This is a genomic window from Pseudomonas sp. PDM26 (assembly GCF_019219185.1).
Classification (GTDB): Bacteria; Pseudomonadota; Gammaproteobacteria; order Pseudomonadales; family Pseudomonadaceae; genus Aquipseudomonas.
This window is the reverse complement of sequence record NZ_JAHUWC010000001.1, coordinates 56,469-112,260: the sequence shown is the minus strand read 5'-3', so window position 1 is coordinate 112,260 and position 55,792 is coordinate 56,469. Positions and strand designations below refer to the sequence as shown.

General features: G+C 59.4%; 56 protein-coding genes, 1 pseudogene and 1 riboswitch (2 of these 58 only partly in view). Of the genes and pseudogenes, 21 read left to right on the top strand and 36 right to left on the bottom strand.

Annotation, left to right across the window (positions count from 1 at the left end; genetic code table 11):
* The 7 genes from KW849_RS00565 to rplM all read right to left on the bottom strand — a co-directional run.
* Window positions 1–93, bottom strand: the beginning of a protein-coding gene (locus KW849_RS00565; protein WP_085715923.1) for a ClpXP protease specificity-enhancing factor. It extends 321 nt beyond the left edge of the window; the window shows 93 of its 414 coding nt (coding positions 1–93); the start codon lies at window positions 91–93; its stop codon lies beyond the left edge, outside the window.
* A gap of 16 nt (window positions 94–109) precedes the next feature.
* Entirely contained in the window at window positions 110–727 is a 618-nt protein-coding gene (locus tag KW849_RS00560; protein ID WP_007972581.1) for a glutathione S-transferase N-terminal domain-containing protein, read from the bottom strand.
* Window positions 728–877: 150 nt separating this feature from the next.
* Window positions 878–1,660 (bottom strand): cytochrome c1, encoded by a 783-nt coding sequence (locus KW849_RS00555; protein ID WP_218426745.1) that lies wholly within the window; start codon window positions 1,658–1,660, stop codon window positions 878–880.
* Window positions 1,660–2,871, bottom strand: a complete 1,212-nt coding sequence (locus KW849_RS00550) for a cytochrome bc complex cytochrome b subunit (RefSeq protein WP_108214907.1) — start codon at window positions 2,869–2,871, stop codon at window positions 1,660–1,662. Before KW849_RS00550 ends, KW849_RS00555 begins: the two co-directional genes overlap by 1 nt.
* Window positions 2,871–3,464 carry a ubiquinol-cytochrome c reductase iron-sulfur subunit gene (gene petA / locus KW849_RS00545; protein ID WP_108214906.1) on the bottom strand — a complete coding sequence of 198 codons (594 nt, stop codon included), beginning with the start codon at window positions 3,462–3,464 and terminating at the stop codon, window positions 2,871–2,873. Before petA ends, KW849_RS00550 begins: the two co-directional genes overlap by 1 nt.
* Window positions 3,465–3,733: 269 nt before the next feature.
* Window positions 3,734–4,126, bottom strand: a complete 393-nt coding sequence (gene rpsI / locus KW849_RS00540) for a 30S ribosomal protein S9 (RefSeq protein WP_003205364.1) — start codon at window positions 4,124–4,126, stop codon at window positions 3,734–3,736.
* Between the two features lie 14 nt (window positions 4,127–4,140).
* Window positions 4,141–4,569 carry a 50S ribosomal protein L13 gene (gene rplM / locus KW849_RS00535; protein WP_007917032.1) on the bottom strand — a complete coding sequence of 143 codons (429 nt, stop codon included), beginning with the start codon at window positions 4,567–4,569 and terminating at the stop codon, window positions 4,141–4,143.
* Window positions 4,570–4,814: 245 nt separating this feature from the next.
* On the opposite strand from rplM, the gene KW849_RS00530 reads away from it, so the two are divergent.
* Window positions 4,815–5,855: an NADP(H)-dependent aldo-keto reductase gene (locus KW849_RS00530; RefSeq protein WP_218426743.1), complete on the top strand. Its 1,041-nt coding sequence runs from the start codon at window positions 4,815–4,817 to the stop codon at window positions 5,853–5,855.
* 59 nt (window positions 5,856–5,914) lie between these two features.
* On the opposite strand, the gene KW849_RS00525 is transcribed toward KW849_RS00530, so the two are convergent.
* Window positions 5,915–7,051 (bottom strand): acyl-CoA dehydrogenase family protein, encoded by a 1,137-nt coding sequence (locus tag KW849_RS00525; protein WP_218426742.1) that lies wholly within the window; start codon window positions 7,049–7,051, stop codon window positions 5,915–5,917.
* A gap of 221 nt (window positions 7,052–7,272) precedes the next feature.
* Here KW849_RS00525 and KW849_RS00520 point away from each other — a divergent pair, with 221 nt between their 5' ends.
* The 5 genes from KW849_RS00520 to KW849_RS00500 all read left to right on the top strand — a co-directional run bounded on the left by KW849_RS00520 (window position 7,273) and on the right by KW849_RS00500 (window position 13,704).
* Window positions 7,273–8,193, top strand: a complete 921-nt coding sequence (locus KW849_RS00520) for a GlxA family transcriptional regulator (RefSeq protein WP_177413320.1) — start codon at window positions 7,273–7,275, stop codon at window positions 8,191–8,193.
* A 198-nt stretch (window positions 8,194–8,391) separates the two neighbouring features.
* Entirely contained in the window at window positions 8,392–10,338 is a 1,947-nt protein-coding gene (locus KW849_RS00515; protein WP_218426740.1) for an FAD-dependent oxidoreductase, read from the top strand.
* Between the two features lie 207 nt (window positions 10,339–10,545).
* Window positions 10,546–11,433: a nitrilase family protein gene (locus KW849_RS00510; protein ID WP_218426738.1), complete on the top strand. Its 888-nt coding sequence runs from the start codon at window positions 10,546–10,548 to the stop codon at window positions 11,431–11,433.
* Between the two features lie 16 nt (window positions 11,434–11,449).
* Window positions 11,450–12,643: a hypothetical protein gene (locus tag KW849_RS00505; protein WP_218426736.1), complete on the top strand. Its 1,194-nt coding sequence runs from the start codon at window positions 11,450–11,452 to the stop codon at window positions 12,641–12,643.
* Between the two features lie 77 nt (window positions 12,644–12,720).
* Window positions 12,721–13,704, top strand: a complete 984-nt coding sequence (locus tag KW849_RS00500) for an asparaginase (RefSeq protein WP_218427853.1) — start codon at window positions 12,721–12,723, stop codon at window positions 13,702–13,704.
* A gap of 90 nt (window positions 13,705–13,794) precedes the next feature.
* Here KW849_RS00500 and zapE read toward each other — a convergent pair whose 3' ends face one another.
* The 3 genes from zapE to KW849_RS00485 all read right to left on the bottom strand — a co-directional run bounded on the left by zapE (window position 13,795) and on the right by KW849_RS00485 (window position 16,989).
* Window positions 13,795–14,889, bottom strand: coding sequence for a cell division protein ZapE (gene zapE, locus KW849_RS00495; RefSeq protein ID WP_218426735.1), 1,095 nt, complete (start codon window positions 14,887–14,889; stop codon window positions 13,795–13,797).
* Window positions 14,890–14,979: 90 nt separating this feature from the next.
* The gene (locus KW849_RS00490; RefSeq protein ID WP_218426733.1) at window positions 14,980–16,335 is read right to left on the bottom strand and encodes a tryptophan--tRNA ligase; all 1,356 of its coding nucleotides are present in this window, start codon (window positions 16,333–16,335) and stop codon (window positions 14,980–14,982) included.
* 24 nt (window positions 16,336–16,359) lie between these two features.
* Window positions 16,360–16,989: an alpha/beta hydrolase gene (locus tag KW849_RS00485; protein ID WP_218427850.1), complete on the bottom strand. Its 630-nt coding sequence runs from the start codon at window positions 16,987–16,989 to the stop codon at window positions 16,360–16,362.
* Window positions 16,990–17,133: 144 nt separating this feature from the next.
* Between KW849_RS00485 and KW849_RS00480 the strand changes: the two genes are divergently transcribed.
* Window positions 17,134–17,568, top strand: coding sequence for a ZapG family protein (locus KW849_RS00480; protein ID WP_218426731.1), 435 nt, complete (start codon window positions 17,134–17,136; stop codon window positions 17,566–17,568).
* A 179-nt stretch (window positions 17,569–17,747) separates the two neighbouring features.
* Here KW849_RS00480 and KW849_RS00475 read toward each other — a convergent pair whose 3' ends face one another.
* The 8 genes from KW849_RS00475 to KW849_RS00440 form a co-directional block, all read right to left on the bottom strand.
* Entirely contained in the window at window positions 17,748–19,133 is a 1,386-nt protein-coding gene (locus KW849_RS00475; protein WP_218426729.1) for an aspartate aminotransferase family protein, read from the bottom strand.
* Between the two features lie 11 nt (window positions 19,134–19,144).
* Window positions 19,145–20,617, bottom strand: a complete 1,473-nt coding sequence (locus KW849_RS00470; protein WP_218426727.1) for an NAD-dependent succinate-semialdehyde dehydrogenase — start codon at window positions 20,615–20,617, stop codon at window positions 19,145–19,147.
* Window positions 20,618–20,868: 251 nt separating this feature from the next.
* Entirely contained in the window at window positions 20,869–21,348 is a 480-nt protein-coding gene (locus tag KW849_RS00465; protein ID WP_218426724.1) for an Lrp/AsnC family transcriptional regulator, read from the bottom strand.
* 45 nt (window positions 21,349–21,393) lie between these two features.
* Entirely contained in the window at window positions 21,394–22,395 is a 1,002-nt protein-coding gene (gene doeB, locus KW849_RS00460) for a N(2)-acetyl-L-2,4-diaminobutanoate deacetylase DoeB (RefSeq protein WP_218426723.1), read from the bottom strand.
* Between the two features lie 3 nt (window positions 22,396–22,398).
* Window positions 22,399–23,589: an ectoine hydrolase DoeA gene (doeA, locus tag KW849_RS00455; protein ID WP_218426721.1), complete on the bottom strand. Its 1,191-nt coding sequence runs from the start codon at window positions 23,587–23,589 to the stop codon at window positions 22,399–22,401.
* A gap of 42 nt (window positions 23,590–23,631) precedes the next feature.
* A complete protein-coding gene (gene eutC, locus KW849_RS00450) occupies window positions 23,632–24,624 on the bottom strand; it encodes an ectoine utilization protein EutC (RefSeq protein WP_218426719.1) in 993 nt (330 codons plus the stop codon).
* Window positions 24,625–24,658: 34 nt separating this feature from the next.
* Window positions 24,659–25,630: a hydroxyectoine utilization dehydratase EutB gene (eutB, locus tag KW849_RS00445; protein WP_218426717.1), complete on the bottom strand. Its 972-nt coding sequence runs from the start codon at window positions 25,628–25,630 to the stop codon at window positions 24,659–24,661.
* A 106-nt stretch (window positions 25,631–25,736) separates the two neighbouring features.
* A complete protein-coding gene (locus KW849_RS00440; protein ID WP_218427848.1) occupies window positions 25,737–27,131 on the bottom strand; it encodes a PLP-dependent aminotransferase family protein in 1,395 nt (464 codons plus the stop codon).
* 292 nt (window positions 27,132–27,423) lie between these two features.
* Here KW849_RS00440 and ehuB point away from each other — a divergent pair, with 292 nt between their 5' ends.
* The 4 genes from ehuB (at window position 27,424) to ehuA (ending at window position 30,543) form a co-directional block, all read left to right on the top strand.
* On the top strand, window positions 27,424–28,278 hold the full coding sequence (gene ehuB / locus KW849_RS00435) for an ectoine/hydroxyectoine ABC transporter substrate-binding protein EhuB (protein ID WP_218426715.1): 855 nt from the start codon (window positions 27,424–27,426) through the stop codon (window positions 28,276–28,278).
* Between the two features lie 77 nt (window positions 28,279–28,355).
* On the top strand, window positions 28,356–29,015 hold the full coding sequence (gene ehuC, locus KW849_RS00430; RefSeq protein ID WP_218426713.1) for an ectoine/hydroxyectoine ABC transporter permease subunit EhuC: 660 nt from the start codon (window positions 28,356–28,358) through the stop codon (window positions 29,013–29,015).
* The gene (gene ehuD / locus KW849_RS00425; RefSeq protein ID WP_218426711.1) at window positions 29,012–29,668 is read left to right on the top strand and encodes an ectoine/hydroxyectoine ABC transporter permease subunit EhuD; all 657 of its coding nucleotides are present in this window, start codon (window positions 29,012–29,014) and stop codon (window positions 29,666–29,668) included. The genes ehuC and ehuD overlap by 4 nt, the downstream gene beginning before the upstream one ends.
* An 80-nt stretch (window positions 29,669–29,748) precedes the next feature.
* Window positions 29,749–30,543, top strand: coding sequence for an ectoine/hydroxyectoine ABC transporter ATP-binding protein EhuA (ehuA, locus tag KW849_RS00420; protein ID WP_256357033.1), 795 nt, complete (start codon window positions 29,749–29,751; stop codon window positions 30,541–30,543).
* A 126-nt stretch (window positions 30,544–30,669) separates the two neighbouring features.
* On the opposite strand, the gene KW849_RS00415 is transcribed toward ehuA, so the two are convergent.
* From KW849_RS00415 to KW849_RS00385, 7 genes are all read right to left on the bottom strand, one after another.
* The gene (locus tag KW849_RS00415) at window positions 30,670–31,386 is read right to left on the bottom strand and encodes an OmpA family protein (RefSeq protein WP_218426709.1); all 717 of its coding nucleotides are present in this window, start codon (window positions 31,384–31,386) and stop codon (window positions 30,670–30,672) included.
* A gap of 103 nt (window positions 31,387–31,489) precedes the next feature.
* Window positions 31,490–32,131, bottom strand: a complete 642-nt coding sequence (locus tag KW849_RS00410) for an MBL fold metallo-hydrolase (RefSeq protein ID WP_218426707.1) — start codon at window positions 32,129–32,131, stop codon at window positions 31,490–31,492.
* A gap of 86 nt (window positions 32,132–32,217) precedes the next feature.
* Entirely contained in the window at window positions 32,218–34,956 is a 2,739-nt protein-coding gene (locus KW849_RS00405; RefSeq protein WP_218426705.1) for a LuxR C-terminal-related transcriptional regulator, read from the bottom strand.
* Window positions 34,957–35,131: 175 nt separating this feature from the next.
* The gene (locus KW849_RS00400; RefSeq protein WP_218426703.1) at window positions 35,132–36,496 is read right to left on the bottom strand and encodes a DUF1329 domain-containing protein; all 1,365 of its coding nucleotides are present in this window, start codon (window positions 36,494–36,496) and stop codon (window positions 35,132–35,134) included.
* 28 nt (window positions 36,497–36,524) lie between these two features.
* A complete protein-coding gene (locus KW849_RS00395; RefSeq protein ID WP_218426700.1) occupies window positions 36,525–38,426 on the bottom strand; it encodes a DUF1302 domain-containing protein in 1,902 nt (633 codons plus the stop codon).
* 339 nt (window positions 38,427–38,765) lie between these two features.
* Window positions 38,766–40,448: a fatty acid--CoA ligase gene (locus KW849_RS00390; RefSeq protein WP_218426699.1), complete on the bottom strand. Its 1,683-nt coding sequence runs from the start codon at window positions 40,446–40,448 to the stop codon at window positions 38,766–38,768.
* Window positions 40,449–40,690: 242 nt separating this feature from the next.
* Window positions 40,691–41,320 carry a LysE family translocator gene (locus KW849_RS00385; protein WP_218426697.1) on the bottom strand — a complete coding sequence of 210 codons (630 nt, stop codon included), beginning with the start codon at window positions 41,318–41,320 and terminating at the stop codon, window positions 40,691–40,693.
* Window positions 41,321–41,412: 92 nt separating this feature from the next.
* Here KW849_RS00385 and KW849_RS00380 point away from each other — a divergent pair, with 92 nt between their 5' ends.
* From KW849_RS00380 to KW849_RS00370, 3 genes are all read left to right on the top strand, one after another.
* Entirely contained in the window at window positions 41,413–42,378 is a 966-nt protein-coding gene (locus tag KW849_RS00380) for a 2-hydroxyacid dehydrogenase (RefSeq protein WP_218426695.1), read from the top strand.
* A 33-nt stretch (window positions 42,379–42,411) separates the two neighbouring features.
* Window positions 42,412–43,410 (top strand): class I SAM-dependent methyltransferase, encoded by a 999-nt coding sequence (locus tag KW849_RS00375; protein WP_218426693.1) that lies wholly within the window; start codon window positions 42,412–42,414, stop codon window positions 43,408–43,410.
* Window positions 43,411–43,450: 40 nt separating this feature from the next.
* A riboswitch (yybP-ykoY riboswitch) is annotated at window positions 43,451–43,573 on the top strand.
* Between the two features lie 90 nt (window positions 43,574–43,663).
* Window positions 43,664–44,248, top strand: a complete 585-nt coding sequence (locus KW849_RS00370) for a TMEM165/GDT1 family protein (RefSeq protein ID WP_108214890.1) — start codon at window positions 43,664–43,666, stop codon at window positions 44,246–44,248.
* A 67-nt stretch (window positions 44,249–44,315) separates the two neighbouring features.
* Here the strand turns inward: KW849_RS00370 and KW849_RS00365 are convergent, their stop codons facing one another.
* Window positions 44,316–45,134 carry a M48 family metallopeptidase gene (locus KW849_RS00365; RefSeq protein ID WP_218426691.1) on the bottom strand — a complete coding sequence of 273 codons (819 nt, stop codon included), beginning with the start codon at window positions 45,132–45,134 and terminating at the stop codon, window positions 44,316–44,318.
* Between the two features lie 228 nt (window positions 45,135–45,362).
* Between KW849_RS00365 and KW849_RS31200 the strand changes: the two are divergent.
* Window positions 45,363–45,485, top strand: a pseudogene (locus tag KW849_RS31200) (hypothetical protein); the annotation flags it as partial.
* 8 nt (window positions 45,486–45,493) lie between these two features.
* Here KW849_RS31200 and KW849_RS00360 read toward each other — a convergent pair.
* The 3 genes from KW849_RS00360 to KW849_RS00350 are packed head-to-tail and all read right to left on the bottom strand — an operon-like array spanning window position 45,494 to window position 46,605.
* Complete coding sequence (locus KW849_RS00360) at window positions 45,494–46,117, bottom strand: SOS response-associated peptidase (protein ID WP_218426689.1); 624 nt, start codon at window positions 46,115–46,117, stop codon at window positions 45,494–45,496.
* Between the two features lie 35 nt (window positions 46,118–46,152).
* Entirely contained in the window at window positions 46,153–46,413 is a 261-nt protein-coding gene (locus KW849_RS00355) for a putative signal transducing protein (protein ID WP_108214887.1), read from the bottom strand.
* Window positions 46,414–46,422: 9 nt separating this feature from the next.
* On the bottom strand, window positions 46,423–46,605 hold the full coding sequence (locus KW849_RS00350; protein ID WP_218426687.1) for a CPXCG motif-containing cysteine-rich protein: 183 nt from the start codon (window positions 46,603–46,605) through the stop codon (window positions 46,423–46,425).
* A 140-nt stretch (window positions 46,606–46,745) separates the two neighbouring features.
* Here KW849_RS00350 and KW849_RS00345 point away from each other — a divergent pair, with 140 nt between their 5' ends.
* Window positions 46,746–47,912 (top strand): 1-acyl-sn-glycerol-3-phosphate acyltransferase, encoded by a 1,167-nt coding sequence (locus tag KW849_RS00345; protein ID WP_218426685.1) that lies wholly within the window; start codon window positions 46,746–46,748, stop codon window positions 47,910–47,912.
* A gap of 150 nt (window positions 47,913–48,062) precedes the next feature.
* On the opposite strand, the gene KW849_RS00340 is transcribed toward KW849_RS00345, so the two are convergent.
* Window positions 48,063–48,341, bottom strand: coding sequence for a hypothetical protein (locus KW849_RS00340; protein ID WP_108214884.1), 279 nt, complete (start codon window positions 48,339–48,341; stop codon window positions 48,063–48,065).
* A 190-nt stretch (window positions 48,342–48,531) separates the two neighbouring features.
* On the opposite strand from KW849_RS00340, the gene KW849_RS00335 reads away from it, so the two are divergent.
* Entirely contained in the window at window positions 48,532–48,738 is a 207-nt protein-coding gene (locus KW849_RS00335) for a hypothetical protein (RefSeq protein WP_218427844.1), read from the top strand.
* A 122-nt stretch (window positions 48,739–48,860) separates the two neighbouring features.
* Here KW849_RS00335 and KW849_RS00330 read toward each other — a convergent pair whose 3' ends face one another.
* Window positions 48,861–49,445 (bottom strand): YajG family lipoprotein, encoded by a 585-nt coding sequence (locus KW849_RS00330; protein WP_108214883.1) that lies wholly within the window; start codon window positions 49,443–49,445, stop codon window positions 48,861–48,863.
* 204 nt (window positions 49,446–49,649) lie between these two features.
* On the opposite strand from KW849_RS00330, the gene KW849_RS00325 reads away from it, so the two are divergent.
* Both KW849_RS00325 and mqo read left to right on the top strand, forming a co-directional pair.
* Window positions 49,650–49,889 (top strand): hypothetical protein, encoded by a 240-nt coding sequence (locus KW849_RS00325; RefSeq protein WP_108214882.1) that lies wholly within the window; start codon window positions 49,650–49,652, stop codon window positions 49,887–49,889.
* Between the two features lie 738 nt (window positions 49,890–50,627).
* The gene (gene mqo / locus KW849_RS00320; protein WP_218426683.1) at window positions 50,628–52,136 is read left to right on the top strand and encodes a malate dehydrogenase (quinone); all 1,509 of its coding nucleotides are present in this window, start codon (window positions 50,628–50,630) and stop codon (window positions 52,134–52,136) included.
* A gap of 67 nt (window positions 52,137–52,203) precedes the next feature.
* On the opposite strand, the gene KW849_RS00315 is transcribed toward mqo, so the two are convergent.
* From KW849_RS00315 to KW849_RS00300, 4 genes are all read right to left on the bottom strand, one after another.
* Entirely contained in the window at window positions 52,204–52,491 is a 288-nt protein-coding gene (locus tag KW849_RS00315) for a PA4642 family protein (RefSeq protein WP_218426680.1), read from the bottom strand.
* Window positions 52,492–52,554: 63 nt separating this feature from the next.
* Window positions 52,555–53,040, bottom strand: a complete 486-nt coding sequence (locus KW849_RS00310; RefSeq protein WP_108214879.1) for a hypothetical protein — start codon at window positions 53,038–53,040, stop codon at window positions 52,555–52,557.
* 167 nt (window positions 53,041–53,207) lie between these two features.
* Window positions 53,208–53,681, bottom strand: coding sequence for a WbuC family cupin fold metalloprotein (locus KW849_RS00305; protein ID WP_218426678.1), 474 nt, complete (start codon window positions 53,679–53,681; stop codon window positions 53,208–53,210).
* A 3-nt stretch (window positions 53,682–53,684) separates the two neighbouring features.
* Window positions 53,685–54,242, bottom strand: coding sequence for a hypoxanthine-guanine phosphoribosyltransferase (locus tag KW849_RS00300; protein WP_008045996.1), 558 nt, complete (start codon window positions 54,240–54,242; stop codon window positions 53,685–53,687).
* A 175-nt stretch (window positions 54,243–54,417) separates the two neighbouring features.
* On the opposite strand from KW849_RS00300, the gene upp reads away from it, so the two are divergent.
* Window positions 54,418–55,056, top strand: a complete 639-nt coding sequence (upp, locus tag KW849_RS00295; protein WP_108214877.1) for a uracil phosphoribosyltransferase — start codon at window positions 54,418–54,420, stop codon at window positions 55,054–55,056.
* 2 nt (window positions 55,057–55,058) lie between these two features.
* A protein-coding gene (locus KW849_RS00290; RefSeq protein WP_218426676.1) for a uracil-xanthine permease family protein crosses the window boundary here: on the top strand, window positions 55,059–55,792 show its 5' portion. Its footprint extends 541 nt past the window's final position; only the first 734 of its 1,275 coding nucleotides appear in the window; the start codon lies at window positions 55,059–55,061; its stop codon lies off the right edge, out of view.

Here is a 55,792-nt window from a genome sequence, read left to right as displayed (position 1 = left end):
ATACTCGGAATTGACCAGCATGTGCGGGGTGCAATCGTTGTCCACAATCCACTCATAGAGCGCGCGGACCAGATAAGGTCGACTGGAGTTCATAGCGGCTCCTTAAGCCTTAGCGCATATCGCGTTCGACACCAGACAGACTCGCCTGGAAAGCCTCACGCGCAAACTGGCGCTCCATATAATCAAGCAGCGGCTTGGCCGGCCGCGGCAGTTCTATACCCAGGATCGGCAATCGCCAGAGTATTGGTAGTAGGCAGCAGTCCACCAGACTTTGTTCCTCGCTGAGGAAAAACGGCTTGTCGGCGAACAGTGGCGACACACCCGTCAGGCTTTCGCGCAACTCTTTACGAGCCACGGCACGGGCCGCTTCCTTGGTCCGCGAATCCAGAATCAGGTCCACCAGACCACACCAATCTCGCTGAATACGGTGTATCAGCAGGCGACTGTTGGCACGCGCCACGGGATAAACCGGCAGTAGCGGCGGGTGCGGGTAACGCTCATCCAGATATTCCATCACCACAGTCGACTCCCACAACGCCAGGTCGCGATCGACCAGGGTGGGCAAGCTGCCGTAAGGGTTCACCTCAATCAGTTTAGGTGGCTGACGTCCAGCTTCCACGTAAATGATCTCGGCGCTGACACCCTTCTCTGCCAGTACGATGCGCACTCGGTGGGAATAGTGGTCGGCGGGGTCGGAGTAACAGGCCAACCGATTGGTCACGCCCATGGCGATCCTCCTCGCTTGTAGAAATTATCGAACGCGGAAAAACGAGCGCGCCCAGAGGGCGCCTCCCGTAACGACTGGATAACCAGGCTCGCTACATCTTCAGAGGCGCCCTTGGGCGCGCGCGATTAACAGCAATAGCTTGAAGCTTTATCAGTGCACGTCTTTCCAGTATTCGCGCTTGAGCAGGTAAGCGAAGACGAAGAAGAACGCCAGGTACAACAATACGTACGTACCGATGCGCTGATGTTGCAGCTTAACCGGGTTAGCCGAGTAAGCCAGGAAGGTTACCAGATTCTTGACCTTCTCATCGAACTGCTCTTCAGTCAGAGCACCGCTTTTCGGCACGATGGTCAGTTGATCGCACGCTTCATGAGTCAATGGCGTACCGGTCAGCGGATCAAATTGCTTTTTTCCGCCTTCGACGATCTGAACCTGTTTGCAACCAACCACCTGGCGACCTTGCAGGCCGGCCAGGACGTTTGGCATGCCCACGTTCGGGAAGACCTTGTTGTTCACACCCCATGGACGCGACGGATCTTCGTAGAACGACTTCAGGTAACCGTAGAGCCAATCGGTACCGCGAACACGGGCAACCAGGGTCAGGTCCGGCGGCGCGGCGCCAAACCAGGCCTTGGCGTCCGCCGGCTGCATGCCGATGCTCATGTGGTCGCCGATCTTGGCGCCAGTGAACATCAGCTTCTCCAGCATCAACTCATGGGGAATGCCCAGGTCGTCGGCAACTCGCTCATAGCGTTGGAACTTGGCACTGTGGCAACCCATGCAGTAGTTGGCGAACGTACGTGCGCCATCCTGCATGGCTGCTTTATCGGAAACGTCGATGTCGACTTTTTCGAGCTCCGGGCCACCGTGCTCAGCTGCGAAAGCGAACACTGGCAGCGCAGCAAGCATCAATACAGCAAATAGTTTTTTCATCAGCCAGTCACCCTTTCCGGAACCGGTTTGGTCTTCTCGAGCCGGGTGTAGAACGGCATCAGAATGAAGTAGGCGAAGTACAGGAAGGTACATACCTGCGACAGCAACGTACGCTCAGGGGTTGGAGCCAATACGCCCAGCACACCCAGGATCACGAACGCGATGCAGAACAACCAGAGCCAGATCTTGCTCAGCCAGCCTTTGTAGCGCATCGACTTGACCGGACTGCGGTCGAGCCATGGCAGGACGAACAGCACAGCAATGGCCGCGCCCATGGCGATCACACCAAGGAGCTTGTCCGGAATCGCGCGCAAGATGGCGTAGAACGGGGTGAAGTACCAGACCGGAGCGATGTGCTCTGGGGTCTTGAAGGCGTTCGCCACTTCAAAGTTCGGCTTTTCGAGGAAGTAACCGCCCATTTCCGGGAAGAAGAACACGATCGAGCAGAAGATGAACAGGAACACCACCACGCCGACGATATCTTTCACGGTGTAGTACGGGTGGAAGGCAATGCCGTCCAGCGGTATGCCGTTTTCGTCCTTGTGCTTCTTGATGTCCACGCCGTCCGGGTTGTTCGAGCCGACTTCGTGCAACGCCAGGATGTGCAGTACCACCAGACCCAGGATAACGATCGGCAGGGCAACCACGTGCAAGGCAAAGAAACGGTTCAGGGTAATACCGGAAATCAGGTAGTCACCACGAATCCACTGGGTCAGGTCGTTGCCGATGACCGGGATCGCACCGAACAGCGAGATGATTACCTGGGCACCCCAGTAGGACATCTGACCCCACGGCAGCAGGTACCCCATGAAGGCTTCGGCCATCAGCGCCAGGTAGATCAGCATGCCGAAGACCCACACCAGCTCACGCGGCTTCTGGTACGAACCGTAGAGCAGGCCACGGAACATGTGCAGATAGACCACGATAAAGAACGCCGACGCGCCGGTGGAGTGCAGCAGACGCAGGATCGAGCCGTACTCGACGTCGCGCATGATGTATTCGACGGAGGCAAACGCCTCTTCCGCCGACGGGTTATAGCTCATGGTCAGCCAGACGCCGGTAACGATCTGGTTGACCAGAACGAGCAGCGCCAGGGAGCCAAAGAAATAGAAGAAGTTGAAGTTCTTCGGAGCGTAATACTTGCTGAGATGGTCTTCCCACATCTTGGTGGCGGGAAAGCGTGCATCAACCCAATCCATGAATTTGCTCATCACGCCTTCTCCGTATCGACGCCAATGACAATGATGTCGTCGGTCTCATAGGAATGCGGGGGAACTGGCAGGTTCAAAGGCGCAGGTTGCGACTTGTAGACGCGACCAGCCAGATCGTAGTGGGAACCGTGGCAAGGGCAGAAATAACCGCCTACCCAGTCTTTCCCCAGATCCGCAGGTGCCACTTCGGGACGGAAGGTCGGCGAGCAACCCAGGTGCGTGCAGATACCGACCAGCAGCAGAACCTCAGGTTTGATCGAACGGGTTTCCGGATCAACGTAAGTCGGTTGTATCGAGTTCTTGGAGGTCGGGTCAACGAGCTGGCCCTCGATCTTCTTCAGATTCCCCAGGATTTCCGGCGTACGGCGGACGATGAACACCGGCTGGCCGCGCCACTCAGCAATCATCTGCTGGCCTGGCTCGACTTTGCTGACATTCACTTTCACCGGTGCACCTGCGGCTTTCGCCTTGGCACTGGGAAACCATGACCCCACGAACGGGACCGCAGCCCCCACCGCTCCTGCAGCACCCACCACGGATGTGGCTGCTACCAAGAAGCGACGCCGGCCTGCATTCACGCCGTCATTGCTCATTCAGTCCTCTCCCATCAGCTTTGTGGCCTGTTAAATCAGGCATCTACTAAGTAAATCTATGTACTTATAAAAATTTTGCCGAATGGTAATGAAAAGCCCCAATTCTGACAAGGTAATTACCGGAGCCCATCACCCCCAAGCCTTGTAGTATAGGGCGTCTGCGGATGTGGCAAGTTGTCACAGCGCAATTCTTCGATAAATCGCAGACACAAAAAAAACGCCCAGCTCCGTGAGGAAACTGGGCGTTCTTTTTTGAACGTGAAAGCGAATTAACGCTTCGAGTACTGCGGACGCTTACGCGCTTTACGCAGACCGACTTTCTTACGTTCAACTTCACGAGCATCGCGGGTTACGAAGCCGGCTTTACGCAGGGCGCCGCGCAGAGTCTCGTCGTAATCCATCAGAGCGCGAGTGATGCCGTGGCGGATTGCGCCAGCCTGACCACTTACACCACCGCCGATCACGGTGACGTAGATGTCGAACTTCTCGACAGTCTCAGTCAATTCCAGCGGCTGACGAACTACCATGCGGGCAGTTTCGCGGCCGAAGAAATTATCCAGCGAACGGTTATTGATGGAGATGTTACCAGTACCCGGACGCAGGAAAACGCGTGCGGTTGCGGTCTTGCGACGGCCAGTGCCGTAATTTTGAGTCGCCGACATAATGTACTATTCCGTTAAAACTTCAGTTCTTGGGGCTGCTGAGCAGTATGTGGGTGTGCAGCGCCCGCATAGACTTTCAGCTTACGGTACATGTCGCGACCCAGCGGGTTCTTAGGCAGCATGCCTTTGACCGCGGTCTCGATCACGCGCTCAGGGGCCTTGGCGATCAGCTTTTCAAAGTTGATCGACTTGATGCCGCCCGGGAAACCGGAGTGGGAGTAGTACATTTTGTCAGTGGTTTTAGCACCGGTAACACGGATCTGCTCAGCGTTGATTACGACGATGTAGTCGCCGGTGTCAACGTGAGGAGTGTACTCAGGCTTGTGCTTGCCACGCAGACGGCTCGCGATTTCGGTGGCCAGACGACCCAGGGTCTGACCAGCAGCGTCGACGACAAACCAGTCGCGCTTTACTGTTTCCGGTTTAGCAGTAAAAGTTTTCATTCTTTATAGCCTCAGGGGCCGCCCTGTAAATTAGACGGCGGATCTTACTGAATAGTGCGTACTTTGACAAGTCAAAGGCAGCCGGATACAGACGCTTTCGGGGGCTCGGGTCGGCGCGTCCGTTCAACGGCAAGATTCTTCGGCGGCGGCGCATCACTTCCACTGCAGAAAGAGGTGCGCAATTATGCAGATTGCGAAAAATAATTCAACCTGCTTTTATGATTGTTTTGCCCAAGGAGCACCCGATGGACTATCGCCAGCTAGGCCGAACCAATCTGAACGTGAGTGCCCTCTGCCTCGGAACCATGACCTGGGGCGAGCAAAACAGCGAGGCAGACGCCTTCGCCCAGATTGAGCGGGCCAAGGGCGCCGGGATCAACTTCATCGACACCGCCGAGATGTACCCGGTACCACCCAAGGCCGAAACCTACGCCACCACCGAACGCTATATCGGCAATTATTTCAAAAGCCGCGGCGACCGCGCCGACTGGATCCTGGCCAGCAAAATCGCCGGCCCCGGCAACACCATCGACTACATCCGCGATAAAAACCTGCGCCACAACCGCCGGCACATCACCGAAGCGGTGGACGCCAGCCTTCAGCGCCTGCAGACCGATTACATCGACCTGTATCAATTGCACTGGCCGGAGCGCAGCACCAATTTCTTCGGGCAACTCGGCTACAAGCACAAGATCGAAGCCAACCTGACCCCGCTGGAAGACACCCTCGAAGCACTGGACGAGCAGGTCCGCGCCGGCAAAATCCGCCACATCGGCCTGTCCAACGAGACGCCGTGGGGCACCATGCGCTTCCTGGCCCTGGCCGAAGCCCGGGGCTGGCCGCGCGCCGTGTCGATCCAGAACCCGTACAACCTGCTCAACCGCAGCTTTGAAGTCGGCCTGGCGGAAATCGCCATCCGCGAGCAATGCGGTTTGCTCGCCTATTCGCCGCTGGCGTTCGGCTTCCTTTCAGGCAAATACGAAGGTGGTGCCCGCCCGCCAAAAGGTCGCCTGAGCCTCTACAGCCGCTTCAGCCGCTATTTCAACCCGCAATCGCAAGCGGCCTGCAGCCGTTACGTGGCCCTGGCTCGCGAGCACGGCCTGGACCCGGCGCAAATGGCCCTGGCGTTTGTGACGCAGCAGCCGTTCGTGACCAGCAACATCATTGGCGCGACCACGATGGAGCAACTGGAGAGCAACATCGCCAGTTTTGATCTGAAATTGTCGGAGGAGGTACTGGAAGGGATCGAGGCGATTCACAACGATCATCCGAATCCGGCACCTTGATTGATTCATAGACCCCATCGCGAGCCTGCTCGCGATGACGGACGATCAGTCGCCGCGAATCAAAGCGACCGCGCAATAATCTCCTTCATGATTTCATTGGTCCCGGCATAAATCCGCTGCACCCGCGCATCCGCCCATGCCCGCGCGATCGGGTACTCCCACATGAACCCGTAACCGCCGTGCAACTGCACACACTCGTCGAGTACCTTGCATTGCAGATCGGTGCCCCAGTACTTGGCCATCGCCGCCGTTGGAACGTCGAGCTTGCCTTGCAGGTGCAGTTCCAGGCAACGGTCGACGAAGACCCGGCCGATCTGGATTTCCGTGGCCATCTCCGCCAGCTTGAACCGGGTATTCTGGAAGTCCGCGATCGACTTGCCGAACGCCTTGCGCTCGCGGGTGTAGTCCAGCGTCCATTGCAGCGCCGCTTCAGCTGAAGCCAGCCCGCCTATGGCCACCGTCAGGCGCTCCTGGGGCAACTCCTGCATCAAATAGGCAAAGCCCATCCCGGCCTGGCCCAGCAGGTTTTCCTTGGGCACACGCACGTCCTGGAAGAACAGCTCCGAGGTGTCCTGGGCTTTCATCCCGACCTTCTCCAGGCGCTTGCCCTTGTCAAAGCCCGGCGTATTAGCCTCCACCAGAAACAGACTGGTGCCCTTCGCACCGGCCTTCGGATCGGTCTTGGCCACGACGATCACCAGATCGGCCAGGTAGCCGTTGGTGATAAATGTCTTGGAACCGTTGATCACGTACTCATCGCCATCGAGCACGGCCGTGGTTTTCACCCCTTGCAGATCGGAACCGGCGCCCGGCTCGGTCATGGCGATCGCGGTAACCATCTCGCCGGACACCAGTTTCGGCAGGTATTTATGCTTCAGAGCCTCACTGCCGTAATGCAGGATGTACGGCGCCACGATGTCCGAGTGCAGGGAAAAGCCGATGCCGGTCAGACCCAGACGCCCCACCTCTTCGATCACCACCGAGCTGTAGAGAAAGTCCGCCCCCAGGCCACCGTACTCTTCCGGCAAGTGCGAACAAAGCATCCCCGCCTCCCCCGCCTTGTTCCACAGTTTGCGGTCGATATAGCCTTGTTTTTCCCATTGCCCATGGAACGGCACCGCCTCTTTTTCGAGGAACGTTCGCACGCTGTCGCGGAAAAGCTCGTGCTCGGAACTGAACAGGGTTCTGGGGATCATGCGACACCTTTTCTTTGTAATTAGAGGGAATTGATCTTCAGAGCCTAAGCCTCGCTTCCGATACTGGACACTGGACACATCCGACAAAAAATAAGACGATCCAGCCGTCTGGTGACCACTTCCCCCTATAAAAATAAAGTTGAATTATGTCTAACCAAGCCTCCACGCCATTGCGGCGCGTCAGCATCCTGGCCATTGATCGGGTTTTCGCTTCCACCCTCATGCAAGCCAAGGATTTCTTCCACCTCGCCAGCCTGCGCTACGGCAAACAGCTGGGCCAGGGCCTGACACCGGCGTTCGAAACGCGCCTGGTCAGCCCCGACGGCAAACCGGTCAACACCTTCAGCGATGTGCTGATTCCGGTGGATGGCGGACTGGAAAACGCCGACATCATCGTTCTTCCCGCGTTCTGGGACGATTTCGAGAGCCTTTGCAAACGTTACCCGCAAGTCTTGCCCTGGTTGCGCCAGCAACATGCGCGCGGTGCCGTACTGTGCGGCGAGGCCACCGGTGTTTTCTGGCTCGCTGAAGCCGGGCTGCTCAACGGCAAGGAAGCGACAACCTACTGGCGCTTCTTCAATGCCTTCGCCGAACGCTTCCCCCAGGTTCAACTCAATCAGGACAAGCACCTGACCGACGCCGACAACCTGTACTGTGCTGGCGGTACCACCTCGGCATGCGATCTGTACATTTACCTGATCGAGCGCTTCTGCGGTGCCAATGTGTCCCAGGCCGTTGCGCGGGACATTCTGTATGAGGTGCAACGCAGCTACGCGCCTGGACGCATCGGGTTTGGTGGCCAGAAGCTGCACCAGGACGTGATCATCCTGCAGATCCAGCACTGGCTCGAAGAACACTTCGCCGACAAGTTCCGCTTCGAAGACGTCGCCCGCGAACACGGCATGAGCATCCGCAACTTCATGCGCCGCTTCCAGACCGCCACCGGCGACAAGCCACTGCATTATCTGCAGCGCCTGCGCATCGAAACCGCCAAGGGCTTGCTGTCCGCCAGCCGCAAGAGCATCAAGACCATCAGTTACGAAGTCGGCTACGACGATGCGAGCTTCTTTGCGCGACTGTTCCGACAGCACACGGAGTTGTCGCCGAATCAGTATCGGCAGCAGTTTCAGCAGGCTGCGTAGCCGAACACCAACCGAATGTGGGAGCGAGCCTGCTCGCTCCCACATTGAATCTTGCGCCGGCCACGCAGTTCTTTCGCTGTGCATTTTCCTACGGAAAAAGCGGAATACAGAGTGCCGGAGAACCCAACCCTGCCCACAGACGCAGCCCCTTGAAAACTTCAACATCTTCCCTGCAAACACCATCAGGGAAGATCACCCATGACTATCGGATCAAGCTACAACTACCCTTCATACATCGCCAAGGAGGCCACCCGAACAAAGCGTTCGGCTAAAAACAAATGGGCGGCTCGATTTCCCAATCCGCCGGATTTGTGCTTTGACTATCGTGCCCTGGTAGAACAGGAAAACGGCATCGCCAGGGCAACTGACCCGCAACATAAAATCTGCATCATCGGCGCCGGTGTCACAGGCCTGACCGCCGCCAGAGAACTCTATCGCTGCGGCTTTACCCATATCACCCTCATTGAACAATCCAGACGCATCGGCGGCAGGCATCTGACCGTTCCCGGTAGCCGAAACTCGGCAGCAAGCCATACACCATTTGAAATGGGCGCCATGCGCATGCCCTTTTTCAACCGGGCGGATGAGCCACCGACAGAGGGTCGGTCGCTGATGGCTTACTACGCCAATCAATTTGAATTGGCGTTTTCAGACTTCGCCAACCCCGGTAGCCAATGGGTTAACTCGACAGGCATCTATCTCCGGGAGGGCAGCATGGGCGGCGGATCGGCGCCGCAAATGTTGATATGGAAAAACAAAGACGGCGTCACACCGCCTCCCGGTGATGAATTGCAAAAGGTTTATTCCAAGTGGAAGGCCTTTGCCGATCGCATGACCCGCCACGTTGCTGAGCTCTATGCGAGCCAGGGATGGGAAGCCATTTGGGCTTCAATCGTTGAAAAATACGAGAGCGTCTCGTTCCGCGACCTGGTCAGCATGCCAGCACTGGAAGCTTGGGATGGCCACTCAACCGGGGATTTCGGCGGAATGGGAATGTCTGCGCAAGAGTCCGCAATTTTTTACGCGATAGGTATAGGCGACGGTAGCTGGGGAGCTTTTTACGACGTCTGCTGCCTCTACCCTCTGCGTACCGCGATTTTCGGTTTCAGCAGCCAATTGCAACTGATCCATGGTCGAGTGGACTCAAACGGCGATCCACTGGATTCGCCCTACCTGAATAGCGAAGCCGTTTTTGACTCAATGGGGCAGAGTTTCGACAGGCCCCGCTACATCGGCCTCGCCGCGCTGGACGAATGCCTGCTGTTTGTGAAAACCGACGAAACCGGAAAGTCCTTCTACGAACATTGCCTCGAAAGAAGCAATGGGCTTCTCACCGACTCATCCGTCACAAAACTGGAAAAGCTGACCAATCAAAAAATACGTGTCCATTACAACTGGAAACACAGTCAACCCGAGCAAATCCAGGAGCAATTTGATGACTTTGACTCGGTCATCATGACACTACCCTCCTGGCTGATTGAAACTCGAATCAAGCTCGAAAATTTCACCCGGGAGATGCTGCCTTTCGAGACGATTAACGCCTACAAAACCGCACACTGGGAAACCAGCTGCAAAGTGTTTGCACCGCTGAAAAAATCATTTCTCTCGAAAAGCAAAAACATCCCGCAAGCCATCGTAACCGACAGTTTTATCCACGATGTCTATACCTACCGATACAACGACAATTACAGCTATGACTGCATCCTGCTGAGTTATACCTGGGAAGATGACGCAACCAAGCTCGCCTCACTCAGCGATAAAGAGTTGGTATCAAAATGCGCCGAAGAGCTGGATCGCATACTCATGAACTCTGCCAACGTCCAGGAAAAGATCTCTCCCTACATCAGCATCGATCAAGCTGTGGTTCAGCGTTGGATCACTGATAAAAATGCTCTGGGCTGTGCCAAGCTTTACCGACCGGGTACCTACTACGATGCCGTCGGCCTGATGAAGTACAACCGGGACCTTGCTCATATATCAGGCTTGTATTTGTCCGGCGAGTCATTTTCCGTCGATGCAGGTTGGACGGAGCCATGTTTTCGCGGTGCTGTCGATGCAGTGATTCATATCTGCAACAAAACTGCCGCGACCTTCAATGGCGGATTTTCCTTGAGCGACTACCCGCACTACCAAGTCAAAATCTGATCACATCCCCGTTCCAGAGCCATGCACGCAATACATGGCTCTACCTCTCGCGCCGGCTACCCACTGCCATCAAACATCACTCTGATCCATTTTCGGACAAGGACTACGACCTAAACGGAAATAGCTGACTTACACCCCATTCCTGATTCCCCTCTTATACACACGCCATTTAACAGTTTGAAAAACAATAAAAAGAGGAACGACGGAATGACTGAGCCAACAAGCCCTGTTCGTGTAGCAGTCGTGCAATTTGATCCACAAGTCGGAATCGAGAAATGTGTAGGTAATCTGCGTCGCAGCCTGGAGTTGGCGCTTGAAGCGGTAAACGGCGGTGCGAATCTCATCGTTCTGCCCGAGCTTTCCAATACCGGCTATTTCTTCAGCAATCGACAGGATGCCTTCGCCCATGCCGAAGCGGTTCCCGACGGGCCAAGCGTGCAGTGCTGGATCGACTTCGCCCGCGAACACAACGTTTACCTCGTGGCCGGTCTGGCCGAACGCGACGGCATGCGACTCTTCAACACCGGCGTTCTGGTGGGACCAGACGGATTTATCGGCAAGTACCGCAAAGCCCATTTGTGGAATCTGGAGAAGCTCTGGTTCACCCCCGGCGACCTGGGTTTCCCGGTTTTCGACACACCGATCGGCCGCATCGGGCTATTGATCTGCTGGGACATCTGGTTTCCGGAGGTGCCACGGATCCTCGCCCAGCAAGGCGCAGACATCATTTGCAGCCTGAACAACTGGGTCTGGACACCGCCGCCGCTGTTCGACGATGCCGGTAAGTGCATGGCGTCGTATCTGACGATGACCGCCGCTCACGTCAACAACGTGTTTATCGCTGCCGCCAGCCGGATTGGCGAGGAGCGCGGCGCGCGCTACCTGGGTTGCTCGTTGATTGCCGGAACCAACGGCTGGCCGATTGGCGCCGTGGCTTCGGCAGACAGGCAGGAAATCCTGTTTGCCGATGTTGACCTGACCAGCTCCCGCAGTGCGCCCATCTGGAACAACCTGAACGATCTGCATCGCGATCGCCGAGCCGATCTTTACGATCAGATGCTCGGCTACACCCAACACCCTTGCCTCCCACGTTGATCAGGAGGCCTATCCCATGGAAGTTACAACCGACAAAAACCAACAATCGCGCAAATCACCGATTGATACAGCCGTCGTCCTGCTAATGATCGGCGCGACACTGCTGATCGTCTGGCTTTCTTTCAGCAACCGGACTTTCTGGGGAGCGCATTGGCCCGGGTACGGCGACATGGTATCGCTGCTACCCGAACCGAGTGCCTGGTTGCGCTGGGTGTTAGGCGACATCAGCGAGGTGGCTTTCTACAAGCACGAGTTCGCCTCGATCGGCCTGCTGGCGGGCGCTTATCTGGCTTACTGGGCGAATCGAACGGGGAAATCCTGGCAAGGGTTTGCCATCTCCTATGGAACGGGACTTTGGCCCTGGCTGGTCACCAGTTCGTTGCTCGGGCTGCTGCTGAGCAATCTGCTGTGGGGCTGGACGGTGACAGCCACAACCTGGCAACCCACATTCGTTGCATTCGTCTCGCTGCCAGCGGCGATGGTGCTGATGTTTGGCGGAGGCTGGAGGGTCACGATCAACGGCGCACTCATGGGCGCCGTACTCGTCACACCAATGTGCCTGCTGATCGTCAACTACGTGTGCCAACCGTTGGCCTTGCCTGCAGTGATTGGCAATGTGCTGGGCATGGCGGTTGCCAGTGTCCTGGCGTTTCTGTTTTGCCGCTATTGGCCGAACCTGGTGAAATCCAGGTCGTCGCAAACGCCACCCGCCTCGATCGCCCCCGCCAAGGCTCCCGATTATGGCGTCATCTGGAGCCTGCGTCGGATTCTGGCGGACTTTTCCGAAGCACCGTTCTTCGGCAATGAGCTGGCCAGCCTTGGCCTGATACTGGGTGCATTGCTGGCGTACAGCTTGAACCCTTCAAGCCCCGCGTACGGATCGGGCCTGTTGCTGCACATCATTGGCGCGCAGGCATTGGCCTCGGCCATCGGCGTGCTGATCTGGCGTAAACAATGGATGCTGCGCGGCTGGTATCCCACTTACATCCCGCTGGTTTCAGTGGTGCCCGCGGCGATCCTGGCCTATGGCGGCAGCTGGCAGATTATCGTCTCGAGTGCACTGCTGGGGGCTTTGCTCGCACCACCGCTAGCCTGCGTGATTGCCAGGAAATTACCGGCCGACATGCACGCCTACATCGCCAATGTACTGTCGATGGCCATCAGTACACTGCTGATCGTGCCGCTGATCGGTTTTCTGATCGCTGATTAATGCCCCAGCCATTCGGCTGTATCGCGGCCTCAAAAGCGGATACAGCCACTTTTCATTACAATCAAGCGAGGTATCCCATGGACCTGCCCAAACTGTCCATCGCGGCACTTGGCGGCACGGTAAGCATGCAAGCGAGCAATGCCGGTGAAGGCGTCATCCCGACCGTCAGCGGCGAAGCCCTGCTGACTTCCATACCGGAACTGACGACACTGGCCGGAGTCACCGTCGAGACCCTCGGCCTGCTGCCCAGTGCCTCCCTGGATTTCGAGTTTTTGCTGAACGTATTGTCCTGGGCTGAGTTTCAGGTCAAACAGGGCGCCGTTGGGGTCGTGATAACCCAGGGCACCGACACCCTCGAAGAGGCCGCGGTGTTTTTGGATTACCTGTGGCCCTACGACACCCCCTTGGTGCTGACCGGTGCAATGCGTTCAGCAGCGCAACCAGGTGCCGATGGACCGGCCAATATGCTGGATGCATGTCGCGTTGCCTTGGCGCAGAACAGCCGGCAGCGCGGTGTCCAGGTCGTGATGAACGGACAGATTCATCAAGCGTGCAGCGTACGCAAAACCGATTCGCTGGCATTGCAGGCGTTTTCCTCTCCGGTCGTGGGGCCCGCAGGCCTACTGTTGGAAGACCGTGTTCGCTACCTGCGCCCGCCAGGGCCACGCACGTTGTTACCGCTGCCGCAACAGACCACACAGAAGGTTGCGCTGCTTGAGGCCTCACTTTCGGCCGACACCCTGCTACTGGAAAACATTCTCGCACTCGATTACGACGGGCTGGTGATCGGCGGTTTCGGCGCCGGCCACATCTCGCAGCGCTGGGCGACAATGATTGAGCATATTGCCGAACGAATCCCCGTGATCATTGCGACCCGAACCGGCTCCGGCTCCACCGCACGTGCCTCTTACGGTTTTGGCGGTGGTGAAATGGACTTGATCCGCAAGGGGGCATCAATGGCGGGTTTTCTATGTCCGCGAAAAGCCAGGATTCTGCTTTGGCTGCTGCTTGGTTGCCAACGGCAACACGAGCTTGCGCAGTATCTCAACGAAGACATTTGACTTCAAAACAATGTACAAACCTGTGGGCGGAGGAATTGCGCTGACAAAAAAGGCCTGCATTTGCAGGCCTTTTTTATTTTCCGAATCGTCCTACGGCTTGTGCGCCCGGGCCAGGAATTCGTGGGATTGCATTTCCAACAGACGACTCAGGGTACGCTGGAATTCGAAATTCAGGCGACCGCCGGTGTACAGATCCTTGAGCTCGACTTCGGCAGAAATGATCAGCTTCACGTTGCGGTCGTAGAACTCATCGACCATGTTGATGAAGCGTCGGGCGATGTCGTCGGTGGTGACGCTCATCTGCTCGACATCGCTGAGCAACACAGCGTGGAAGATCTTGCCCAGCTCGATGTAGTCGTTCTGGCTGCGCGGGCCGTCGCACAGTTCGCGGAAGTTGAACCAGGCCACGTCATCGCAGGTGCGCAGGGCGCGAATTTCACGATTTTCGATCATCAGCACGTCATCTTCGACCGCTGCCGTGCATTCCGGCGTCAGCGCACGGAAGCTCTTGCGCAGGCTTTCGTTGGCGGCTTCGTCGAGCGGATAGTGGAACAGCTCGGCTTGTTCCAGGTGACGCAGTCGATAGTCGACGCCGCTGTCGACGTTGACGATCTCGGTATGCTGCTTGATCAGCGCAATGGCCGGCAGGAAGCGCGCGCGCTGCAGGCCGTCCTTGTACAGGCCGTCCGGCACGATGTTCGAGGTGGCGACCAGGGTCACGCCGTTCTTGAACAGTTCTTCCATCAGGGTGCCGAGGATCATGGCGTCGGTGATGTCGGAAACGAAGAATTCATCGAAGCAGATGACCCGGGCTTCAGTGGCGAAGCGCTTGGCAATGATGGTCAGCGGGTTTTTCTCGCCGCCCAGGGTTTTCATCTCTTCGTGCACGCGCTTCATGAAGCGGTGGAAGTGCGTACGGGTCTTTTCCTTGAAGGGCAGCGCTTCGAAGAAGGTGTCCACCAGGTAAGTCTTGCCGCGACCTACGCCGCCCCAGAAATACAGGCCCTTGACCGGGGTCTGATCCTTCTTGCCAAACAACTTGCCCAGCAGGCTCGGCTTGTTTTGCTCGGCCGCGACCAGGTCGTCGTACAGGCGCTGCAAATGACGCACGGCGGTTTCCTGTGCGGCATCATGGAAGAATTCCGGGCGTTTCAGATCAGCTTGATATCGTTCTAGGGGCGTCATAATTCGTTAGCAAGGCAACAAAAACGGGCCGACACTGTAGCGACGGCCCGGAGGAATGGCAATCGGCCCTTGGTCGGGCCGAGCCGTTGATTATTCCTGAATCGGTGTCAGGGCAATGCGCAAGGCCTCGATGGCCGCGTCGCGTGCGGCGCTGTCGGCGAAGGTCGGGCTGTCGGCAACGCACTGACCTTCGAGCCAGACGTTGAAGCACTGTGCTTCACTGCGCACGTCCAATGCCTGTCCTGATTGCAACTGCTTGGTCACTTGACCTGCGGTCTTGCCGTCGGCGAAGTTGCGCGACAGCAGCAATTGCTCACCATCGGCGGCCAGCAGACGGAAGCGGAAACTGCCGTCGTCTTCGCGGAAGCTGACAAAACGTGCAGCTTTTGCAGCTTTCTTCCTGGTGGTCGCCGCCACTTGCGTCTGGGCAACGAATGAGCGCAGGCCCACCGCTTCACGCAGTTCGTTGAGGAAAGGTGTCGCTACCGCTCGGGCCTTTTTCGCGCCGTGTTGCAGGATGTCTTCCAGATCCGCCGGGCGCTCGATCAACAGGTTATAACGCTCGCGGGACTCGCCCAATTCGTTGTCCAGTAGCTGGAACAGACGATTCTTCGCCTCGCCCCAACCCAGACCCTGCAACAGTTCGCTGCGGAACTCGTCGGACTGCGCCGGGGTGGCGAACGCCTTGAACAAGGTGAACAGGTGCGAATTGTCCGGATCCTTGGCTTCGCCCGGCGCGCGGGAGTCGGTGACGATCCGCGAAATCGCGTCCTTCATCTCTTTGGCGCTGCTGAACAGCGGGATGGTGTTGTCGTAGCTCTTCGACATCTTGCGACCATCCAGGCCCGGCAACGTGGCGACGCTCTCTTCGATCAACGCCTCGGGCATGGTGAAGAACTCTTTGCCCTGGCCAAACAGGTGGTTGAAGCGCTGACCGATGTCCCGCGCCATTTCCACGTGCTGGATCTGGTCACGACCGACCGGCACCTTGTGCGCGTTGAACATCAGGATGTCCGCGGCCATCAGCACCGGGTAGCTGTACAGGCCCATGGTGATACCGGCATCCGGGTCTTCGCCGGTCTCGACGTTCTTGTCCACCGAAGCCTTGTAGGCGTGAGCGCGATTGAGCAAGCCCTTGGCCGCAACGCAAGTCAGCAGCCAGGTCAGTTCGGGGATTTCCGGGATGTCGGACTGGCGGTAGAAGGTCACGCGGTCGACATCCAGGCCACCGGCCAGCCAGGTCGCGGCGATTTCCAGACGCGAGCGCTGGATGCGCAGCGGGTCATCGCACTTGATCAGGGCGTGATAGTCGGCCAGGAAGTAGAACGAATCGGCATTGCTGTCACGGCTGGCGACGATCGCCGGCCGGATGGCGCCAGCATAGTTGCCCAGATGCGGCGTGCCGGTGGTGGTGATGCCGGTGAGGATACGGGTACGAGTCGTCATGGGTAATCGCTTGTCAGACTGCAATCAATTCGAGAGACGCGGCAGGATCAGATCCTTGAGATCGGTCAGCTTGCCATGAAAAAAGTGTCCGCATTCTGCCACTTTCAGCAGCTCATGGGGACGTTCGAGCTTGTCGGACCATTGGTAAACGACTTGCGGATCGATCACTTCGTCGGTTTCCGGCTGAATCAGGGTCAGTTCGCCGTGCTGCGGCAGTTGATCCTGGTCGCCGAGGCGCATGACCGCTGGCGCGACCATGAACAGGTGCTTGAGCTGCTCGCCCCTGGCCTCAAGGCGCCCGCCGAGACTTGCTGCAACAAATCCACCGAAGGAGAAACCGAACAGGGTCAGCGGCAATTCCGGGTGTCTGGCGCGAAACCATTCGGCGACAGCCTGGGCATCATCGACTTCACCAGTGCCCATGTCGTGGGTGCCTTCGCTGGCACCGACACCACGGTAGTTGAAGCGCAAGGTGATCAGACCGGCATCACGCGCGGTGCGCTGCAGGGTCGAGACCACTTTGTTGAGCATGGTGCCGCCCTGCACCGGGTTTGGATGGCAGATCAGCGCCAGGCCACGCGGCTGCTCGTTGTCCAGGTACAGTGCTTCCAGTTGACCGACCGGGCCGTCAATCACTACAGGGGTTTCACGCATAAGCAAGGAAGGAACTCCGTGACCTCGAATAAGGTCGACTCGTCTAGCAAATTGTCTGTGGCTGTCTATCGCGAGTGAATCGCGGTATACAGCGCAGGTTCGAGCCGTTAACGTAAAGCAAAGCCGTTTATAGAGGAAGGACTCGTGGAACACTCGCTCTTAGTTTGGTTGTTACCGACTCTTGCCCTGGTTGTGGGTGTCGCCATTGGGTTTCTGATCGCTCGCCTTGCGCCGAATGCCGCGCCTAACCGCACGCAGCGTCAGCTGGACGATATTCAGGAACGTTTCGACAGTTATCAGAACGAGGTGGTGACCCACTTCAACAGCACAGCGACACTGGTCAAGAAGCTGACTCAGAGCTATCAGGAAGTGCAGGACCATCTCGCCGAGGGTGCCAACCGCCTGGCCCTGGACGAACAGACTCGCCAACGCCTGCTGGCCTCCCTGCATGCCGACGCAGCGCAGGCTCCACGGGAACGCCTGACGCCGCCACGCAATCAGGAGCCGCCACGCGACTACGCACCGAAAACCCCGAACTCGCCGGGCATGCTCGATGAGCATTACGGCCTGAAGAAGTAAGCAGCTTTCGCGCATAGCAAAAAGCCCCCGGACAAGCGGTTGTCCGGGGGCTTTTTTATTTCTGACGACTCATTGTAGGCGCTGTCGAGTGCAACGAGGCTGCGATCTTTGATTTTCAGAAGCAAGATCAAGGGATCGCAGCCTGCGGCAGCTCCTACAGGTGGCCGTTGTGGCGGGGGTTAGCCAAGCACCTCACTGGCCACCTGATCAATCGCACCTTTGGTGATGCCAACAATCAGCTCCGCCTCTGCCTCGGTGAGAACCAGCGGCGGCGCGAAGCCAAGAATGTCGCCATGGGGCATCGCCCGGGCGATCATGCCGCGCTCAAGGCAAGCCGCCGAAACTTTCGGGCCCACCTTCAGTGCCGCATCGAACGGCGTGCGTTGTTCACGATCGGCCATGAACTCAACCGCCGCGAGCATGCCGTCGCCGCGCACTTCGCCTACCAGCGGATGCCCTTCCAGGGTTTCGCGCAACCGACGGTTGAGATAGCCGCCGACCTTCTCGGCATTGGCCGTGAGGTTTTCCCGTTCCAGAATATCGAGGTTGGCCAGCGCCGCCGCGGCACAGATCGGGTGTCCGGAATAAGTCCAGCCATGGCCCATGGCACCTTGGGATTCGGACGCCTTTTCGATGACATCCCAGACTTTTTCGCCGACGATCACTGCCGACAATGGTGCATAGGCACTGGTCAGGCCTTTGGCGGTGGTAATCAAGTCCGGGCGCATGCCGTATCGTTGACTGCCCATCTTCGAGCCGAGGCGACCAAAAGCGCAGACCACTTCGTCGGCGATCAGCAACACATCGTATTTATTCAGCACGGCTTGAATGGCAGCCCAGTAACCCGCTGGCGGCACGATGATGCCGCCCGTCCCCATCAACGGCTCGCCGATAAACGCCGCTACGGTGTCAGGGCCTTCGGCGAGGATCATTTTCTCCAGTTCGTCGGCGCAGTAACGCACGAACTCGGCCTCGTCCATGCCGGTCGGCGCCTTGCGATACCAGTGGGGGCACACGGTGTGCTTGATGCCTTCGGCCGGCAGGTCGAAATGTTGATGGAAACTTGGCAGGCCGGTCAGGCTGCCGGTCATGATGCCTGAGCCGTGATAACCGCGGTCCCGGGAGATGATTTTCTTTTTCTGTGGACGACCCAGTACGTTGTTGTAGTAGCGCACCAGCTTGATCTGGGTTTCGTTGGCGTCAGAACCGGAGAGGCCGTAGTAGACCTTCTTCATGCCTTGCGGTGCCCAGTCGATAATGCGACTCGACAGTTCGATGATCGCTTCAGTCGAATGCCCCATGTAGGTATGGTAATAGGCCAGTTCCTTGGCTTGCTTGTAGATCGCATCAGCGACTTCGGTGCGACCATAGCCGATGTTCACGCAGTACAGGCCAGCGAAGGCGTCGATGAATTCGCGGCCTTCGTGGTCGCGAATGCGGATGCCCGATGCGCCCTTGATGATGCGCCCCTTGAGTGCTCCGCTGGCGTGGTCATGGGCGTGGGTCGATGGGTGCATGAAATGCGCACGGTCTTGCTCGAACAGGGTGTCGAATTCTTGGCTCATGGTAGATCTCCTCAGAACTGGCCTTGATGGTGCAGGCAGAAGTATTTGGTTTCGACAAAGGCTTCGAAGCCCTCGGTGCCGCCTTCACGGCCCAGCCCCGAGGCTTTCATGCCACCGAACGGAATCGGATGGCCGGTGAACTTGACGCCGTTGACCGCAACCATCGAGTGGTCGAGACGGCGAATCAGCGGGTAGATCAGGTCCAGGCGATTGGAACAAATGTAGGCGGCCAGACCGTATTCGGTGTCGTTGGCCATCTCGACGGCCTGCTCGAGGGTGTCGAACGGCATCACCCCGGCAATCGGTGCGAAGTTTTCTTCACGGTAGATGCGCATTTGCGGCGTGACGTCGGCCAGCACCGTCGGCTGATAGAACAGGCCGCCGAGCGCATGGGCTTCGCCTCCCACCAGCCGTTGCGCCCCTAGTTGCAAGGCATCAGCCACGCGCTCGGCGGTGACATCGAAGGCGGCCTGATGCATCAACGGGCCGATATCGACCTGTTGTTCGCGGTCGCCGACCATGGCCGGACCGACCTTTAACTCACGCACGGCGGCGGCAAAGCGCTTGAGAAACTCCGGATAGATCGTGCGATCGACCATGATGCGGTTGGCCGCGCAGCAATCCTGGCCGGAGGTCTGGAACTTGGCGGCGACCGCGACTTTTACCGCCAGCTCAAGATCGGCATCGGCGCAGACAATGAAGGGTGCGTTGCCGCCCAGTTCCAGCGAAACCTTCTTCACGTCCGCCGCTGCCGCTTGCAGCACCAACTTACCCACGCGGGTCGAGCCGGTGAAACTCACCGAGCGCACGCGACTGTCCTGCACCAGGGTTTGCATGGTCATTTGCGGCTCGCCCAGCACCACGTTGAACACGCCGGCCGGGAAACCCGCCTCCTCCGCCAGTTGCGCCAGGGCAAACGCCGAGTACGGCGTTTCATGCGCGGGCTTGATCACCACGGTACAACCGGCTGCCAAGGCGGCGGCCGCTTTGCGGGTGATCATGGCGCTGGGAAAATTCCACGGGGTCAGCAGCGCACAGACGCCGACCGGCTCCTTGACTGTGCCCAGGTGCGCGCCGGGTATGTGGCTGGGAATGTTCTGCCCATAAAGGCGCCGCGCCTCCTCGGCGAACCAGGGAATGAAGCTGGCCGCGTAGGCGATTTCACCGCGGGACTCGGCCAGGGACTTGCCCTGCTCCAGGCTGAGAATCCGCGCCAGGTCTTCCTGATGCTCAAGAATCAATGCCGCCCAGCGCCGCAAAATTACCCCGCGCGCCTCCAGGCTTTGTTCGCGCCAGCCGGTAAACGCGCGGTGCGCGGCGTCGACGGCCGCGACAATTTGCGGCTGATCGAGCATCGGCACATGGCCGATCAGTTTTTGATCGGCTGGGTTATGCACGGCGATACTGTGACCGCTGTCGCTGTGGACCCAATGGCCATCAACGTAGCAAAGTGCTTTGAACAGCAGTGGATGTTTGTAGGTCATGGCGTTCACTCCAATCCGTGTGCGTGGAACCATGCTAGGGCAGCCGGGCGTTGAGGATTTGGCGTTTGAACGGGGTGCGACAGGTGGTTTTTTCTGATTGAGCGGGGGTGAACAGCGGATTTTTGCGGTTGAAGCAAAAACACTGTGGGAGCGAGCCTGCTCGCGAAGAGGCCACAACATTCAACATCCAAGCTGACTGTTACACCGCTTTCGCGAGCAGGCTCGCTCCCACATTTGGATTTGCGGTGCGTTCAGGAATCTTGAGATAGCTCAGCGGGCAAGGCGCCGCCGGTCTTGATTGTCTTGGTGACGATGTAGGTGAAGTAGCGTTCGATACCCAGATCGTCGAGCAACAACTGGTCGATGAAGCGCTGGTAATGGTCAATGTCCGGTGCCTGGATCATTGCCATGTAATCGACACCGCCACCGGTGGCGTAACAGAACGCCACTTCGGCAGCCTCGTTCATGCGCTGTTCGAAACGCCGCATATCCTGTGCGGTGTGTCGGGCCAAGGTGATTTCCACCAGCACCTGCTGGCTTTTGAACACCGCATTCCAGTCGATCTGCGCGCGGTAGCCCTTGATCAAGCCCTGGCTTTCGAGTTTGCGCACCCGCTCCCACGCAGGCGTTACCGACAGGTTGATCGCCTCGGCCAGGCTCGATTTGGTGATACGCCCGTCTTCAGCGAGGATTCGCAGGATTTTCAGGTCATAGCGATCGAGTTTGTGCATGGGTGACGATCTCGTGAATATTTAGGAGACCCTGTGGGATTGATGTCAGGTCAACACGTCGGCGATTACCGCAATGGTATCGCCACACCGCACCAGTCCCGGAAAATGCCGCGCCGCCAGCAGACCGCTGCGCGCTGCACGGTATTCCATCGGCGCCACACCGCTGCGGGTGGCATCGTAGACACGGGCAATCACTTCACCTTGCTTCACGTTGTCCCCCAGATCACGGCACATTTCCAGCAGGCCGTCGTGCTCGCTGGCGATGAAGCAATCGCCGTCGGGCATGTCGAGCATGATCGACGGTGCGAGTTGTACCTCGCCTTCAAGGATCCCGGCATGCACCAGCAGATTTCGCACGCCGCGTTCGGCAATCGCCACGCTGCGTGCGTTGGAAGAGCCGCCGCCGCCCAGTTCGGTGGTAACGAAGACTTTGCCCTGGCGTTCGGCGGCGGTGTCATACATCGCCCCGGCGTCGAGCTCCAGCATGCGCATGCTGTACGGCGCATTGAAGGCACGCATCCCGGCCTCGCATTGCGCCTGCTGCCGTTTATCCGGCAGCACATGACAAGCGGCGAATGGCAGAAAATCCAGGGTGCGACCGCCGGAGTGAATGTCCAGCACGATGTCGGCCAATGGCAGCAAGGTACGCGTGAAGTAATCGGCGATTTTCTCGGTCACCGTGCCGTCCGGCTTGCCGGGAAAACTGCGGTTGAGATTACCTTTGTCGATCGGTGACGTGCGCCGCCCGGCATGGAACGCCGGGGTGTTCATGAACGGCACGATTATCACCCGCCCACTGACCTCGGCGGCGCTCAGCCCCTGGGCCAGCTTGCTCAGCGCCACCGGCCCTTCGTATTCGTCGCCATGGTTGCCACCGGTGAGCAGCGCGGTCGGCCCTTTGCCGCGTTGAATCACCGTAAGCGGAATCATCACCGCCCCCCAGGCCGAGTCGTCCCGGGAATACGGCAGTTTGAGAAAGCCGTGCTGCACGCCTTCACGGGTGAAATCCACCGTGGCGCTGATCGGGTTGTCAGGCAATTCGCTCATGGTTCAATCCTTCACGAACAGTTGGCGTGGCACGTTGCACAGGGTTTCGACGCCGGTTTCGGTGATCAGAATGCTCTCGGTGATCTCCAGCCCCCAGTCGTCCATCCACAGGCCCGGCATGAAGTGGAAGGTCATGCCCGGTTGCAACACGCTGGTGTCGCCGGGACGCAGGCTCATGGTGCGCTCGCCCCAATCCGGTGGATAACTGATGCCGATCGGGTAGCCGCAACGGCTGTCCTTGTGGATGCCGAATTTCTCCAGCACCTTGAAGAATGCCACTGCGATGTCGCCGGTGGTGTTGCCCGGTTTGGCCGCCTCAAGCCCGGCGGCGATGCCTTCGACCACGGCATTTTCACCGTCGAGAAAATGCTGCGGCGGTTTGCCCAGGTAAATGGTGCGCGACAACGGGCAGTGGTAACGCTTGTAGCAACCGGCGATTTCAAAGAAGGTGCCGGCGCCCTTTTCGAACGGCGTATCATCCCAGGTCAGGTGCGGCGCGCTGGCATCGGCACCGGTGGGCAGCAGAGGCACGATGGCCGGATAATCACCGCCATGCCCGTCGGCGCCGAGGATGCCGCTGCTGTAGATCTCGGCCACCAATTCATTCTTGCGCATGCCTGGCTCGATCCGCTCGAGGATCCGCCCGTGCATTTTTTCAACGATGCGCGCGGCGATGCGCATGTAGGCGATTTCCTGCGGCGACTTGATCGCCCGTTGCCAGTTCACCAAACCGACCGCGTCCACCAAAGTGGCATTCGGCAGGTTGTTTTTCAGCGACAGGTAAGCGGCGGCGCTGAAGTAATAGTTGTCCATTTCCACGCCGATGGTCAGCGCGTCCCAACCGCGGGCGCTGATGACTTCCCGCGACAGGTAATCCATCGGGTGACGTTCCCGGGACTGCACGTAGATGTCCGGATAACCGACGATATTTTCCTGCTGCATGAACACCGTGCGCTTGGCGCCGTTGGCATCCTGCCCGCGACCGAACCACACGGGCTCGCCGTCGAGCGCCAGCAGCACGCACTGATGGACATAAAACGACCAACCGTCGTAGCCGGTCAGCCAGGCCATGTTCGACGGATCGGTGACCAGTAATAGCTCGATACCCTGCGTTTGCATGGCCGCTCGAACCTTGGCCAGACGCTGGGCATATTCCCCCCGTTCGAACGGGAGATTGACGACTATCTGAGACATGCTCCTGCCCTCTGATAAATGACACGCGGATGAAAAAACCGGTTAACTGCCGAACTGAAAACCCTTGCCAGCCGAACGCGCGCGCTCGAATGCCAGGTTGGCCATGGCCGTGTCCTGGGCACCGGTGCCGGTGAGGTCGCACAAGGTGATTTGCATTTCGTTTGTGCGACCGGGGCGCTGCCCGGCCAGCACCTGCCCCAACTCTGCGAAGTCGGACTTGTCGCGGATGACACCGGCTGCAAGGGCGTGATGCAATTCGCCGAGGATGCGGGTCTGGCTCAAGCGATCCGCCACGTAGCAATCGACCTGTGCCAGCGCCTTGGGGGCAATTTCGTTTTTGTGTTCGGCATCCGAACCCATGGCCGTGATGTGCAGGCCCGGTTGCAAATGCCGCACTTCAATCAACGGCTCGCGGCTCGGCGTGCAGGTGATGGCGATGTCCACGTCAGCCATGGCCTCGTCGATGCTCGCGCACGGCCTGACCGCCAGACCGCTGTCACGCGCCAGTTCGACACTGAAGGTTTCGGCCTTGGCGTAGTCCCGGGCCCAGACCCGCACGCTGTCGATCGGCCGCACCAGTCGCAAGGCCTGAAGCTGCAACGCCGCCTGCTCGCCGGCTCCGATCAGCGCCACGCTGCGACTGTCGGCCCGCGACAATGCCCGCGCCGCCACCGCTCCGGCTGCCGCCGTGCGCACGGCCGTCAGGTAGCCGTTATCCAGCAACAAGGCATCGAGCAGACCGGTGCGTGCCGACAACAGCATCATCATGCCATTGAGGCTCGGCAGGCCCAGTTTCGGGTTATCGAAAAATCCCGGGCTGACCTTGATCGCGAAGCGCTCCAATCCGGGCAGATACGCCGTCTTCACGTCCACTTCGCCGTTATGCTCGGGGATGTCCAGACGCAGGATCGGCGGCATGGCCACGGCGGCGGTGGCCAGCAGCACGAAGGCTTGCTCGATGGCTTCGATACTCGGCAGATCAAGGGCCACGCAGGCTCGCAGATCCGCTTCGCTCAACAGGGTGATTTCACTCATCAACGCGGCGCTCCAGTCTGATTTCTGTTTGAGTTCACGCATCCGCGCCGGCCAGCACACGCAGATGCTGATCGACTTCGACATTGCGACCGCTGACCACCACCACGATCGGTCCGTGCGGTTCGATCAAGCCATCAAGCAAAGCGCCAATCCCCACCGCCGCCGCGCCTTCGAGCACCAGGCGCTCCTCGCGATAGGCATGGCGCAAGGCATGGGCGATGGAGGTTTCGCTGAGCAAATGCAGGTGGTCACAGGTGTCGCGGGTCATGTTGAAGGTGTAACGGTTGTCCAGGCCGATACCGCCGCCGAGGGAGTCGGCGAGGGTCGGCAGTTCTTCGACTTCCACAGGATGTCCGGCGGCCAGGCTGGCGTACATGGCCGCACCGCGCTGCATGCTGACGCCATGAGTGACGATCTGCGGGTTGGCGCTTTTGAGTGCCAGCGCCACGCCGGCAAACAGACCGCCACCGGACAACGGCACCAGCACTTGGGCGACATCCGGCAGTTGTTCGAGGATCTCCAGCCCCAGCGTGCCCTGCCCGGCGATGATGGCCGGGTGATCGAATGGCGGCAGCAGCGTGGCGCCCTGCTCGCGGGCAATACGCTCGGCTTCGCACTGGGCGTCGTCCTGGGACTGGCCGACGATGCGCACTTGCGCACCGAGATCGCGAATGGCCTGAACTTTATTTCCCGGCACCAGATGCGATAGACAAATCGTCGCCTTCACGCTTTGCTGCGACGCGGCATAGGCCAGCGCCCGCCCATGATTGCCCGTCGATGCGGCAACGACCCCACGCGCCCTTTGCTCGGCACTGAGCTGTGCCACGGCATTGCTCGCGCCGCGCAACTTGAAGCTGCCGGTGATTTGCTGGGATTCGAGCTTGAGATACACCGGCACGCCCAACCGCCGGGACAGGCTGGGCGAATGTTCCATGGGCGTGCACCGGACCAGTGCTGCGATGCGCTGGCGGGCGAGGTAAATATCGTTGAGCTGTAGCGCTGACATGACCGCATCCCGATGAGGTATTGGGCGCAGTCTAAGAGGGCTGGATTGTCGCGATGAATGTACTAGGGCAATTTAGTCGACAAACTTTTTTGCCCCGATTGCCCGCTCAAAAATCATGGATCTGCGGGTACTGACCGAAGATTTCACGCATGCCCATCAGCGCGTCGCGCATTTCGTCGTCGCTGCATTCGGCACCGACACACACCCGAACTGCCCGGGGCCTGGGCGTGCCACGCACCGTAAACGGATCCGGCGAAGTGACAGCAATGTGCTTGTGCCGCAGCGCCCGCACCAGGCTGTCGACTTCCCAATGAGGGGGAATGCCGATCCAGGCACTCAACGCATAGGGATGCTGGCCGAGCAAGTACTCGCCCAGGTACTCGCTGACCATCGCTTGCCGTCCGGACAAGAGTTGGCGTTGCAGGTCCACCAGGGTGTCGGCGCGCCCGTCGCGAATCCAGCGCGTGGCAATCTCCGCGACCATGGGCGTTGCCATCCAGCTGTTGACCCGCAAAATACTTTCGGTGCGCAACGCCAGCCGCTTTGGCATCACCAGATAACCGACGCGCAAACCGGTGAGCACCGATTTGGTCATGCTGGTGCAATAGAACGACAGTTCCGGCAAATAATGGCTGATCGGCGGCGCCCGGCGCTCGTCCAGCAGAGGGCCGTAAACATCGTCTTCGATAATGTGCACGCCAAACCGCCGGGCGATCTCGGCAATTTCCCGTCGACGGCTGTCCGGCATCAGGCTGGTGGTCGGGTTGTTCAGGTTTGGCGTACAGACCAGCGCGGTGATGCGTTCGTTGCTGCACATGTCCTCGAAATGCTCGGGGTCGATGCCATGCCGGTCCATCTCCAGACCCTTGAGGGTAAACCCGAGCACCTGGGAATTGCCGATCACACCGTGGTCGGTCAACCCTTCGCAAAGCACCACATCATCCGGGCCGGCAAGGGATGCCAACGCCAGAAAAATCCCGTGGGCAGCGCCGTTGGTGATCAGGATGTCGTCGCGCTCGACCCGCAGGCCTTGCCGGGCGATCCAGTGCATCGCCGCCTCACGGTGCGACTCGAAACCGGCAATCGGGCGAAACGCGTGAATCCAGGGCTGATCCTCTTCGGTGCTGAGTTCGCGGCAGGTTTCGCGCCAGAACTGGTCATGCTCACGGGTGTGCATGATCCGCGCGATGGAAAAATCCACCAGCGCCCGTTCAGGACTGTCGAGAATATAAGTGGCAACCCGGTCGCTCATTCGCCGCGAAACAAAACTGCCGCGCCCGACCTCGCACCTCACCAGGCCCTGGCGCTCGAGCTCCTTGTAGGCATTGGTGACGGTTTGCACACTGATGCCCATGGCATCGGCGACATTACGTTGCGGTGGCAGCCGCTGATCATTGGCCAGCACACCCTGCTCGATATCGTCGGCAATCGCCTGGACCAGGATCTTGTATTTCGACTCGCCGCTGCGGGCGATTTGCAGTGCTGCTTTCCACTTGTCCATCGGCGCCGAACCCACGTGTTTGCCAGTGCCGACAGCATCCCGCGGGAAACCATGCAAAGCAATTGTCCTAGTGCAATGCAATGTGGCGCAGGGCTTTTGTATGCTCGGTCCAAGGTCGATGCACAGGCTGCTGAACCAGCCGCAAACAACAATCAATCGATCTGTACCGGAACTGTCTCCCCACGCTTGCGCTCAACAGGTGGGCCAGCCCTCGTACGCTTTGCTCTTGTCACACTGCCTCCTACCACAGAGCCGTCAACGACGGGTCCACAAGAAACAGGAGATTTTATCGATGAGCAATTCCATTCCCCGCACTCCCCATGTCTTGCGTCACCTGTTCATGGCTTGCGCGATATTCGGCCTGGCCACCAGTGCCCACGCCACGACGCTGGAAACCATTACGAAAAACAGCAGCATCCGCATTGGTTACGCGAACGAAACCCCATTCGCCTTCACTGAAACCGATGGCAGTGTCACCGGTGAATCACCGGAAATCGCCAAGCTCATCTTTGAAAAAATGGGTATCAAGAAAGTCGATGGTGTGCTGACCGAATGGGGCTCGTTGATCCCCGGCCTGCGCGCCGGGCGTTTCGACGTGATTGCCGCGGGCATGTACATCACGCCCGAGCGCTGCAAGCAGGTCATCTTCACCGATCCGCAATACCAGTTGCCCGACGCCCTCCTGACCACCAAAGGCAACCCGAAGAATCTGCACAGCTATGAAGACATCGCCAAGAACCCGGATGTGAAACTGGCGATCATGGCCGGCACGGTCAACCTGAAATACGCGCGAGACTCTGGCGTGAAGGACGCGCAAATCCTCCAGGTGCCCGACACCACCGCGCAGTTGCAAGCCGTGCGCGCCGGGCGTGCAGATGCGGCCGTCGGCACCCAACTGACCATGAAAGGCCTGGCCGGCAAGGGTGGTGAAAAGGTCGAAGCGGTCACCGAATTCAAGGATGACCCGTCGCATACCGGTTACGGCGCCCTCGCCTTCCGCCCGGAAGACAAGGACCTGCGAGATGCCGTCAACGCCGAACTGAAAAAGTGGCTGGGCTCCGAAGAGCACCTCAAGACGGTCGCCCCTTTCGGCTTCGACAAATCCAACGTGACCAGCAAAACGGCTGCCGAGCTCTGCGCTCAATAGCCGGAATGGGCATGGCGCTGCGGCGCGATGCCTATTTCCCTGCTGACTCCGGATGTTGAACCACGCAGGTGTGAACAATGGGTGAATTACTTCCGCTTTTGGTACAAGGCGCCTGGGTGACACTCCAGGTGACATTCTTCAGCTCGCTGCTGGCGATCGTCGCCGCCATTCTGGCGGCAGTCGGGCGCATGTCGCCGTGGCGAGCGGTGAGCTGGTTTTCGGTCGCCTACATTGAAGTGTTCCGCGGCACGTCGTTGCTGGTGCAATTGTTCTGGCTGTTTTTCGTGTTGCCGCTGCCACCGTTCAATCTGGAACTGAGCCCCTACAGCGTGGCCATTGTCGGCCTCGGCCTGCACATCGGTGCTTACGGCGCGGAGGTGATGCGCGGTGCGATCAGCTCCGTTGCCAAAGGTCAGTACGAAGCGGCGACCGCATTGAACTTCAGCGGCTACAAGCGCTTTCGGCGAATCATTCTGCCCCAGGCGTTGCTGGCGGCCATTCCACCGGGCACCAATCTGCTGATCGAGTTGCTGAAAAATACTTCCCTGGTCTCGCTGATCACCCTGTCGGACCTCAGCTTCCGGGCCCGGCAACTGGACCAGGCCACTTTCCAGACCCTGGAAATCTTCAGCCTGGCGCTGGCGATGTACTTCCTTCTGGCTCAAGCGATCAACCTCGGCATGCGCAGCATTGAGCGACGTTTGGCTCGCGGCCGGATGCGTGGAGGTCTGTCATGACCCTGTTCGATTGGACATATGCCTGGCAGATCCTGCCCGATTTGCTCCGGGCATCGCTGAACACCGTGGGCATTACCCTGCTCGGTTTCCTGATCGCCATTGTGCTGGGATTGTTTCTGGCCATCGGCCGACGCAGTCGCCTGTTCTGGCTTTCGTGGTCGATCGCCGGGGTGATCGAATTCATCCGCAGCACGCCGCTGTTGATCCAGGTGTATTTCCTCTATTACGTGCTGCCCAATTTCGGCGTGAGCATGACAGCCATGCAGGTGGGGGTGATCGGCATCGGTGTGCATTACGCCTGCTACATCGCCGAGGTTTACCGCGGTGGCCTCGACGCCGTGCCGCGGGCGCAGTGGGAGGCCGTTACGGCACTGAACATCGCGCCGTACAGCGCCTACCGCAACATAATCCTGCCCCAGGCCCTGCGGCCGATCCTGCCGCCGCTGGGCAATTACCTGGTGGCCATGCTCAAGGACACGCCGGTGCTGTCGGCCATTACCGTGGTCGAGATCATGCAACAAGCCAAGAACATTGGTTCCGAGAACTTCCGTTATCTGGAGCCGATCACCATGGTCGGTCTGTTTTTCCTCGCCCTGAGCATCGCTTTGGCTTATCTGGTACGGCGCCTCGAACTGCGTCTGGAGCTACGCTAATGACTTCTCCTATCTCGACTTCCAACGACCTTTCCCGGCGCGGCAACCTGACATCGCTGCATCAGCAAGAGGCCTGTGCCATGCATGAATCGAAACCGGTCAAGCCGATTGTCAGCTTCCAGGACGTCACCAAGAGCTACGGCAGTTTCACGGTGCTCGACCACTTGAATCTGGACGTCACTCCAGGCGAAAAAGTCGCGATCATCGGCCCCAGCGGCTCGGGAAAATCCACGCTGCTGCGGGTGTTGATGACGCTCGAGGGCATTGATGACGGATTGATCCGCATCGAGGATGAATTGTTGACGCACATGCCCAATCGCAACGGCGTGCTGGTGCCTGCCAACGACAAGCATATCCGTCGCGTTCGCGGCAAGATCGGCATGGTGTTCCAGAGCTTCAACCTGTTTCCGCACATGACGGCCTTGCAAAACGTCATTGAGGCGCCGGTGCAAGTGCTGGGCATGAAGCCGGCCGAAGCACGCGAACGAGCGGCGGACCTTTTGGAACTGGTGGGCCTGGGCAGCAAGCTGGGGCATTACCCTTCACAGCTGTCCGGTGGGCAGCAACAACGGGTGGCCATTGCCCGGGCGTTGGCCATGCGTCCCAAAGTCATGCTCTTCGACGAAGTGACTTCAGCGCTCGACCCGGAACTGTGCGGCGAAGTGCTCAACGTGATCCGCAAGCTCGGCGCCGAACACAACCTGACCATGCTGATGGTCACGCACCAGATGGGGTTTGCCCGGGAGTTCGCCGACCGTGTGTGCTTCTTCTACAAGGGTCAGATTCACGAGCAGGGCACACCGGCGCAGATCTTCGAACATCCACAGCAGGAACGGACCTGCGCATTTCTCAGCGCGGTGAAGGAAGCCAACTAGGGATCGCAATGTGGGAGCGAGCCTGCTCGCGAAGAGGGTGTGCCAGTCGACATTGATGCTGTCTGACACACTGCTTTCGCGAGCAGGCTCGCTCCCACAATTTGTTTTTACGGTATGGCCGGAGCCTTACTGCTGAGCACCATACTGCTGGCCAGGAATCGCCTTGAGGTTGACCTCTACACGGCGGTTCTGCGCACGGCCATTGACGTCAGCGTTGCTGGCAACCGGGCTATCCGGGCCGGCGCCACGGGCGCTCAGGTTGGCACCGCTGACACCTTGCGAGGTCAGGTAGGTTGCCACGCTTTGGGCGCGACGCTGGGACAGGTCCATGTTGTGCTGGCGACTGCCGGTGCTGTCGGTATAGCCGACGATCTCGATCTGGTTCTGGTTGAACTCTTTCAGCGAGCCCGCCAGGTTGTTCAGCGGCTGATAGAAACCTGAGGCAATATTCGCCGAATCGGTCGCGAACGTGATGTTGCCCGGCATGATCAGTTTGATCTGGTCGCCCTGGCGCTGCACTTCAACACCGGTGTTGGCCATGCTGGCGCGCAGCTTTTTCTCTTGTTGATCGGCGTAGTAGCCGTAGCCGGCGGCAGAAGCACCGACCACCGCAGCACCGATCAGGGCGCCCTTGCCACGGTTATCGTGGTTGATCGCAGCACCGGCCAGCGCACCGGCCAGAGCGCCGAGGCCACCGTATTTCGCGGTCTTGCTCATGCCTTCGGAGCCGCTATCCGTCTGGCCCTGGGCTTGCCCCTGACCGCCGTATGGGTTAGGCGAGGCACAACCGGACAAAACGGCCACAGCCGTAGCGAGAATAATCAAACGACGCGTGGTGAACATGTAAAGCTCCTACTTTTTTGCATTCTGTGGTGCAACGGACCAAGGCATCAGTCTTTGCGGGCGTTGGATCATGTTAACGGGTAAAAATTCCGAATGTTACAAATCAGCCCCGAACAAAGGGGTTCTCGCGCATTTCGTCGCCCAGACGGGTGTCCGGACCATGTCCGGTTACCACGGTCGCGTCTTCGTCGAGGGTGTACAGCCGCTGCTTGATCGAACGCACGATGGTGGCCTGGTCGCCGCCCCACAAATCCGTGCGCCCGACGCCGCGACGAAACAGCGTATCACCGGCAATCAGCAGCTTGGCCTCGGAAAACCAGAAGCTCATGGAGCCCGGCGTATGACCTGGCGTGTGCAGCGCCACGCCACATCCGCAGGCCAGTTCTTCATCATCGGCCAGCCAGCGGTCCGGAGACGGCACCGGGGTGTAAGGGACACCGAACATCTGGCACTGCATTTCCAGGTTGTCCCACAGAAACTGGTCTTCCTTGTGCAAATGCAGGGTCGCGCCGGTTTTCTCCTTGAGTTGACCGGAAGCCAGGAAATGATCGAGGTGGGCGTGGGTGTGAATGATGCTGACCACTTTCAGCCCCAAGGCATCGAGACGCGCCAGGATCAGTTCATGATTGCCACCCGGATCGACAACGATGGCCTTTTTCGTCACCGGATCGCCGATGATCGTGCAGTTGCACTGCAAAGGACCGACGGGGAAGGTTTCGCGGATGAGGGTGGATTGCTGGGACATCAGGGCCTGCTCGATAAACGGGGACGAGGGATTTTCGCACACTTGAGTATCCAGCCAATGGCCACGATGGGTAACGTGAAGAATCCTTAACCCAAAACTCCCAGCTCCTTGGCCCGCGCCACCGCCTGCGTGCGCCGTTCGACCCCAAGCTTGCTGTTGATGTGGCTGGCGTGGGTCTTGACCGTGTGCAGGGAGATAAACAGCTGATCGCTGATTTCCTGGTTCGAACAGCCTTGGGCGATCAATCGCAGAACCGCCATTTCCCGCGTGCTGAGCTGTTCCGCGGCCGCGCAGGACTCCAGTCCGGGACGAGCAGCCAATGCCGGCAGTTTTTCACTGAGGTTCAGGGAAACGGGGGTTGGCGGACAGCTTTGAAGCTGCCCACGCAGCCAGTCCGGGTGCTCGGCCAACAAGCCCTCAAAGGGTTGCAACACGCCTCCGCCAGCGGCGTCCAGCGCCTGAGCCAGTGCCTTGCGTGCTTCCGGCTCCCGCCCACTACCCAGCAATAACGCCACTTTCTGGGTCAACGCCATGACACTGAGCAGCTGCCGACCGCTTTGCTGGCCATGTTCAAGCAGTGCATTCAAACGCCCTTCGGCCAGCATCGGTTGGCCCAGGATGACGTCGAGCAAGGCTTGTTGCAATTCGATATGCAGCGGCAATTGCGGGTGGAATTCCGGTGGTGCCGCCCCGTTTTCGCCGTTATAGGTCTGCCCCAGGCGCGACAGCCAGGCTTCGGCCAGATCGGTACGCCCCTGGGCCAGCCAGAGCTCACATTTGACCAGGGTGATCATGGCCAGGTAGTAGATCGGTGGCACATCCCAGATGTGCATCAGCCGTTCGGCTTCGGCCAGTTCGGCAAAGGCTTTGGCGAACTCGCCGCTGCTGCCCTCCAGCCTGGCAATCACACAATGGCCGATCAGTACGCTGATGTCACGACAGGCGCGCGCCTCGCTCAAACCGGCCTGCAATCGCAGCCGCGCCGCCTGCGGCTGCATGCGCAGGGCCAGCAGAAAGCCTTCATACAAGGTCAGCCGGGCTCGAACTGCATACAGCCGCTGCGCAGACAAGCTCTGCAGGCGTCGCATCCCCTGACGGACCTCCTCCAGCGCCCGACAGATTTCTCCGCGCGCTTGCAGCACCCGGGCGCGGTCGTAGTGCGCCAGCGCTTCGAACAACGGGTTGCCGACCCGTTGCGCCAGCTCCAGCGATTCACGGTTCAGCCCCCGCGCCCGCCACAAATCACCGTCGGCAATGGCCAGGTTGGACAGGGTCGAGAGGCACATCAGGCGCTGGCCGTAACGCTTGCATGGAAGACTTTCCAACGCTTCGCGGCAGTACCGCAGCGTCAGTTCGCGGTTGCCGCGCCCACGGGCAATGATGCCACTCAATGCCAACCATTGAGCCAGCATGGACTTCTGGGCGGTGGCCGACGGAGCGGGCAGGAAGCGACTCAAATGGCTGGCCAGTTCCTCGGCGGCATCCAGTTGACAAGCCATCCCCAGCGCCCAGCTATAGAGCACAATCAGTCGCGGCGTGCTGATCAGCAAACTGTCAGGCAAGTCCATTTTCCAGCGCAGCAACATGCCGACGTTCTGCTCGGCCAGCAGTTGCTCTTCGGAGAGGTTCTGCACCAGGTTCGCCGCGACGTCCAGGTGACCGGCACGCAAGGCCTGCTCCACGGCCTCATCGAGCAGTCCCTGGGCATTGAACCAGCGGCAGGCACGCAGGTGCAGACTGGCGGCCGGCACCATCGACTGGGAAGCAGGCCGTGTGCGCAACAGATCGGAAAACAGGTGGTGGTAACGATACCAATGGCCATGCTCGTCCAGTGGCACCAGGAACACCTGGTGGGCAAGCAGAAAGCGCAGGATCTCCCCGCTGTCATGGGCGTCGCGAACGGCGTCGCACAGTTCGCTGCAAAAGCGTTCCTGGGGTGCCGTGTCGTAGAGGAACGACTGGACCTCGGCAGGCAGGCAATCGATGACTTCTTCGAGCAGATAATCGCGGATCAGCCCTTCCCCGCCGTGCAACGATTGCGGCAGCGCGCCATCGGTGCCTGCCTCCGAGGCGGCCAGCAGCCAGAAGCGCAACCCCGCGACCCAGCCTTCGCTGCGCTGGATCAGGTTTTCCAGTGCCTCACCGCGCAAGGAGCTGCTGTGCCGGTCGAGCAGGCTCAAGGCTTCGTCGTGGGTCAGGCGCAGATCCTGTTCATGCAACTCAAGTAGTTGCCGTGACAGCCGCAGTCGCGCCAGGTGCCAGTCGGGACGTTGACGACTGGTGACCATCACCAGCAAGCCATCGGGAAGATGATTGAGGAAAAACTGCAGGCAGCGGTCCAGCACCGGCCCTTGGGCCAGATGGTAATCATCCAGCACCAGCAGTAATGGCGTCGCTGTAGACAGGTGCACGGCCAGTTCGTCAAGCAGGCCGTCCAGCCATTCTTCGAACGCGAACGGCTGATGGCGCTGGCGCATTTTCAACAGCCCGAGCGATTGCCTGCCCAGATGCGGGAAATAGTCCTGAAGACCTTCCAGCAGTCGTTCGAGAAAACGCCCCGGGTCACTGTCGCGCGGGCTCAACCCCAGCCAGAGACTTCGCCAATGCGCCGGCAGCCCCTGACAAAACTCCACCGCCAACGAACTCTTGCCGAATCCTGCCGGTGCGCTGACCAGCAACAGCCTGCCGCCGAGCCCGGCACTCAGGCGTTCGCACAAACGTGGACGCAGCACATGGCCGTCGGGCAGCGGCGGGCGGAAGAAGCGCCCGTCGAATGTCGCGGCAGCAACGTTTGCAGAACCTGGGGATGTAGACAAATCAGTCATAGCCGGCTCTTGTTTGAATTGCGGGTGGCGGCGTTGCAGATGTCCGCAGACTAGCCGTAAACGGCTAGGGAATGAAGGTAGTTGCTACAAATGGCTACAAAAAGTCTACAAACAAAAAAAACGCCCCGAACCAGTCGGGGCGTTTTCAGAGGATGCGGCCTCTACTCAGATCACCTTAGCGAACACCGTCCTGACGCAAGGCGGCCGGGGTGAAGTCGCTGGTGGTGGCAGTGAAGCCGAAGTCATAAGCCGACTTCTCTTCGTTCTTCATGCCCAGCGCCAGGTAACGACCCGATTGCAGGTCATACAGGGCTTCGAGGGCATACCACGGCACTTGCTTGTCGTAGTAGTTCTCGGCATGGGCCTCGGCGACGCGCCAAAGTTGTCCGCGACCGTCGTAGTGATCGATGACCGCTGCTTGCCAGGTGTCTTCGTCGATGTAGAAGTCACGCTTGGCGTAGATGTGGCGCTGACCTTCCTTCAGGGTTGCAACCACATGCCACACACGACGCAACTCGTAACGAGCCAAGTCCTGGTTGATGTGACCGGCCTTGATGATGTCGTCGTACTTGAGCGTTGGCGAGTCGAGTTTGTAGCTGTCGGAGGCGATGTACATCTCTTTCTTGCCTTCGAGCTTCCAGTCGTAACGATCCGGTGCACCGTTGAACATGTCCAGGTTATCGGAAGTACGCAGGCCATCGGCAGCCGTACCCGGACCGTCATAGGACACTTGCGGGGCACGACGCACACGACGCTGACCAGCATTGTAGACCCACGCCGAACGCGGTTCCTTCACCTGGTCGAGGGTTTCGTGCACCAGCAGTACACCACCGGCCAGACGCGCTGGCGCGGTCACTTTCTGCTTGAAGTAGAACAGGATGTTGCCCGGGTTTTTCGGGTCGTAATCCTTCATCTTGTCGCGGAACACGAACTGGTCCTGGAAGTACACCATGCTATACGAGCCATTCGGTTGCGGTGTGGCCTGGGTCACCAGACGGGTCACGCTGCCCCCGCGATAGCGGGTGATGTGGTTCCAGATGACTTCAACGCCGCTTTGGGGAATGGGGAATGGAATGGCGGTTTCAAAGTTCTCCAGGCCGTTGCCGCCGGACACCAGCTTGGTGTTGGTGGCGTTCTTCTTGATGGCGGCGAACACGTCATCCGGCACGGTGGCACCGCGATGTGACGGATAGACCGGCATCTTGAAGGTTTCCGGGTAGCGCTTGAACATCGCGTACTGGCCCGGGGCGAGCTTATCCTTGTATTGGTCGACGTTCTGCGCCGTGATGGTGAACAGCGGTTTTTCGCTGGCGAACGGATTGGACAGGAAACCTTTGCTGTCGACCGTACCGGCGTTCTTCGCCATCGGCTTCCAGACCGGGATCGAACCGTCGGCGTTGCCCGCCATTTCGGCGCCCATCGGGGTCAGGCTCTTGCCCAGCTTGTCGGCCTCGGCCTGGGGAACCGCTGCGATGACGCTGGTCGCCAGCAGCGAAAGACCCAGAACACTGGCGTGGAACAGACTCTTTGTTATTTTCATATGTGCGTTCGTCCAGAAAATGCAGTGCTTAGAAGTTCACGCCGACGCTGAGCGCAACGAAGTCGCGGTCATCCACGGTGGTGTACTTGCCGTCGAAGAAATTGGTGTATGCCAGGCTCGCGGTGTAGGTGTTCTGGTACTCGGCATCGACACCCAGGCTCACCGCTTTGCGGCCTTCCTCGAAGTTGCCGCCAGGGCCAGGGGAGTAACCGCTCACGTCATGGGACCAGGCAACGTTCGGCTTGAGGTTCACACCGGCAAACACGTCGTTGTACTCCCAGATGGCGCGACCGCGGTAGCCCCACGAAGTCGGGGTGGTGAAGCCTTCGTTGGTGCAGTTGCGGCTGCGGTTGTTGGTCGGCGTACCCGGGCCCGCACCGTTGATGGTGCTGGTGTTGAGCGCCACGCAGGTATCGAGCGCACCAGAGGCTGGCAACTCACCCGGGCCGTAGACCGGATCGCGGCCATAACGAACGTCGGAAGTGCTTTCCAGGCCGCCAACGTGGGTCACGCCCACTTCACCCACCAGGGTCAGACGGCTGGCGCCCATGACCTGGTCGAAGAAGTGCGTCAGGGTAGTCTGGAACTGGGTGACTTCCTTGCGACGATACCCGTGCAGGTCTTGACCCGGCACGCCGGTCAGCAGCGATGCGTTGGTCAACGGATTGTTCGGGTTGTTATTACCCAAAGGACGTACACCGGCGAACAGGATGTCGGTGGAGTTGAGCTGCACCGGAGCGTTCGGACGGTAGCTGATCTCACCACTCCACGCCGTACCGGTAGGCAGGGTGGTGGAGAAGCTCAGGCCATACAGGCGAATGTCTTCCGGGTATTCGATGAAGTACTGCGAATTACCCGCCACCAGCAATGGCGCCAGCGCGGCGAACGGGCCCGGAAGCCCCGCTGCGGTGTTGTAGACCGACTGCGGCGCACCGGTGGCGCTGAAGATCGGCGCACGGCTGTGGTAGTTCATGAAGTAGGCGCCGAACTCGGTGTCCAGCGGATCGAACATGTACTTGAAGGACGCGCCCCACTGGCCGCTGTCACGGGCATCGCGATCGCCGCCACGGCGTACCAGAACACCCTCGTTGTTGACGTCGACGCCATTGGCGGCCAAAGGCCCCAGGGCAACGGCCGGAATTTGCGAGCGCTTGGCCAGTACACGCAGGTTGTCGTTGCAGCCGTCGGCAACGATGTCTGGCTGGGAGAAGAACGTGCCGCAGTTGTCGACGACGGTCTGGTCCCATTCAATTTGGTAGAACGCTTCGGCCGAGAGGTTTTCGGTCAGGCTCTGGGACACATAGAACATGTTGACCGGGATCAGGCCTTCCTTGATCTCGGCACCCGGACGACGGAACGCGGACACGTCGATCGGGTTGATCGAGTTGATGCCACCACCGATGAAGGTACTTTCACCCCAGCTCACGACCTGCTTGCCCAGGCGCACGGAACCTGGTTGATCGGCAATGGAGTAGTTGTGGTAGACGAAGGCGTCGAGGATCTGGCCGCCGGCGGACTTGGCGCCCTCCTTGCGGCCCTCGTCGCTGATGTCCTTGAACGGACGGTTTTCGTCCTTCAGTTCAAAGTCGTACCAGTATTTGCCACGGACGAAAACACCGGTATCGCCGTATTTCAGTTCAAGGTCATGGATGCCCTTGAAGATCTTCGAGAAGGTTTCCCCGCTCTTGAAGTTCAGGTGACCGTCATCAGAGGTCTGGGACAAACCCTTGCCGCCGTTGTTGACACCGATGAGGTTCTTGTTCGGCTGCTGAGTAGACCAGCTGGCACCAATCGACAGGGATGAGTCGAACTGACCTTCGATTTCACCTACGTTGAAACTGACGCCGAATGCTGGCCCGGCGAGCGTAGAGGCAAGACTGACAGCCAGGGGCAGTTTCGCCCGGCGCCAGAACTGGTTTACTGATGTCATCGACGCTACTCCATGTGCATTTTATTTTTATGGCAATGAGCACTTCTAAAAACGCTGTGGATAACCGGGAGCCATAGCGTCCCAAAGTCATTCCAAAGATGCATCGCCCCGGTTCGTGCGGTTGCTCCGTTCTTAAAAATCCTTGAGCGGACTATAGCCAGCAGGTAGTTGTGCTTGATCCCTCTAAAGTGTGATTTGCAGCTGCCAGCCACTCTGGAACAGTCCTTTCGCCAGTCCGACGCCCGTCGGCACGGCAAGGATGGCTGAAAAAATCGATTTGACAAGCCAAGCGCTTGCTTGGTGGGGCTGGCGTGCCCTTTCGGGCACGCCGGGAGGCGCTTAAAGCGTCGAGAGGAAGGTACTGTTGGTGGCCTGCCATTCGGTGATGTCGACACGAATACGCTTCTTGTCGAGTTTGCCGACGCTGGTCTTGGGAATTTCAGTAACAAGCGCGATCTGGCTCGGAATCGCCCACTTGCTCAGGTGCCCCAGCTCCACAAACGGCTTGAGGTGTTCCTTGAGTTCCCGGGCTCCGATTACGTACCCCTCACGAACCACCAGCAGGGCAAACGGCCGCTCCCCCCACTGCGGATCGGGGATCCCCACCACTGCTACTTCACGTACCGCTTCATGACGGCTGATCAGGTCTTCGAGGTCCAGGGAGGATATCCACTCGCCACCGGTCTTGATCACGTCCTTGATCCGGTCACGAATGTCGATCACGCCCATGCTGTCCAGGGTCGCCACGTCGCCGGTGTGCAGCCAGCCGCCGGCCCAGAGCTCGGCGCCCTTCTGCGGCTCGTTGAAATAACCCTCGGTGAGCCACGGTGCACGCAGCACCAGTTCACCCTGAGTCTCGCCGTCGGCGGGCAGGAAGTTGCCCTCGGTGTCGACGATCGCCGCCTCCACCAGTGGCCCCGGCACACCGGCCTTGATCCGGTAAGTGGTGCGTTCGTCTTCGGTTCCGGCCATCAATTCGTCGTTGAGGTGCGCGCACGACACCAGCGGCCCGGTTTCCGACATGCCGTAGGCGGCGGTCAACTGAATGCCTTTGGCCTTGGCCGCCTCATACAAGGTGCGGTTCAGGGCGCTGCCGCCGATGACGATTTTCCAGCCGCCGAAGTCGACATTCTGCGCAGCCTTGGCATTGAGGACCATCTGCAGGATGGTCGGCACGCAATGGGAGAACGTGACCTTCTCCTTGCGCCACAATTCCACCAGGTACTCCGGGTCATAGCGGCCGGGATACACCTGCTTGAGCCCGAGCATGGTCGCCACATACGGCAAGCCCCAGGCGTGGACGTGGAACATCGGGGTGATCGGCATGTACACGTCGCTGGTGCCCAGCAAGCGCACACTATCGATCGCGCCCATGATGGTCGACACCCCTATGGTGTGCAGCACCAGTTGCCGATGGGTGAAGTACACACCCTTGGGGTTACCGGTGGTGCCGGTGGTATAGAACGTGGTCGCGACCGAGTTTTCGTCGAAATCCTCGAAGTCGTACTGCGGGCTCGCCGCGGCCAGCAGTTGTTCGTATTCGCCGACGAGGTTCGGCAGGTCCGCGGTTTTTTCCGGCAGGTCAGTCAGCAACAGGGTTTTGTCGACCGTCGTCAGATGCCCTTCGATGGCCTTGTAGAGGCCGACGAACTCGCTGTTGACCAGCACGAAGCGGTCCTCGGCGTGGTTCATGGTGTAGAGGATCTGTTCCGGCGACAGGCGCACGTTGATGGTATGGATCACCGCACCGATCATCGGGATGGCGAACATGCATTCCAGGTAACGATGGCTATCCCAGTCCATCACGCCCACGGCATCCCCGGGCTTGACCCCGGCCGCTGTCAGCACGTTGGCCAGACGGGCCACCCGTTCGATCAGGGTCGGGTAGCTGTAGCGCAACTTGTCGCGGTAGATGATCTCGCGGGTTTTCTCATAACGGGCACCAGACATCAGCAGCCGCTTGATCAACAGCGGGTACTGGTAAGCGCCTTCGGCCGGGGGGATAACGCGAGTCTGCAACATAAGAATCCCTTTTTCTGACTGCACGGTCGTGACTGAAAGTACGCACTGTAGTGCCCTTGATCGTCAGCCAAATCAGCCAAAGGAATGATTTGCAGAGCCGCGCAGTGCTAGCGTTGCGCCAGCATCCGTAGGCTTTCATGACAGGAACTGTAGGAACTGCCCCTGGCTGCGATCTTTTGATCTTGAAAAAGCAATATCAAAAGATCGCAGCCTTCGGCAGCTCCTGCGGGATGTGTGATTGATCAATGCATCTCGGTAAAAGCCAGCTTCACGCCAATCGCAATCAGCACCGCGCCCATGGTCCGGTCGAACCAGTGCCCCATGCGCGCAAACCCGGCGCGTACGCGCTGCTGGCTGAACAACATCGCCACCAGGCAGAACCAGGTTGCCGTCGCCACCGCCAGGTAAACCCCGTAACCGGCCTGTACGGCCAGTGGTGTTTGCGGGTTGATCACCACGGTGAACAGTGAGAGGAAGAACAGCGTGGCCTTCGGATTGAGACCGTTAGTGACGAAACCTGAGGTGAAGGCACCACGGGCCGTGCGCTCGCCGGCTTCCTTGTGCAGATCGTCCGCCACAGGCTTGGCCGGTTGCGCGCGCAGTGCCTTGTAACCGATGTACAGCAGGTAAGCGGCGGCGGCCCATTTCAAGGCATTGAACAGCACGATCGACTGGGACACGATCAGGCCGATACCCAACAACGAATAACCCACGTGCAGGAAAATCGCCGTCCCCACACCCAGCGCGGTCCAGGTGCCCGCGCGGCGACCGTGGGTAACACTCTCACGCACCACCACGGCAAAGTCCGGGCCGGGGCTGGCCACGGCCAGCAGGTGAATCAGGGCAACGGTCAAGAACTCTGTCCAGTACATGGGGGGCTCCTTCAGGCCAAGCGTAACTATTTATTCCATCTGGTAGGCTCGGCAGATTACGCCTTCAGTTCAATGCACAAAAGGTACAGTTGATGACGAACACTCGCCGCGCCGTTTTCCTCGACCATCCGTCCCTGGACCTCGGCGACCTTGACCTCAACCCGCTGCGCAATTGTTTCAGTGATTTGCAGCTGTTCGCCCAGACCTTGCCCGATCAAGTCATCGAACACCTCAAGGGCGCCACCGTCGCCATCAGCAACAAAATTGTCATCGATGCCGCCGCCATGGCCGCCAGCCCTGATCTCAAGCTGATCCTGATCACCGCCACCGGCACCAACAATGTCGACCTCGCCGCCGCCCGCGCCCATGGGATTACCGTGTGCAACTGCCAGGGCTACGGTACGCCATCGGTGGCGCAGCACACGATCATGCTGCTGCTCAACCTGGCCACACGCCTGGCCGATTATCAAAAAGCCGTCGGCGAAGGCCGCTGGCAGCAGGCCAAACAGTTCTGTTTGCTGGATTACCCGATTGTCGAACTCGAAGGCAAAACCCTTGGACTGCTGGGCTACGGCGAATTGGGCGGCGCGGTCGCACGGCTGGCCGAAGCCTTCGGCATGCGCGTTCTGCCGGGGCAAATTCCCGGACGCCCCGCCCGGCCGGACCGCTTGCCGCTGGATGAACTGTTGCCACAGGTCGACGCCCTGACCCTGCACTGCCCACTCAACGAACATACCCGCCACTTCATCGGTGCCCGTGAACTGGCCTCGATGAAGCCCGGTGCATTTGTGGTCAACACCGCACGCGGTGGTCTGATCGACGAACAGGCACTGGCCGACGCCCTGCGCAACGGGCATCTGGGCGGCGCCGCCACGGACGTGCTGAGCGTCGAGCCACCCATTAATGGCAATCCGCTGCTGGCCCACGATATTCCGCGCCTGATCGTCACCCCGCACAACGCCTGGGGCAGCCGCGAAGCGCGCCAGCGAATCGTTGGTCAAGTGACCGAAAATGCACAGGGATACTTCAGCGGTAAGGCGCTGCGGGTCGTCAGTTGATAAACTGCGGCACTTTTTTTCACGGGAGCAGTTATGGATCCGCGCAGTGAAGTACTGCTTCGTCAGACCGAGTTATTCCAGGGTTCGGTGTTGTTGGCCGGTTTGCCTGCCGACGACTTGCTGGGCCGTCTGCCCGACGCTCACGGCTGGTGCTGGCACGCCGGCGATCAGGCCGTGCTGGACGCCCGTTTCGCCGAGCGCAGCCATTTTGGCGTGAATGCGCCCGAGCGTGCGTTCGATACCGCCGTGGTGTTTCTGCCCAAGGCCAAGGACCTGACCGACTACATCCTCAACGCCCTCGCCTCGCGGCTGGCCGGCCGTGAGCTGTATCTGGTCGGCGAGAAAAAAAGCGGCATCGAAGGTGCCGCCAAACAACTCAATCCGTTCGGCAAGCCACGCAAACTCGATAGCGCGCGGCACTGCCAGCTCTGGCTGGTCACCGTAGCCAACGCGCCTGAAGCCAAACCGCTGGAAAGCCTGGCGCAGACGTACGAACTGCCACTGGCCGAAGGCCCGCTGAAGGTCATCAGCCTGCCGGGGGTGTTCAGCCATGGTCGCCTGGATCGCGGCAGCGCGCTGCTGCTGGAACACCTGGACAAACTGCCGAGCGGTCACCTGCTGGACTTCGGCTGCGGTGCAGGGGTCTTGGGCGCGGCGGTGAAACGTCGTTACCCGCACAACCAGGTCACTTTGCTGGATGTGGATGCCTTTGCCGCTGCCAGCAGTCGTCTGACCCTGGCGGCCAATGGTCTGGAAGCCGAGGTGATTACCGGTGACGGTATCGACGCCGCGCCCATGGGGTTGAGTGCGATCCTGAGCAATCCGCCGTTCCATGTCGGGGTGCACACCGACTATTTCGCAACGGAGAACTTGCTGCGAAAAGCGGCCAAACATCTGAAAAACGGTGGCGAACTTCGCTTGGTTGCGAACAGCTTCCTGAAGTATCAACCGCTGATCGAAGAGCATCTGGGTGTATGTGCGATCAAGGCCGAAGGACAGGGTTTCCGAATCTACCGGGCCAAACGCGGATAGTAATTTGTACTTGCCGAATGGATTTTGCCTAGGCAGAATCCGCTCCGTCCTAGGGGAGTAGTCTCCCACGAGCGCCACGCTCGTCCGGCATGCGTCAACATACTTGGTCAAAAGACCATGGCGCATGCGACCCAAGCATCCACATCAGATGGATCGCAGGGTTTGACAAGACCTATGACACGAACACCTTACCCGGGGCGGGAAGGCTGTACGTGTCATAGCCGTGTCGACCCGCCCCTTAGGAAAACCCCTGATGCTGGATTCACTACTCGTACCTACCGCAATCGTTGCCTTGGCCGAAATCGGCGACAAGACGCAACTGCTCGCGCTCATTCTCGCTGCCCGCTTCCGCAAGCCCTGGCCGATCATCGCCGGTATCGTCGCCGCGACCCTGGCCAACCACGCTGCAGCCGGTGCGATAGGCGCCTGGGTCGGCAGTTTCTTCTCGGATACGATGCTGCACTGGATCCTCGCCGCGAGCTTCGCCGCGACTGCCTTGTGGACCCTGGTGCCGGACAAGATGGATGACGACGAAGCCAGCACCGCCCGCAAGTTCGGGCCATTCCTGACCACGCTGATCGCGTTCTTCCTGGCGGAAATCGGCGACAAGACGCAGATCGCGACCGTGATGCTGGCTGCACAATATCCGGAGTTGTGGCTGGTGATCATCGGCACCACCCTCGGCATGTTGATTGCCAACGTGCCCGTGGTACTGGCCGGTAACTTTGCCGCGGACAAGTTGCCATTGACCCTGATCCGTCGACTGGCGGCATCGGCGTTCTTCGTCCTGGCGATTGTCGCGGTGTACAAGGCGATGCAGAGCAGCGGGTGGGTTTGACCCGGGTACTGAAATCAATCGGTGGCGAGGGGGCAAGCCCCCTCGCCACATTTTCAGCACATGACTATCAGGACTTCTTGGCTTGCTCGTAAAGCGGCATGACCTTCGGAATCGCCGCCTGCAACGCCGCAATACGACTCGACGACGCCGGGTGAGTGCTCATGAACTCCGGTGGCGCACCTTCCGAAACCTTGCTCATTTTGTTCCACAGGGTGATCGCGGCATTCGGGTTGTAGCCGGCGCGGGCCGCCAGTTCCAGGCCAATCAGGTCTGCTTCGTTTTCATTGGCGCGACTGTTGGGCAAGGTCATGCCGTAGTTGGCCACGGTATCGGCCAGGGCCATCGTGTCCTGCCCCACCCCCAATAAGGTACCGGCGCCCTGCTTGGCCATTTCGATGCCGTAAGCCTTGGACATCGCTTCACGACCGTGCTCACGCAGGGCGTGGGCGATTTCATGGCCCATGATCGCGGCGATTTCATCGTCGGTCAGTTTCAGTCTGTCGATCAGGCCGGTGTAAAAGATGATCTTGCCACCAGGGCCGCAGTTGGCGTTGAGCTCATCGCTCTTGATCAGGTTGACTTCCCACTTCCACTGAGCCGCGTCCGGACGAAACGTCGGCGCCTGGGCAATCAGCCGGTCGGCAATCGCCTGAACCCGCTGGGCTTCATTGCTGGTCTTGTCCAGCACACCTTTGGTGGACGCTTCGCCCACTGTCTTCTGATAGGACTGGGCGTACATCTGGTCGACCTCTTGCGAGGACAACATGCTGAACATGTACTGCTTGCGCTCAACGCCCACGGCACCGCCGCTGGTGGTATTGACCGACTGACAACCGGTGAGCAGCAGCGCTGCGCCCAGTGCACTGACAACCAAAATCTTGTTCATCAAAAAATTCCCTGAAAACATGCCGCGTATCCTAGGCGTGGAAATGTAACGATGCTAGATACAACGGACGTAAGACGCACAATTCGGACAAAGCTCTCATCACCGTAGAAAAAATTCACATACGGCGAAAACCCGCAGCCGATCACGTCGCGCATTGATTCAATTACGACATCCGACACGTAAGAACAGTCCTTTCAACTGCCGCGCTCATACCCACCCAAGCAGATCGCCGAGATCGACCAGGTGGCCAATGAAGTGGCCGGCGGTGCGGATGAGTCGAGCGCGGCCAGTGCGGATTTGACCAGGCTGACCGAGCAGCAGCGGCGGTTGATCAATCAGTTCAGGGTTTAAGAGCAAGATCAACCCGGAGTGAGACACTCCGGCCCATTGAGTTTCGGGTCATTCACCATGTTGGCCAGGACCCGTTCGCGCAATGCGGCAGGTTCACTGGCCAGCAAGGCTTGCAAAGCATGCAATGGCGTCTCGGGGTCCAGCCACGCAGCCTGCCCCGCCTCATCCAGAATCAACGGCCGCCGCTGGCTTGCCGCCGGCTGGGTAATCACGGCGGTACTCAGCCAAACCTGCTCTTGCACCGGATACGCCTCCCAGATCGCCGCAAAGAACAATGACGAGCCCTCCCCCGGTGTCAGCCAGTACGGGCGCTTGCGCGTCGTGCCGCGCCATTCGTAGAAACCGTTGGCCGGCAACAGGCAGCGGCGCTCGCGCAGGGCCTGGCGAAACATTGGCTGTTCGGCGACGGTTTCGGCGCGGGCGTGGGCCGGGGTGCGGGACAGATCGGTCAGCCAGGGCGGCGTCAAGCCCCAGCGGGCGCGGGCCAGCGTGCGCTGGCCGTCAGGCCCGGCCCGCAGCATCAACACCGAATCATTGGGGGAAATGTTCCACTGCGCCTGCTGGTCGGCGGGAAAACCGGGCAGCGCCGCGAAGGCGGGATTCCAGCGAAACAGGGCATAACGTCCACACATGGGGCAACACGGCTCTTGATCAAACGAACGCCAGCCTAACAGACCAGCGTGCCGGGAAAGCTCTCCGGTTCATCGCCGGACAGCGGCAGCGCGGCATTGTACGCGGTGATCAGCTCCCGGGCGTATGCAGCCTGATCGTTCTCGACCGACAGCCCGAGCAAGCCATAGATCGGCAACTCCCCGCTGCCCCCGAGCAAATCCCGGCCCACCAGATGCGCCTCGATGCCCTCGCTGGCGAGCATGCCTTGCAGCAACTCGCCTTCCATCAGGTTCTCCGGATCGTAGATGCGCTGCATACATGCCCCTCAGTCGTTTTCACTGAACACTTCGAGATGCCATTCCTCTTCATGAACCTGCAATACGAAGGTTATCGGCCGGCAGCACACCTGACAGTCTTCAATATAGGTCTGATCGCCACCGGACAAATCCAGCGTCGTCTCGACTTCCTCACCACAATACGGACATTCATATTGCGCAGTTTCCAGCATCGCGGTCTCCCAGGTGACTTGTGCGTATAATCGCCGGTCTATTTGCAGGGCTATTTTTATCTGGCTGCTTTTTTAGACCGTGCCCCGCCGGTTTTTCGATCAAAACCTTTACTTACCCTAGCCGTTTCCAACAAGAGAGCATGATGGGCGAATTCGATGCCATCCGACCTTACGACGACAGTGAAGTCCCGGCAGTGCTGGCACGGCTGCTCGGCGACAAGGCGTTTCTAGATATCCTCACCCACTTCCGCTTCCCGCGTTTCGCCGGCGCTTTAGGCTGGGCACTCAAACCTCTTATAGCCCATCGGTTGCGCCGTGAATTTGCCGGCATTACCTCCGTGGCCACGTTACAGGACAAAGTCGAGGTTTACGTCGACCACACCATCGAGCGCGCCACCGACGGTGTCACTTATACCGGGGTGGAGCAATTCAAGTCCGGCAATGCCTACCTGTTTATCGCCAACCACCGCGATATCGTGATGGATCCGGCCTTCGTCAACTATGCCGTATACCACGCCGGCCTGCCGACCCCGCGCATCGCCATTGGCGACAACCTGTTGCAAAAGCCTTTCGTCAGCGACCTGATGCGCCTGAACAAGAGCTTCATCGTGCACCGCTCGATCAGCGGACGCCGGGAGAAAATGGCGGCCTATCAATTGCTGTCGGCGTACATCAACCATTCGATCCGCAACGATTGCGCCTCGATCTGGATTGCCCAGGCCGAGGGCCGCGCCAAGGACGGTGACGACCGTACCGAATCGGCGATCCTCAAGATGTTCCACATGAGCCGCAAGGACGAGCCCTTCGGCGAGGTCATCCAGTCGCTGAACCTGACCCCGGTGTCGATCAGCTACGAATACGACCCCTGCGATCAGGCCAAAGCCCGCGAGCTTTACATCCGCGCCACCAGCGGAAGCTACACCAAGGTGCCAGGCGAGGATGACGTGAGCATCGCCAAGGGCATCACCGGCTACAAGGGTCGGGTGCACGTGAACTTTGCCGCGCCGATCAGCGAACGGTTCGAAGACACCAAGCAGTTGGCGGTCGAGATGGACAGGCAAATCCTCAGCGGCTATCGCTTGTTCCCGGTGCACTACCTGGCTTATGCGCAGTGGAAGGATGCCGATCCGCAGTTGCAGGTGCCAAAAGCCGCCGAAGTGTTCCCTGCCGAGGAACTGGTCAAGGCCCGGGAGGAATGGCAACGCCGCCTGGACGTCTGCCCTGAAGAGCATCGTCCGTTCCTGGTGCTGCAATATGCAACGCCGGTGCGCAATCAGTACCGGGTGAAGGCCGGGTTGCCGCTGTAAGCGGCTTCGACTGGATACGAGAACGGCGCCTTCGGGCGCCGTTCTTTTTAGATCAAGATCAAGAGATCGCAGCCTTCGGCAGCTCCTACACAGGATTGATGTACACCTGTAGGAGCTGCCGAAGGCTGCGATCTTTTACTTTGAAAAGGCTCAGACCTGAGTGCTGATCCAGGAAACCAGCAGCGCCATCCCCATGCAGGCAAAACCGAAGATGTAGAAAAACCGGTTCTTGCGCAAGGTCGCCCAGTCCAGCGTGGGCTCTACGTTGGGGCTGCTCTGGCGCTGTGACTGAAGGCTGGCCATCGCGCGCATTTCACGACGACGGGTGGCGTGCAGCAGCCAGCCGCCCGGGAAGGCAAAGAGCAAGGCCAGCAGATTGATCAATTTGGCGGGATGGGCGGTAAACAGCGTCATCAAGTGCAGCGACATCACAAACCTCAAGTCAAACAGGTGGCAGGTGCCGGACCGGCGACCGCGGCGCGGATTCTACCGAAAGCCTGCGCGCCTGCCCTCTGTTTCCGACAAATAACAATGCAATTGATCAATGGCTGTCCTGCGTCACGGCTTCGTCATCTGTATCGGCGACCATGCGCGCCTCGAAACCGACAGGGACCACGTCATGCTCCACGCCGAAAACCAGGATCGTCTTTACCTCATCAGCCCCAGCGACGAACAGCAAGCCCTCGTCGGCAGCCTCGCTTTCAACGTTCAGGACCGCCATTGGCTGGTGTATTGCGCCCTGGGCGGGCATCAACATGCGGATTTGCCGGAGATGGATTTGCTGACGGGTGTCAGTGTGCTGGATTTTTACTCACAAGCGGCTTGACGATATCTTTCTGTAGGAGCTGCCGCAGGCTGCGATCTTTTGATTTTGATCTTCGGCGGCTCCAAGCCTTAAAAAACAAGATCAAAAGATCGCAGCCTGCGGCAGCTCCTACATGGCTCGCATTACTCGCCGAGAATCTGACCCACGGTCGGGTCCTTGAACAGGCGGGTCAATGCATCGCTCAGCACATCGCTGACCAGCTTGGTGTTGGTTTCCTGGTTCGGCGCCATACCGAAGCGCTGGTCCAGGGACGAACCATAACGGCCGCTGTAGCGACGATTGGCGTTCTGTACATCGGAGCGGAACGTCGCGCCGATGGTAGCTTCGGTCACGTACATGCCTTCCTTGGGCGACTGGTACTTCAACTCTGCCAGGGTCACGGTCAGTTGCGGTGCATTCATGGCATTGTTCGTCGGGGTAAAGCCCAACAGACGCACGGCAGCTTCAGCCTGGGCCTGCAGCTTCGGCAGGATCTGCGCGCCCTGCACGGTGATCGCACTGGTCTCCGGGTACAGGCCACCACGGGTGCCCAGCGTCGGCGACGGACGACCGTCCACTACGCGCACCACGACAGGCTGGCCATGGCCGACAGGGGCCAACTGGGCAGTCAGCTTGGGTTCCGGGTTCAGTTGTTGCGGGCTGTGGGCGCAGCCAACCAGGGTCAAACTGGTCACAGTGATCAAACCGAACAACAGGCGTTGCAACATGCTCTTCTCTCCAGAATCAGGCACAAACAGGCCGGCAGTATAGCGGTGCGCCACTGCGGGGAACCAGCACCTCACAGCGTTTGATGAAATCTCTGACAGCCCCTGGGGAATGCGGTTCCTGTCACACAGGTGTCACTACTCATACACTTGCACGTAATGACCTGAAGGCAATCTTATCGGCAGTCACCCACACGGTACTTCACCATGCGCCATCTGATCTCTCTGTTCGCCCCACGTCCACTGCATCGCTGCTTCGCCCTGCTCGACCGCAATGGCCACTGCCAGGCCTTCAAGCAGTGCAGCCTCCAGCCCATGGGCGATGGCTGGGTTGAAATCGAAGAAGTCCGTCTGAACTGGCTGAATCAGCCGCTGCCGGCCGGCGCCCGCGTCGTTTCGCAACAGCAACAGCCACGCTCACGTGCGCAGCATCTGATGACGACCTGACCAAACACCTAATAAAAGTCATTAAACACGACCATTTCCCTGCGTTTCTTAGATACAATCTCCCCCCGATTATAAGGACGTCTCCTGATCGGGCCTCGCAGCATCGTCAATGCGCTTGTATTGACACCCCGCACCGCCCACAGAGAGCCGCCCACACAGATCGAGTGAAGCTGGCGCGCTTGCTGTTTTGTTGAGCAAAACCTCCACTTTTCGCGAATCTGCAGAGCTGTCATTACGCTCGGTCACTGAGCTGTCTGCCCGTTTTGCCTGCCTTGTATCCCATGGCGGCAATTTCATCCGGGCACGGTGCCAGGCTGGGACAGCCCTTTTTGAGGTTCACGTCTTCAAAAGAGCGTGAAAAAAACGGGTTTTCACAACTTCACAAGAGTGTGGCGAGCAAATGAATAGTTTTGCGTCTGAACATGCACCATTAGCGTCTACAACAGCCCAACGACACAGGACCGAGTACTCCTCGAACACCGGAGCCTGAAGCCTGTCCGCTACGGATTTGGTTGCACAAACGGATGTATCGACCATAAGTCGAATTGCCTCCCGCGCGCTGAAATGAGTTCATATGGCTCATAGGCCCGGCAGGTAGCGTCCGTCGAAGTTGCGATAAATTGCGAAGATTCGGACATGGCGATCCTGCCATGGGTACCTGGGGCAACACTGACACGCCCCGTCACTCCTGGCAGCCATGCCGACAATTTGGTGCTGCAGATTTTGGAGACGCGTTAAATGGCGCATAACGAAGCAGTCGACGTAGTACTGGTTGGGGCCGGCATCATGAGTGCCACCCTGGCGGTACTGCTCAAAGAGCTCGACCCCGCGATCAAGCTGGAAGTCGTCGAGCTGATGGATTCCGGTGCCGCGGAGAGTTCCAACCCGTGGAACAACGCCGGTACCGGCCACGCCGGGCTGTGTGAGCTCAACTACACGCCGCAGGCCGCCGATGGCACCGTCGACATCAAGAAAGCCGTGCACATCAACACCCAGTTCGAGGTGTCGAAGCAGTTCTGGTCGTATTTGACCAGGAAAGGCACGTTCGGCTCGTGCAAATCGTTCATCAGCCCGGTGCCACACCTGAGCTTCGTGCAGGGCGACAGCGGCGTGTCCTTCCTCAAGGAACGCTTCAAGGTGCTGAGCAAGCACCACGCCTTCGCGGACATGGAATACACCGAAGACAAGGCCAGGATGGCCGAGTGGATGCCGCTGATGATGCCTGGCCGCGATCCTGGCGAAACCCTCGCTGCGACCCGCGTGATCAATGGCACCGACGTCAACTTCGGCGCCCTGACCAACCAGTTGCTCAAGCACCTGACCAGCGCACCCGATGCCCAGGTCAAGTACTGCAAGCGCGTGACCGGCCTCAAGCGCAGCAACGGCGGCTGGACCGTCAGCATCAAGGACGTCAACAGCGGCAACACCCGTGAAGTCGATGCAAAATTCGTCTTCCTCGGCGCGGGCGGTGCGGCGCTGCCGCTGCTGCAAGCCTCTGGTATCGAAGAGAGCAAAGGCTTCGGCGGCTTCCCGATCAGCGGCCAGTGGCTGCGTTGCGACAACCCGGAAGTGGTCAAGCACCACCAGGCCAAGGTCTACAGCCAGGCTGCCGTGGGTTCGCCGCCAATGTCCGTGCCGCACCTGGACACCCGCGTGGTCGAAGGCAAGAAGTCCCTGCTGTTCGGACCATACGCCGGCTTTACCACCAAGTTCCTCAAGCACGGTTCCTTCATGGACCTGCCGATGTCGGTTCGTGCCGGCAACATCGGCCCGATGCTGTCCGTTGCGAAAAACAACATGGACCTGACCAAGTACCTGGTCAGCGAAGTGATGCAGTCGATGGAGCAGCGCCTGGAATCCCTGCGTCGCTTCTACCCGCAAGCGAAAGCCGAAGACTGGCGCCTGGAAGTGGCCGGCCAACGGGTGCAAATCATCAAGAAAGACCCGAAAAAAGGCGGCATCCTGCAATTCGGTACCGAACTGGTCGCGGCCAAGGACGGTTCCCTGGCGGCACTGCTCGGCGCTTCGCCAGGTGCCTCGGTAACCGTTTCGATCATGCTTGAGCTGATCGAAAAATGCTTCCCGGGCAAAGCCAAGGGCGAATGGGCCACCAAACTGGCCGAAATCTTCCCGGCCCGGGAAAAGGTTCTGGAAACCGACGCTGCGCTGTATCGCAAGATCAATGCGCACAACAACGTCGCGCTGGAACTGGTTGAAGCCAGTAACGAGACCGAAAGCTACGCTTGATTCGGCCGCATGAAAAACGCCCCGTCCTCATTGAGGGCGGGGCGTTTTTTTGTGCCGTTAAAAGATCTTAACCGCGAGCCTTGTTGATCAGCTCGATGTACTCGGCGGCATTGCGCTGATCCTTGATCAGGGCAACGAAGTCATTGCCGTGCTCATCCTTGCCATTCACGTCGTAACCCGCTTCGACGAAGAACGTCAGGAAACGCTCGAAATCGTCGATGCGCAGGCCACGGTAGGCCTTGACCAGTTTGTGCAGGGACGGAGAAGTCGCGTCGACCGGTTCGAAATCGAGGAACAACTTGATCTGCTCATCGCCGATCTCGTCACCAATCACTTGTTTTTTATCTTTACGCATTGCCGACTCCAGCTCGCAGACATTACACGGGGCGGGCAGTTTACCCCTGCGCAGGCACAAGGCTCAACGCGGACGAGTGCTGCCGGTGTGCAGATCGGCCCAGACATGGCCATTGGCGTAGCTGAGAAACTGACAATACACCGTGTCATTGCGCAGCAAATCGATCACCACGCGGTATTGAGCGAGCGGGTAATAGAGGGTCAGGGTTTTGCTCTTATCGTCGTAGACCGGCTTCTTCAGGCTTTTGCTTTCACCATCGAAGTTGACCAGCACCTGACTGATGGTGGCGCCCTTGTTCAGGGATTTACCCTTGAGACGAATCATTAAAGGCGACGTGACCGGAATCGGCTGTTGATTGGACTGACGCTGGGCACCGACCACCACCGAATAATCGGTGACTTGCATCAGTTGCTGCTGTTCGGGATCGGCATCGCGCAGAGTGAGATCGTCCGGCGGCAGAAATTGACTGTGCATGGGCGCAGGTGCGGCAGCCAAAGGCAGGCTGAGGGTCAGCAACAAGGCGGCGCAGCAGCGGATCGAACGGCTCATGACAAGCTCCGGAGGGCGAGGCCGGGCACTTTATCACGCCCCTGTAGGAGCGAGCTTGCTCCGGGCGGCGTTCCGACGATGAACTTGAAGGCGACGCATGCTTCCAGACAGCACGCGTTATCGCTCACGCCCATCGCGAGCAAGCTCGCTCCTACAGAAGGCATGTATCAATCGAACTGCGCGCGCATCCAGGCCTGATACTCGGCCACACCAGGTTCGCCTTCACGCGGCGCCCAGTGAGCCAGCTCACCTTCGCCGACCGGACGATAGGGACCCGCCTTGCACTCGAACATCAGGCTGTCGGCTTCGAGCACCACCAGGCCATGGAACACGCCCGTAGGCAGGTCCACGCCGACACAGTCACCGCCAGCCTGCAGAACCGTCTTGCTCAGCACCGCACCGGTCTCATCGAAGATCAACACACCCAGCCGGCCCTTGAGGACCAACAGGGTTTCGGCCTTGTTGTCGCCCAAATGCCGGTGAGGCGGGATATACGTGGACGGCTGCAGCCCCACCGCCATGCGATGGCATGCGTCTTCCATCTGATGGAAGTTGTGATGCTGACGCCCACGAGGATTGGCCGCGGCTTTCCCGGCCAGCTCGGCGAACAAGGTCTGATCCAGAAAGCGAGGCGTATCCATGTCTTACATTCCTTTAACGGCAAAAATCCCGTTGGCGTTACGCCAGTAGCCTTTGTAGTCCATGCCGTAACCGAAGATGTAGCGGTCGATGCACGGCAGACCGACGAAATCGGCCTTGAGGTCCGGACGGGCCTTGCGGTCGTGGTCTTTGTCGATCAGCACGGCGGTGTGCACTTTACGTGCGCCAGCGTGTTTGCAGAAGTCGATGATCGCGCCCAGGGTGTGACCTTCGTCGAGGATGTCGTCGATGATCAGCACATCACGGTCGATGAAGGACACTTCCGGCTTGGCTTTCCAGAACAGGTCGCCGCCGCTGGTTTCGTTGCGATAGCGGGTGGCGTGCAGGTAGGACGCTTCCAGCGGGAAGTGCAGATAGGTCAGCAGCTTGCCGGAGAAAATCAGCCCGCCGTTCATCACGCAGAACACCACCGGATTGCTGTCCGCCAGTTGATCGTTGATTTGTGCACCGACGCGGGCGATGGCCGCCTCGACTTCAGCTTCGGTGTACAGGCAGTCAGCCTCTCGCATGATTTGACGGATATGCTCGAGATCAGCGGACATGGCGCTCTCCAGGGGGTTTGAGGGGAGGGACGGATTCGGAAAAGCGGGCAAAGGTACGCATCAAGCGAGGCCAGATCAAGCCTTTGTGGACTAACGTACTGTATGTCTATAGGACAACACCCTCGGATAGATTAATCTAGACCGGTTTTTTTGCCCGCCGCCGGAGCCTTTCCCCATGCCCATTCATGAGATCCGCCACCCGCTGATCCGTCATAAACTTGGCCTTATGCGCCGCGCAGACATCAGCACGAAGAATTTCCGTGAGCTCGCTCAGGAAGTCGGCGCCCTGCTGACCTATGAAGCTACCAAAGACCTACCGCTGGAATCCTACGATATCGAAGGCTGGTGCGGCACCGTATCGGTCGAGAAAATCGCCGGCAAGAAAATCACCGTGGTGCCAATCCTGCGCGCCGGCATCGGCATGCTCGAAGGCGTACTCAGCCTGATCCCAGGCGCCAAAGTCAGCGCCGTCGGCGTGGCCCGTAACGAGGAAACCCTCGAAGCCCACACCTATCTGGAAAAACTGGTACCGGAAATCGACGAACGCCTGGCCATGATCATCGACCCGATGCTCGCCACCGGCGGCTCGATGGTAGCCACCATCGACCTGCTGAAAAAAGCCGGCTGCAAGGACATCCGCGCCATGGTGCTGGTCGCCGCGCCAGAAGGCATCGCCGCCGTAGAGAAAGCTCACCCGGACGTGATCATCTACACCGCCTCCATTGATCAAAAACTGAACGAGCACGGCTACATCATCCCAGGGCTTGGCGATGCCGGTGACAAGATCTTCGGCACCAAGCAGAAGGACGCGTGAGCATGCAGCAAGAGTTCAACGATCCGCTCTGGCGCACGGTGCTATCCGGCGCACAGATGCTGTTCGTGGCCTTCGGTGCCCTGGTGTTGATGCCGCTGATCACCGGCCTTGACCCGAACGTGGCGCTGTTCACGGCCGGCCTGGGGACGATCCTGTTCCAGATCGTCACCGGGCGTCAGGTGCCGGTGTTCCTGGCATCGAGCTTTGCCTTCATCACCCCGATCATTCTCGCCAAGGGCCAGTTCGGCCTCGCCGCGACCATGGGCGGTGTGATGGCGGCGGGTTTCGTCTACACATTCCTCGGCCTCGCGGTGAAGATCAAAGGCACCGGTTTCATTGATCGCCTGCTGCCGCCGGTAGTGATCGGACCGGTGATCATCTCGATCGGCCTGGCCATGGCGCCGATTGCCGCCAACATGGCCATGGGCAAGGCCGGCGACGGCAGTGAATTGATTCATTACCAGACGGCGATGATGATCTCGATGCCCGCACTGCTGACCACGCTGATCGTCGCGGTTTTCGGCAAGGGCATCTTCCGCCTGGTTCCGATCATCTCCGGCGTGCTGGTCGGTTTTGCGATGGCGTTCTACTTCGGCGTGGTCGATACCGCGAAGATTGCAGCGGCACCCTGGTTCGCCATCCCGAACTTCACCGCGCCGGAATTCAACTGGCAGGCGATCCTGTTCATCGTTCCGGTAGCCCTGGCTCCGGCCATCGAACACATCGGCGGCGTGAT

Excerpts from the sequence above, each read along its gene's own strand:
- KW849_RS00560 (WP_007972581.1), bottom strand. The coding sequence starts at position 727 with ATGGGCGTGACCAATCGGTTGGCCTGTTACTCCGACCCCGCCGACCAC.
- KW849_RS00555 (WP_218426745.1), bottom strand. The coding sequence starts at position 1,660 with ATGAAAAAACTATTTGCTGTATTGATGCTTGCTGCGCTGCCAGTGTTC.
- KW849_RS00550 (WP_108214907.1), bottom strand. The coding sequence starts at position 2,871 with ATGAGCAAATTCATGGATTGGGTTGATGCACGCTTTCCCGCCACCAAG.
- petA (WP_108214906.1), bottom strand. The coding sequence starts at position 3,464 with ATGAGCAATGACGGCGTGAATGCAGGCCGGCGTCGCTTCTTGGTAGCA.
- rpsI (WP_003205364.1), bottom strand. The coding sequence starts at position 4,126 with ATGTCGGCGACTCAAAATTACGGCACTGGCCGTCGCAAGACCGCAACC.
- rplM (WP_007917032.1), bottom strand. The coding sequence starts at position 4,569 with ATGAAAACTTTTACTGCTAAACCGGAAACAGTAAAGCGCGACTGGTTT.
- KW849_RS00530 (WP_218426743.1), top strand. The coding sequence starts at position 4,815 with ATGGACTATCGCCAGCTAGGCCGAACCAATCTGAACGTGAGTGCCCTC.
- KW849_RS00525 (WP_218426742.1), bottom strand. The coding sequence starts at position 7,051 with ATGATCCCCAGAACCCTGTTCAGTTCCGAGCACGAGCTTTTCCGCGAC.
- KW849_RS00520 (WP_177413320.1), top strand. The coding sequence starts at position 7,273 with ATGCAAGCCAAGGATTTCTTCCACCTCGCCAGCCTGCGCTACGGCAAA.
- KW849_RS00515 (WP_218426740.1), top strand. The coding sequence starts at position 8,392 with ATGACTATCGGATCAAGCTACAACTACCCTTCATACATCGCCAAGGAG.
- KW849_RS00510 (WP_218426738.1), top strand. The coding sequence starts at position 10,546 with ATGACTGAGCCAACAAGCCCTGTTCGTGTAGCAGTCGTGCAATTTGAT.
- KW849_RS00505 (WP_218426736.1), top strand. The coding sequence starts at position 11,450 with ATGGAAGTTACAACCGACAAAAACCAACAATCGCGCAAATCACCGATT.
- KW849_RS00500 (WP_218427853.1), top strand. The coding sequence starts at position 12,721 with ATGGACCTGCCCAAACTGTCCATCGCGGCACTTGGCGGCACGGTAAGC.
- zapE (WP_218426735.1), bottom strand. The coding sequence starts at position 14,889 with ATGACGCCCCTAGAACGATATCAAGCTGATCTGAAACGCCCGGAATTC.
- KW849_RS00490 (WP_218426733.1), bottom strand. The coding sequence starts at position 16,335 with ATGACGACTCGTACCCGTATCCTCACCGGCATCACCACCACCGGCACG.
- KW849_RS00485 (WP_218427850.1), bottom strand. The coding sequence starts at position 16,989 with ATGCGTGAAACCCCTGTAGTGATTGACGGCCCGGTCGGTCAACTGGAA.
- KW849_RS00475 (WP_218426729.1), bottom strand. The coding sequence starts at position 19,133 with ATGAGCCAAGAATTCGACACCCTGTTCGAGCAAGACCGTGCGCATTTC.
- KW849_RS00470 (WP_218426727.1), bottom strand. The coding sequence starts at position 20,617 with ATGACCTACAAACATCCACTGCTGTTCAAAGCACTTTGCTACGTTGAT.
- KW849_RS00465 (WP_218426724.1), bottom strand. The coding sequence starts at position 21,348 with ATGCACAAACTCGATCGCTATGACCTGAAAATCCTGCGAATCCTCGCT.
- doeB (WP_218426723.1), bottom strand. The coding sequence starts at position 22,395 with ATGAGCGAATTGCCTGACAACCCGATCAGCGCCACGGTGGATTTCACC.
- doeA (WP_218426721.1), bottom strand. The coding sequence starts at position 23,589 with ATGTCTCAGATAGTCGTCAATCTCCCGTTCGAACGGGGGGAATATGCC.
- eutC (WP_218426719.1), bottom strand. The coding sequence starts at position 24,624 with ATGAGTGAAATCACCCTGTTGAGCGAAGCGGATCTGCGAGCCTGCGTG.
- eutB (WP_218426717.1), bottom strand. The coding sequence starts at position 25,630 with ATGTCAGCGCTACAGCTCAACGATATTTACCTCGCCCGCCAGCGCATC.
- KW849_RS00440 (WP_218427848.1), bottom strand. The coding sequence starts at position 27,131 with ATGGACAAGTGGAAAGCAGCACTGCAAATCGCCCGCAGCGGCGAGTCG.
- ehuB (WP_218426715.1), top strand. The coding sequence starts at position 27,424 with ATGAGCAATTCCATTCCCCGCACTCCCCATGTCTTGCGTCACCTGTTC.
- ehuC (WP_218426713.1), top strand. The coding sequence starts at position 28,356 with ATGGGTGAATTACTTCCGCTTTTGGTACAAGGCGCCTGGGTGACACTC.
- ehuD (WP_218426711.1), top strand. The coding sequence starts at position 29,012 with ATGACCCTGTTCGATTGGACATATGCCTGGCAGATCCTGCCCGATTTG.
- ehuA (WP_256357033.1), top strand. The coding sequence starts at position 29,749 with ATGCATGAATCGAAACCGGTCAAGCCGATTGTCAGCTTCCAGGACGTC.
- KW849_RS00415 (WP_218426709.1), bottom strand. The coding sequence starts at position 31,386 with ATGTTCACCACGCGTCGTTTGATTATTCTCGCTACGGCTGTGGCCGTT.
- KW849_RS00410 (WP_218426707.1), bottom strand. The coding sequence starts at position 32,131 with ATGTCCCAGCAATCCACCCTCATCCGCGAAACCTTCCCCGTCGGTCCT.
- KW849_RS00405 (WP_218426705.1), bottom strand. The coding sequence starts at position 34,956 with ATGACTGATTTGTCTACATCCCCAGGTTCTGCAAACGTTGCTGCCGCG.
- KW849_RS00400 (WP_218426703.1), bottom strand. The coding sequence starts at position 36,496 with ATGAAAATAACAAAGAGTCTGTTCCACGCCAGTGTTCTGGGTCTTTCG.
- KW849_RS00395 (WP_218426700.1), bottom strand. The coding sequence starts at position 38,426 with ATGACATCAGTAAACCAGTTCTGGCGCCGGGCGAAACTGCCCCTGGCT.
- KW849_RS00390 (WP_218426699.1), bottom strand. The coding sequence starts at position 40,448 with ATGTTGCAGACTCGCGTTATCCCCCCGGCCGAAGGCGCTTACCAGTAC.
- KW849_RS00385 (WP_218426697.1), bottom strand. The coding sequence starts at position 41,320 with ATGTACTGGACAGAGTTCTTGACCGTTGCCCTGATTCACCTGCTGGCC.
- KW849_RS00380 (WP_218426695.1), top strand. The coding sequence starts at position 41,413 with ATGACGAACACTCGCCGCGCCGTTTTCCTCGACCATCCGTCCCTGGAC.
- KW849_RS00375 (WP_218426693.1), top strand. The coding sequence starts at position 42,412 with ATGGATCCGCGCAGTGAAGTACTGCTTCGTCAGACCGAGTTATTCCAG.
- KW849_RS00370 (WP_108214890.1), top strand. The coding sequence starts at position 43,664 with ATGCTGGATTCACTACTCGTACCTACCGCAATCGTTGCCTTGGCCGAA.
- KW849_RS00365 (WP_218426691.1), bottom strand. The coding sequence starts at position 45,134 with ATGAACAAGATTTTGGTTGTCAGTGCACTGGGCGCAGCGCTGCTGCTC.
- KW849_RS00360 (WP_218426689.1), bottom strand. The coding sequence starts at position 46,117 with ATGTGTGGACGTTATGCCCTGTTTCGCTGGAATCCCGCCTTCGCGGCG.
- KW849_RS00355 (WP_108214887.1), bottom strand. The coding sequence starts at position 46,413 with ATGCAGCGCATCTACGATCCGGAGAACCTGATGGAAGGCGAGTTGCTG.
- KW849_RS00350 (WP_218426687.1), bottom strand. The coding sequence starts at position 46,605 with ATGCTGGAAACTGCGCAATATGAATGTCCGTATTGTGGTGAGGAAGTC.
- KW849_RS00345 (WP_218426685.1), top strand. The coding sequence starts at position 46,746 with ATGATGGGCGAATTCGATGCCATCCGACCTTACGACGACAGTGAAGTC.
- KW849_RS00340 (WP_108214884.1), bottom strand. The coding sequence starts at position 48,341 with ATGTCGCTGCACTTGATGACGCTGTTTACCGCCCATCCCGCCAAATTG.
- KW849_RS00335 (WP_218427844.1), top strand. The coding sequence starts at position 48,532 with ATGCTCCACGCCGAAAACCAGGATCGTCTTTACCTCATCAGCCCCAGC.
- KW849_RS00330 (WP_108214883.1), bottom strand. The coding sequence starts at position 49,445 with ATGTTGCAACGCCTGTTGTTCGGTTTGATCACTGTGACCAGTTTGACC.
- KW849_RS00325 (WP_108214882.1), top strand. The coding sequence starts at position 49,650 with ATGCGCCATCTGATCTCTCTGTTCGCCCCACGTCCACTGCATCGCTGC.
- mqo (WP_218426683.1), top strand. The coding sequence starts at position 50,628 with ATGGCGCATAACGAAGCAGTCGACGTAGTACTGGTTGGGGCCGGCATC.
- KW849_RS00315 (WP_218426680.1), bottom strand. The coding sequence starts at position 52,491 with ATGCGTAAAGATAAAAAACAAGTGATTGGTGACGAGATCGGCGATGAG.
- KW849_RS00310 (WP_108214879.1), bottom strand. The coding sequence starts at position 53,040 with ATGAGCCGTTCGATCCGCTGCTGCGCCGCCTTGTTGCTGACCCTCAGC.
- KW849_RS00305 (WP_218426678.1), bottom strand. The coding sequence starts at position 53,681 with ATGGATACGCCTCGCTTTCTGGATCAGACCTTGTTCGCCGAGCTGGCC.
- KW849_RS00300 (WP_008045996.1), bottom strand. The coding sequence starts at position 54,242 with ATGTCCGCTGATCTCGAGCATATCCGTCAAATCATGCGAGAGGCTGAC.
- upp (WP_108214877.1), top strand. The coding sequence starts at position 54,418 with ATGCCCATTCATGAGATCCGCCACCCGCTGATCCGTCATAAACTTGGC.